A 56,720-nucleotide genomic window follows, 5' to 3' on the forward strand; every position below is an offset into this window, starting at 1 on the left:
TCGACGAGGCCCCCCTGCGGCGCGCCATGGTGGCGTTCTGCCTGCAGTTGCTCGGCACCTCGCTGATCATCGCGGCGGTCGTCGCCGGCCTCGTCTTCTTCGTGCTGCAGCGGGTCATCGTACGGCCGGTGCGGCTGCTCGTCTCGAACATCACCGCCTTCGCCGACGATCCGGAGGAGACCGCCCGGGTCATCGTTCCGTCGGGGCGCAACGACGAGCTCGGCGACGCCGAGACGGCCTTGGCGCGAATGGAGACGGCCCTGGCCGGCGAGCTGCGGGCCAAGCGGCACCTGGCCGATCTCGGCCTCTCCGTCAGCAAGATCAACCACGAGATGCGCAACCTTCTCACCACCGCGCAACTGCTCGGCGATCGCCTAGAGGGGGTCACCGATCCGGTGGTGCAGCGCGTCGCCCCGCGCCTGGTCGCCACCCTCGGCCGCGCGATCCGGTTCTGCGAGGAGACCCTGGCCTACGGGCGGGCGACGGAACGCCATCCCCAGCAACGCACGGTTCCGCTCGCGCCGCTCCTCGCGGATCAGGCCGATCTGTCCGGGTGCGCGCCGGACTCGCCCGTGGTCATCCAGGAGCGGTGCACAGCGGACCTCACCGTGCATGCCGACCCCGAACAGCTGTCGCGGGCGCTCGCCAACCTCGTGCGCAATGCGGTCCAGGCCATGGCGGACGAGAAATCGAACGATGCTCCCCGGATCATCCTCGAGGCGAGCCGGACCGGCGACACCGTCTTGATCCTCGTCAGCGACAACGGTCCGGGCCTGCCGGCGCGCGCGCGCGCGCATCTGTTCGCCCCGTTCAAAGGGTCGACCCGGCCCGGCGGTACCGGCCTCGGCCTCGCCATCGCGGCGGAGCTCATCGGCCTCAACGGCGGCACGATCACCCTCGATCAGAGCGAGACCGGCGTCCGGTTCCGGATCACCCTTCCGGCGGAGAAGCGGGCCTGACTTAAGGCCCTGCGCCGACGCCCCGGCAGGCCTACTCGGCCGCCGCCAGGGTGAGACCCGGGACGGTGATGCCGATGTCGCGCAGCAGTTCGGCGTCGGCATCGGTCTCGTTGTTGGCCGTGGTCAGCAGGCGCTCGCCGTAGAAGATCGAGTTGGCCCCGGCGAGGAAGCACAGGATCTGCGCCTCGCGGGTGAGGTCCTTGCGTCCGGCGCTGAGGCGCACGCGGGCGCGCGGCATCACGATGCGGGCCGTGGCGCACATGCGCACGAGGTCGAGGGGATCGACGGGCGGGCGCTCCGCCAGGGGCGTGCCCGCGACCGCCACCAGGGCGTTGATCGGCACGCTCTCCGGGTGCGGTGCGTGGTTGGCCAGCACCTGCAGCATGGCGGCGCGGTCCGTCACGCCCTCGCCCATGCCGACGATGCCCCCGCAGCACAGGCCGATGCCGGCGTCGCGCACGTTCTGAAGGGTGTTCAGACGGTCCGCGTAGGTCCGCGTGGAGATGATGTCGCCGTAGAAATCCGGCCCGGTGTCGAGGTTGTGGTTGTAGGAGGTCAGCCCGGCCTCGGCCAGACGCGTCGCCTGCGAGGGGTTGAGCATGCCCAGCGTCACGCAGGCCTCCATGCCGAGATTGCGCACGCCGCGCACCATGGCGAGGACCGCGTCGAACTCCGGCCCGTCCTTGGGCTGGCGCCAGGCCGCGCCCATGCAGAAGCGGTGCGCGCCGGAGGCCTTGGCGGCGGCGGCCTCCTTCAGCACGGCGTCCACGGGCATCAGCCGCTCGCGCGGGACGCCGGCGTCCTTGTGGTGGGCCGATTGCGGGCAGTAGGCGCAATCCTCGGGGCAGCCGCCGGTCTTGATCGACAGGAGCGCCGCCCGCTGGATGTCGGCCGGGTCGTTGTGGGCGCGGTGAACCTCCGCTGCCCGATAGACGAGGTCGAGGAGCGGCAGGTCGTGGATCGCCTGGATCTCGGCCACGGTCCAATCGTGCCGGATGGCGGAGGTCGCCAGGGCGGGGCGGGGTGCGGCAAGCGCGGTCATCGTCTCGATCATGGCTCCAGAAGACGAATCCCGGCCGGAAAATCAAGCCGGCCGCCGAATTCCCGCGCCCTCAGTGGGTCGGCTCGCCCGCCGCGACCTTGGCGGTCCAGTCGTCGAAGGCCACCACCTCCTGGCGCTGGCTGCCGAGGCCGTCGATGCCCAGCGTCACCACATCGCCGCTCTTGAGGAAGCGCGGCGGCTTGGCGCCCATGCCGACGCCGGGGGGCGTGCCCGTGGTGATGACGTCGCCCGGCATCAGCATCATGAAGTGCGACAGGTAGGCGACGATCTGGGCGACGCCGAAGATCATCGTTGCCGTCGAGCCGGTCTGCATCCGCTCGCCGTTGACGTCGAGCCACAGGCCGAGGGCGTCGAGGCGCGGGATCTCGTCCAGGGTGACGAGCCAGGGACCCAACGGTCCGAAGGTCGGGCAGCCCTTGCCCTTGGTCCAGGTTCCGCCGCGCTCGAGCTGGTATTCGCGCTCCGACAGGTCGTTGCAGACGCAGACGCCCGCCACGTAGGACAGGGCCTCGTTGGCGTGGACGTAGGAGGCGCGCGCGCCGACCACGATGGCGAGTTCCACCTCCCAGTCCGTCTTGGCCGACCCCTTCGGCAGGATCACCCGGTCGTTCGGACCGACGATACAGGACGGCGCCTTGTTGAAGACGATGGGCTCGGCCGGGATGCTGGCGCCGATCTCGGCGGCATGGTCGGCGTAGTTGAGGCCGATGGCGATGAAGTTTCCGGTGCCGGCGACGCAGGGGCCGAGGCGCGTGTCGGGCGGCAGCAGGGGCAGGCTCTCGGGGTCGATGATGCGCAGGCGGTCGAGCCCTTCCCGCGAGAAAGCCAGACCGCCGAGATCGCGCACGTGCCCGGACAGGTCGCGGAGACCGCCCCCCGCGTCCACCATCCCCGGCTTCTCGTCCCCGCTCGCACCGTGCCGCATCAGCTTCATCGCGCAACTCCCTCGCATGAACCCAGAGACGCCATCGCTCACCGAGGGCGCCGCCGCAAGGGTGACGCAGACGCGGCCAGACCGAAACCCCACGGCCCGCTGTTACAGGAATGCGACACCCGTCGACGGAAACCGAGCCTCGATCACTTTTGCGTCGAATCGGGGAACGATCACGAGACGGTTCACATCTGAACTAAAATTATCCGTCGTCGGGGCGATACGTGAAGCGCACGAGAATGACAATCATTCGACAGGTCATTCATGAAAATATACTAGTCAATTCAAGCAACGATCCGATTTGCGAAGTCGCGAACAGTCCGCCACTCTGCCCCTTAAGATGCCGGCTTCGAGCATCATTCCAGGGCGGGGAAGACATCCATGGCAATCACGTTGCGTTCCATCGCCCTCGCGGGCGTCTCGTCGGCGATGCTCCTCGGCGGGATCGCGGATGCGTCCGCCGGCGCCTTCGGCATCCGCGAGCAGAGCACCCTGGCCCAGGGCCAAGCCTTCGCCGGCGCCGCATCCGGATCGGGCGGCGTCTCGTCCATGTTCTGGAACCCGGCGGCCGTGACCATGCGTCCGGGCTGGGTGACCGAGCAGAACCTCACCTTCATCGGCCTGTCCGGGCACATCACCCCGCAGACCGGCACCAATCCGGGCTTCCTGCCGCTCGGCGGCAGCAACGACATCGGCCAGGGCGCGATCGTGCCCTCGGGCGCGACCTCGTACCAGCTCAACGACCGGCTCTGGATCGGCATCCAGACGGGCGCCCCGTTCGGCCTCGTGACCAAGCCGCGCAACGTCTGGGCCGGCGAACTCTACGGCCGCTCCAACCGGATCTTCACCCTCGCCTTCAATCCGGTGATCGGCTTCAAGGTGAACGAGTGGCTGTCCGTCGCGGCCGGTCCGAACATCGAGTATTTCCGCCTCACCCTGCGTCAGGCGGTGCCGCTGCCGATCAACCCGGCCGTCCTGCCGAGTTCGTTCCTCAAGGGCGATTCGTGGGGCGTCGGCTTCACGGCGGGCGCGCTCATCACGCCGCGGGACGGCACGATCTTCGGCGTCGGCTACCGCTCCTCGGTCCATCACGACATCGAGGGCTCCATCGGCGTGCCGCTGCTGGCCCTCGCGCCCCTGGGCGGTCAGGTCCGGGCCAACCTCAACACACCGGAAAAGCTCAGCGTCGGCCTCACCCAGGCGGTGTCGTCCGTGGCGCGCGTCAGCCTCGGCTTCGAGTGGGACAACTGGAGCCGGCTGGGCACCGTCGGCATCGTCTCGAAGACCCGCGGCGTGCCCGTGAGCTTCCTGCCCCTGAACTACAAGGACGGGTTCACCTACTCCATCGGCGGCGAGTACGACTGGTCGCCCGCTCTCACCGTGCGGGCCGGCGTGGCTTACGAGGAATCGCCCATCGACGCCTCGAACCGCTCCGTGCGCCTGCCCGACAACGACCGCGTCAACGTCTCGGTGGGCGCGAGCTACCGCTGGAGCGAGAAGCTGACCCTTAACGTCGCCTACTCGCACCTCTTCCTGGACAAGGGCCGCATCCTGTCGGGCGCTGGCCGCGACTACAACGTCCAGAACATCGCCTTCGCGGGCGTGGCCGAGGGCAGCGCCGACCTCGTCTCCGTCGGCTTCCGCTACGTGTTCGGGGACGTGGCGGTGCCGGCCGCCGCACCGATCATCCGGAAGTATTGAGCGTCGCGTCCCATCTCCGACCGTCGCGCGGAGCACCTGGGCCAACCCTCTCCCCTGTACGGGAGAGGGTGCCTGCGGAGCAGGCAGGAGAGGGGCGACCTCTCCGGATGGGGCGCTCTCCTCATAAGGAACTTCGTCCCGGCCCGACCCGCTGCGCGGGCCACCTTCTCCCGCACAGGGGGAGAAGGCTTCTTCGGTGCGCTGCCGGCGCCCGACACCGAAATTTCTTGACAATATTCCTATTTCGTGGTTCAGTCCGGTCACTCACCTCCCACGCGGGAGGCCCCCCGGCGGACCGGGTCGGGGGGCTCGGGGGAGGAGACGGCGCCTGCGTCGATGGCCCGGTTCGCCATCGCCCCGGGCGGCACACGCGACGCAAGGTGCCCTGGACGGGGAGGCCGTGTTGAGGCTGACTCCGGGACCCTGGGGCGCACCGAGACAACGGACGGTCCGCCCACTACGAGGCGGGCTCGGGGCTTGACCCTGATCAGTCGGCTGCCGCACCGGCGTTCCCGAAAAGGGGCGTCGCGTCGCGCGGAGGTGGGCCGCTACTAGCCGAGTCGTGTCGTGCCGTGTTGGACGCCGTGACGTCGAAGAGGGTCGGCTCCGCCAGACGGGGCCGGGCCGAGGGACGCCGGGAAACCGGCTCAAACCTTTACAAACGTGGTTTCGCGGCGTCCCGCGTCTCCCGTTGCCAGCCGTCCCCCGCGCCGAACCGGCGGCGGGGCGCTGGCGCGTGCGCGGTCAGGCCTTCATCCGCACATACGTTCCGGGCGCGGGCCCGAGGGAGGGAAGACCGGCCTCGCCGGGTACACGCGCCGGCACGCGGGCCGGGGCCTGATGCTCCAGCCACGTGAACCAGTACGGCCACCACGAGCCCTTGGTCTCCGTCGCCGCCGCGATCCACTGGTCCAGGGTCCCGCTCACGGGGCCTCCGGTCCAGAAGCCGTATTTCGGCTTGGCCGGCGGGTTGACCACCCCGGCAATGTGGCCGGATCCGGCCAGCACGTAGTCGACGGGACCGCCGAACTTGGTCGAGCCCTCGAACACCGACAGGGCCGGGGCGATGTGGTCCTCGCGGGTGGCGAGGTTGAAGACCGGCACCTCGACCTTCTTCAGGTCGAGGCGGACGTTGCCGAGCATCATCTTCCCCTGCGCCAGGGTGTTCTCGAGGTAGCAGTTGCGCAGGTAGAACGAGTGGTTGGCCGCCGGCATCCGGGTGGCGTCGGCGTTCCAGTACAGGAGGTCGAAGGGCATCGGCGTCTTGCCCTTCACGTAGTTGTTCACGACGTAGGACCAGATCAGGTCGTTGGGCCGCAGCATGTTGAACGCGGTGGCCATGCCGGTGCCCTCGAGGTAGCCGCGCTTCTTCATGCGGGCCTCGATGAGGCGGATCTGGGTCTCGTCGGCGAACACCTTCAGGTCGCCCGCATGGGTAAAATCGACCTGGGTGGTCAGGAAGGTGGCGCTCTTGATGCGCTTGTTGCCCGTGGCCGCCTGCATCGCCAGGGTGACGGCGAGCAGGGTGCCGCCGACGCAGTAGCCCGCCGCCGCCACCTCGTTCTCGCCCGTGGCGATGCCGATGGCGTCGATGGCCGCCTCGATGCCCTCGCGCATGTAGGCCTCGAAGTCCTTGTCGGCGTGGCGCTCGTCGGGGTTCACCCACGAGATGCAGAACACCGTCAAGCCCTGGGACACCATCCAGGCGATGAGGCTTTTGGCCGGGTTGAGGTCGAGGATGTAGAACTTGTTGATCCACGGCGGCACGATGAGGAACGGGCGCTTGATCACCGTCTCGGTGGTGGGCGCGTACTGGATCAGCTCCATCAGGTCGTTGCGGAACACCACCTCGCCGGGCGTCACCGCCACGTTGACGCCGACCTCGAAGCCCGCTGCCGGGTCGGTCTGGCGCACGCGAAGCTGACCCTTGCCGGCCTCGATGTCCTCGGCCAGCATCTTCATGCCGCGCACGAGGTTGGCGCCGTTCTCGTCCAGGGTGTGGCGGATGAGCTCGGGGTTGGTCATCACGAAGTTCGACGGCGACAGGGCGCCGACGATCTGGCGCAGGTAGAACTGCGCCTTGTGCCGGGTGTGCTCGTCGATCCCGTCGGCCTCCTCCACCAGGCCTTCGGCCCAGCGCGAGGTGATGAGGTAGCTCTGCTTGATGAAATCGAAGATCGGGTTGGTCGACCATTCGGCGTGGGCGAAGCGCGTGTCCTTGGCCTCCGGCACGGCGACGGGCTGGGCCGCCTCGCCCTGGAAGCGGTTCCAGGTCTGGCCCCACAGGCTGATGAAGGCCTCGCTGAGCTTCGCCTGCGCCTCGACGGTCTTCTTCGGATCGACGAGCCAGCGTTCGGCCACGGTCCCGAGGGTCCGCACCACGTCGTTGACTTCCTCCGGCGGCTCGGGGGGCGCCTTCAGCACATCGATCTCGGTGGCGGGCTTCATGTAGACGGCAGCGGCCCGACCGAACTCCTCCATGAACCGGCTGGCATTGCGCGACAGGGCGTCGATGTCGGGCAGCGGTGTCGTCCGTTCGGTCGTCACGCGTTCATCTCTCCCTGGCCGAAGGCGCATTCGCGGGGGACCGGCACCGGGGTGGGCGACGGCGGCGCGGGGCCTCGTTTCCGACAAATTAACGCGGCATCGGGAGCTTACGCCAGACCGCGTCGCATTTCATCGGCCAACATCCGTCATGCTCCGGCTCTCCATGATCGCCCCTGCGCGCATCGTCGCGACCGCCGCCTGCCTCGTCGCCGTGGCGGGGTTCGCCGGGGCGTGCTCGAGCGACCTCAATCCCCTGAAGGCGGCCTATCAGCCCGGCCCGGCCGCCCCCGCCTTCGTGGCCGAGTCGCGCAAGCCCGGCGGGGACTTCCTGCCCGTGGGCGTCTCGGCGCCGGCCCGCCCGATCCGGGCGAAATCCGCGGAGGGGACCAAGGCCCTCGAGGCCGAACTCGAAGGCGCGCGCGGCCGCAACGAGGCTCAGGGACGCTCGGCCGAGAGTGCCGGCCGTGCGACCCGCCCGGCCTCCGCGACGCCCTGAAGCATCCGCCGGGACCACCCTGCGGACCACCCCGAGACGAACTTTCCTTGGGAGCGGGGCCAAAAAGATAACGGTCGGCGCGAAACGCGCGAAGTGTTAGACCACGCCGGCATCTCCGGGTGATGACAGCCCTTTACCTTTCGCGCGCCTCGGTCCCGATCCGCGCCCATGGACACCGTGAAGGCCATGACCGACTTCCATCGCATCAAGCGCCTGCCGCCCTACGTCTTCGAGCAGGTGAACCGGATCAAGGCCCAGGCCCGCGCCAACGGCGCCGACATCATCGATCTCGGCATGGGCAACCCGGACCTCGACGCGCCGCGTCACGTCATCGCCAAGCTGGTCGAGACCGCCGGGCGTCCGCGCACGGACCGGTATTCGTCGTCCAAGGGCATCGCCGGCCTGCGCCGGGCCCAGGCGAACTACTACAAGCGCCGCTTCGGCGTGAGCCTGAACCCCGACACCCAGGTGGTGGCGACGCTGGGCTCCAAGGAGGGCTTCGCCAACATGGCCCAGGCCATCACGGCGCCCGGCGACGTGGTGCTGGTGCCCAACCCGAGCTACCCGATCCACGCCTTCGGCTTCCTCATGGCGGGCGGCGTGATCCGCTCGGTGCCGGCCGAGCCGACGCCGGCCTTCTTCCCCGCCGTCGAGAAGGCGATGCAGCACTCGATCCCCAAGCCCGTGGCGATCGTGGTCTGTTATCCCTCGAACCCGACGGCCTACGTGGCGAGCCTCGATTTCTACCGGGACCTCGTCGCCTTCGCCAAGCGCCACGAGATCATCATCCTGTCGGACCTCGCCTATGCCGAGGTCTATTTCGACGGCGAGCCGCCGCCCTCCGTGCTGGAGGTGCCGGGCGCCATCGACTGCACGGTCGAGTTCACGTCCCTGTCGAAGACGTTCTCCATGGCCGGCTGGCGCATGGGCTTCGCCGTGGGCAACGAGCGGCTGCTGGCGGCGCTGACCCGGGTGAAATCCTACCTCGATTACGGCGCGTTCACGCCGATCCAGGTGGCGGCGACCGCCGCGCTGAACGGACCGGAGGACTGCATCGCCGAGATGCGCTCCATCTACAAGAAGCGCCGCGACGCCCTCATCGAGTCGTTCGACAAGACCGGCTGGAAGATCCCCAGCCCCTCCGCCTCGATGTTCGCCTGGGTGCCGATCCCGGAGAAGTACCAGGCGCTGGGCAGCCTCGAATTCTCCAAGCTCCTCCTGGAGAAGTCCGACGTGGCGGTGGCCCCCGGCATCGGCTTCGGCGAGCACGGCGACAACTTCGTGCGCATCGCCCTGGTGGAGAATGAGCAGCGCATCCGGCAGGCCGCCCGCAACATCCGGCGGTTCTTCGACAGCTCCGATCGGACGCTCCACAATGTGGTGCCCCCGGCCGCCGCCCCGGCCGGATCGCCCCCCCTCGCCAAGGCAGGCTGAGGCGCAAGGCCGGCTGAAGCGCAAGGCCGACTGAGGCGTACGCCGCCGCACTTGTTGCGCGGCGGCGACAGGCACCGGCAAAGCGGTGCACGGGCGGACGGCGCGGCTTGTCACCCGTGGCCGGCATCCGCAGGGTCGGGCGATGTCGCGAGTTTCATTCGCAGAGGATCGCATGCGCCGATTGACCCTGATTGCCGCGCTGGCGCTGGCCGCGTCGGCCGGCGCCTGCGCCCCGAAGCCCATCGTCGCCCGTGACCCCGTCCCGGCACCGGCGCCGGGCCTCGGCTATGCCTGCGACTCGCGCCCGGTGGTGCTGAACGCGTTCTACTCGAATTGCACCCCGATCCAGCGCGAGTCCGAGGTGGTGATCCACTCCAAGGGCTGACGGCAACGCGCCTTTCCGTTTCCCACAGGGCGAGGCCGCGCAGTCGCGTGGTGACGCCGAAGGGCCACGGACAGGGCGCCGGGTTTGCGCCATGGTGGGCGGCAGACGTATCCCTCCGATCCTCTCTCCCTGGAGCCTGCCCGTGTCGCTGACCTCGCGAACGATCCTCGCCGCCGGCCTCGTCGGGCTCGGACTCACCGCATCGGCCGTGGCCGAGACCCGCTACCACGCCGCCGACGGACCGGTGGTCCTACCCACCGACTTCGCCACGGGACGTCCGTTCCCCGATGATCCACGCGCCATCCCGGTTCCGAGCGTGATGAACGGCGGGGGGTTCGGTTTCACCGGCACCGAGTATTTCAGCGACAGCCACAGCGAAGGCCGCCTCGACGGCTCGACCCATCCGCGCGAATACGTCCTCAACCCGGCCCGCATCGGCCCGCAGGATTATCGCCGCTGAGGATCGGACGGCGCGCCCCGGGTGGGCGTGCGCCGCAGGCGTGAATCCACGAGGACGGCGCCGGCGATGCCGGCCGCGTACGCCGTGAGGTTCCACAGGGAGAAGATCCGTCCGAGCAGGAGCTGTCCGGCCAGGGTCGCCCGGAATGCGTCGAGCCCCGGCGCGTGGACGAGGCGCACCAGCTCGACGGCAAGCGCCACGAGGGCGGCCAGGACGACGATGCGGCGGCGCGGGCGCGGCAGGACGGTCGCCACGAGGCCGTAGACCATCGCGCCCCAAAGGATCGACCCGCCATACTTCACCAGGGCCGGCGGCAAGCCCAAGGGCACGAGGCGCAGGACCGTGCCCATCGCCACAACCGCGACGGTGGCGGCGAGGAGCGTCGGGCGTTCCTGCAGCGGGGCGGGGCGGTCGCGGTTCATGGTCCGGGTCGTCATCGGGGAGCGCTCCGGCGTTTACACCATGCGGGCGGGTCGGTATCACCCGCGCTCACACCTCGCACACGAGCCCGAAACACCAGATGCGCGCCGAGATCGAACAACTCTCGGATGCCGCCAAGCAGTCGATCGGACTGCTGAGGAGGCATCTTTGACTGGGATACCGTCGAAAAACGCCTCGCGGAGCTGAACGCGGCGTCCGAGGACCCGGCCCTGTGGAACGATGCGGAGGCCGCGCAGAACGTCATGCGCGAGCGCACGCAGCTCGACGAGGCCTTCACCTCCATCAAGCGCCTGTCCCAGGACCTCGACGACGCCGCCACCCTCATCGAACTCGGTGAGATGGAGGGCGACCAGGACACGGTTCTGGAAGGCGAGAACGGCGTCCGCGCCGTCGAGAAGGAGGCCGCGCGCCGCCAGATCGAGACCCTCCTGTCCGGCGAGGCCGACGGCTTCGACACCTATCTCGAAGTCCATTCGGGGGCCGGCGGCACGGAGAGCCAGGACTGGGCCAACATGCTCCAACGCATGTACGGGCGCTGGGCCGAGCGCAGGAAGTACAAGGTCGAGATCGTCGAGTGGTCGGACGGCGACGAGGCCGGGATCAAGGGCGCCACGCTCCTGATCAAGGGCCACAACGCCTACGGTTGGCTCAAGACCGAGTCGGGCGTGCACCGGCTGGTACGGATCTCGCCCTACGATTCGAGCGCGCGCCGGCACACGAGCTTCGCCTCCGTGTGGGTCTATCCGGTGATCGACGACCGCATCGTCATCGAGATCAAGGAATCCGACTGCCGCATCGACACCTACCGCTCGTCGGGCGCCGGCGGCCAGCACGTGAACACCACGGATTCCGCCGTGCGCATCACCCACAATCCCACCGGGATCGTGGTGGCGTGCCAGCAGGAGCGGTCGCAGCACAAGAACCGGGCCACCGCCTGGAACATGCTGCGCGCCCGCATGTACGAGGCCGAGTTGAAGAAGCGGGAGGAGAAGGCCAACGCCGAGGCCGCCGCCAAGACGGATATCGGCTGGGGCCACCAGATCCGATCCTACGTGCTGCAACCGTATCAGCTGGTGAAGGACCTGCGCACGGGGACGCAATCCACCGATCCGGACGCGGTGCTCGACGGGGCGCTGGATCCGTTCATGGAGGCATCCCTGGCCCAGCGTGTCTACGGCGGCGCCGACGCGGTCGAGGATCTCGACTGAGACTTTTCGGGCGACCCTTCTCTCAAGGAACCTGAGCGAGGGCGTCGGCCAATCGAAGGAAGCGCTGCGGATCGACGGGCTCCCCGTCGATCCGGGTCTCGTAATGCAGATGGCTCCCCGTCGAGCGGCCCGTCGAGCCGACGCGGCCGACGAGGGCCCCGGCTGCGACCCACTGCCCCGGTGTCACCGCGTAGGCTGAGAGATGCGCGTAGCGTGTCGCCAGCCCGTGGCCGTGATCGATCTCCACCATGTTGCCGTACCCGCCGTTGTAGTCGGCGACCGTGACGCGTCCGGCCGCCGTGGCGTAGGCCGGCTCACCGGTCTCGGCGCGCAGATCCAGGCCCGTATGCATGGCGTAGCCCCGCGTGAACGGGTCGAGGCGGGCGCCGAAGGTGCTCGACACCGGCATGTCGCCGGCGATGGGCCGTCGCAGGGGCAAGGTCTCGGTGATGCGGCGAAGGGCGGCCGCCTCGGTGACGGCCCGTTGCGCCTGAGCAGCGGCGATCCCGAACGGATCGTCGCCGAGGGGCACCAGGGGTCCGCCGAGGCCGGGCTCGCGCGACTCGAACCGCGACGGATCCAGGCCTGTTCGGGCAACGAGTCCGCGTAGGCGCTGAGCCGTGCGTCCGGCACTCGCGCCGATGCCGGCGACCGCTCGGGACTGAGCCTCGGCCAAGCCGTCGAGGCGGCGCGCCAGATGGGCCACGACGAGGCCGGTGCGGCGGAAGGATTCCCGGGCGCCGCGCAGATCCAGGGGCTCGACCGGGGAATCTACAGCCGGCACCGGTTCCGGTGTCGGGAACGGCTTGGCCGTGGCGCCGGGACGCCGCTGGGCGGCCTCACGCACGATCTCGTCCTCGGCCGGTACCTGGGCCGGCAATTCGGGCAGGCGGGACGCCACGGGGTCGCCGGCCAAAGCCGAAAGTACGCCCTGACGCGATTCGAGGGCAGCCTGGCGCCGGGACAGATCGGCCAGACGCGTCGCGAGGCCGTCGCGCGTCGTCACCTGCTCCACGGTTGCCCGTTCGAGTTCGAAGCGGAGGGCGGCGATGCGCGACTCGTAGCCGTACTGCATCGTACTCTGCTGCGACACGAAGCGAGCCAGCACTTCGTCGTGGAACACGAGGTAGTAGGTGGCTCCACCGGCCCAGGCCGTCGAGAGTGCCAACGCTGCTCCGAGGACCCGCAGACCGGGTCCCCGCCCGAAGGGACCGGCTCCCGGTCCGGCCACGGCCTTGGGCTTCGCCGTGTCGTGGGGCTGACGGGTGAGGAAGGGCATCGACGTGAACCTGATCCAACACGCACCATCTGGCCGGATCAGGGTTAACGAAGGCTCACCATCACGCCTTGGGATTCACCATGCGGGTCAGGGGCGTCACGCCGATGCCGGCTCAGGCCTCGCCCTGCGCCGCCGCCAGGACCTCCTCGGCATGGCCCGGAACCTTCACCTTCGGCCAGATCCGGACGATGCGGCCCGAGCGGTCGAGCAGCATCGTCGTACGCTCGACCCCCATGTACTTCCGGCCGTACATGCTCTTCTCGACCCACACCCCGTAGGCCTCCAGCATGGCCTTCGACTCGTCCGAGGCCAGCGGAAAGGTAAGGTCGTACTTCGCCCTGAACTTGTCGTGGCTCTTCACCGAATCGGGCGAGACTCCGATCACGATCGTGTCGGCAGCCGCGAATGCCGGCCCGAGGGCGTTGAATCCCTGCGCTTCCAGGGTACACCCGCTCGTGTCGTCTTTCGGGTAGAAGTACAGAACCACCTTGCGGCCGGTGAGATCGCCCAGGCGGATGGCGTCGCCGCCAGCCCCGGGCAGATCGAAGTCGGGAGCCTGATCTCCGGTAACGAGGGGCATGATGCCTTCCTTTCGGCCGATTGATGGTGTGCCTGGGGCCAACGCCATGGCCCGGGTCGAATGCCCGAGAAGCCTTTCCTCCACGGACCGCCGCTCGATAGCCCGAGGGTGCGTTCCGATCCAGCGGCTCACGGATTGATGGTTCAGGACACGGTCACGGGTTTGCGGCCGGGCCGCGTGGCCGGACGGCGGCGGCGCTGGGTCCTCTGGCCCGTACTGATCCTCGTGCTCGGCGTCGGCCTCGGGCTCGCCGGCCTGGTTTGGCGCTTGTCCAACGGTCCCCTGCGCATCGACGGCATGTCGGAGCGTGTCGCATCGGCCATCGCCGGCAGCATCGGCACGGGCTGGCGCGTGACCTTGCGCGACAGCGCCCTGGAGCTCGATTCGGAAAATTCCCTGGCCCTGCGGGTGGCCGGGCTCGACATCTACAACTCCGAGGGTGCCCTCGTGGTGCGGGCGCCGCAGGCCGTGGTGAGCCTCGACACCTGGGGCCTCGCCCGCCTCTCGGTCCAGCCGCGCGCCATCGAATTCCGCGACCTCCAGATGACCGCCCTGGTTCACCGCAACGGCGCCATCGCGTTCGCGGCGAACGACCCCGATCAGGCCGGGGCCGTCCAACCCCATACCCTGCCGAGCGTCGACGCCACGCAAGGGGCCGTTTCGCCGATCTCGGCCACCGTGGCGTCGATCTTCGGAGTGGTGCTGGATTCCGCCGGGATCGTCGGGGCGCTCGACCGGGCGCGCATCACCAACGGCCGCCTCACCCTCATCGACGACGACGCCCGCCAGCGCGCGGTGTTCGAGCACGTCAACGGCCTGTTCCGGCGCGACGCCACCCGCAACGCCCGCGTGTTCGAACTGCGCATCGACGGTCCGCACGGGGAATGGCGTTTCGGCGGCGACGTGCAGGAGGCCGGTGGCACCCGCCGCACGGGCATCATCACCCTCGACGATCTGCCGATCACCGACCTGCTGCTGCTCTCCGGTCAGTCGAAGCTGCCGGTGGAGACCGACCTCAAGCTCTCGGCCAAGGCCGACGTCGCCCTCGACGCCGGACGGATCGAGTCGATGGCGGCCACGATCCGAACCAGCGACGGCAACTTCCTCATCGAGGAGAAGGACTTCAACCCCGTCACCATCGACAGCCTCGCGGCGAAGGTGAGCTGGGACGAGGCGGGCCGGGCGATGAAGCTCGATGCCCTCGACTATCGCGGCGCGGGCAACTCGGCTCGTCTCACCGGGGCCTGGACAGCAGGGGCTCCGGATTCCGACATCGCCTGGACCATGAGCCTCGCCGGGCGCGACGCCACCCTGCGGGGCGCCAACGCGCAGGACCGCCCCGTCGCGATCGAATCCCTGTCGGCGCATCTCACGGGGCGGGCCGGCGGCATCGCCATCGACGATTTCTCCGTCAAGGCCGGCCCGGCGAGCGGGCGGATCACCGGCACCCTCGGCACCACCGCCGACGACGACGGGCTGACCCTGCGCATCGCCGCGGCCAACACCGATGGGCGCATGGCCATGCGCCTGTGGCCCGAACACGTGGCGCCGGCGGCGCGCAACTACCTCGTCGATTACCTGCGCGGGGGAAAAGTCGACAGCGTCGACATCACCGTCGACATGAGCGGCAGCGAACTCGCCGCCGCGACGCGCGGCGAACCGATGCCCGACAATGCCGTGCACATCGCCTTCGCCGTCTCCGACGCGACGCTCGCGGTCTCGGACGACGCGCCGCCCCTGAGCCGTGGCCGCGTCACCGGTGTCATCACCGGCCTCACCACCACCATCCGCAACGTGACCGCCGACCTGCGCATGGCCGACAACCGCGTCCTGTCCATCACCGACGGATCCTTCGTCATCCCGAAGATCACCCCGGAGGCGGTGGTGGCGCAGATCGGCATGCGCCTCGGAGGCGGGGCCGATGCCCTCGTCTCCCTGATGCAGACGAAGATGTTCAAGACCCTGACCGGCGTCGACATCGATCCGGCCAGCGTGAAGGGCACGGCCGACCTACGCATCGACTTCCCGCTGAACCTCAAGCAGATCCCCGACCTCCCGGACCTGCCGGTGACCATCGGGGGCACGCTCACGGATGTCGGCGTCGACAAGGCCTTCGGCAAGGAGCGCCTCGACGCCGGGCGGTTCACGGTGTCCTACGATCGCGGCGCCTTCGCCCTCAAGGGCGATGCCCGCGTCATGGGCTCGCCCCTCACGGTGGATCTGCGTCAGCCCAAGCCCGGGGCGCCTGGCGAAGTTCTCGTCGGTCTGAGCCTCGACGAGGCCCTGCGCGCCAAGAAGGGCCTGCCCGTCGCGCCCCAGCTCACCGGCGCCATTCCGGTGAGGATCGCCGTGCCCATCGGACGCCCGGGTTCGGGCAAGCCGCCGATCCGGATCGAGGCCGATCTGGCCCGTGCGGGCATCGACGGCATCGTGCCGGGCTTCACCAAGGCCGCCGGAAAACCTGGCCGCCTCGCCTTCACGTTGATCGAGAACGCGTCGGGTGGCGGGTTCGAGCTGCGCGACATCGTCCTCGACGCAGCCCCGGCTGCGGCGCGGGGTACGGCGAGCCTCGGGGCGGACGGCCAGTTCGAGCGGGCCGATCTGTCGAGCCTGAAGCTCTCACCGGGCGATGACATGCGCCTGCAGCTCGAACGCTCCGGAAACACCTATCGGATCGGCGTCAAGGGCGCCGTGGCCGATGCCCGCCCGATCCTGCGCGGGCTCACCGGCCAGGATGGCAAAAGCAAGGGCGACGCCGCCCCCAAGGACATCGACGCCGACCTCTCCCTCGCCATCCTCACGGGCTTCAACGGAGAGGCTCTGACCAACGCCTCCGTCAAGCTCGTCCTGAAGGGCAAGGACGTCCGCTCCGGCCGGGTCCAGGGCCGCTTCGGAGCGGCCCCGTTCACCGCTCAGATCGGCCGCTCGGACCAGGGCCCGACCCTGACGCTGGACACCCAGGATGCCGGCGCGACCCTGCGGTTCGCCGACATCTACAAGCGGATGTATGGCGGCCGGCTGATCATGAGCACCGCTCTCAACGACGGACCGCAGGCGGGCGTCGTGCAGATCCGCAATTTCGTCCTGCGCAACGAGCCGGCCCTGTCGAGCATCATGGCGCAGGGACCGGCGAGCAGCGAGATCGTCGATGCGCGCGGCCGCAAGCAGATCGTGCAGAACGCCGGCAACGACGTGACCTTCGACCGCCTGCGCGCCAATTTCGTCCGCACCGGCGCGCGGGTCGACTTCACCGACGCGGCGATCTCCAACGCCGCCATGGGCTTCACCCTGAACGGCTACCTCGACACGGCGAAAGAACGCACGGACATCAACGGCACCTTCGTGCCGCTCTACGGCCTGAACAACGTGGTGTCGCAACTGCCGATCCTCGGACAGCTCCTCGGCGGCGGGCACAACGAGGGTCTGTTCGCCCTCAACTTCCGCGTCGCCGGCCGGCTGTCGAAGCCCGATGTCAGCGTCAATCCCCTTTCCGCCCTGGCGCCCGGCATCCTGCGCAAGCTCTTCAGCGCCGGCGGGGGCAACGACGGGATCATGGGGGCCGCGCCCATGGGCGAGACCGAACGATAGGCCGCGCAGCCCGGGCCGGGGCGTCTACCCGACCTTCAGCAGCACGTGCTTCTTGCGGCCGAAGGACAGCTTGATCACCCCGTCCGCCGTCACGTCGCCCGTGCGCAGCACCGCCCGCTCGTCGGTCAGCGCCACGTCGTTCACCCGCAGGCCGCCACCCTTGATCTGGCGGCGGGCCTCACTCGTGGACGGCACCAGCTTGGCGTATTCCGGACCGAAGGCCGAGAGCACGCCGAGCCCGGCATCGAGGAGGTCGGCCGAGACGATCACGGTCGGCAGATCCTGCGACACGCTGCCTTCGACGAAGGTCTTCCGCGCCGTCTCGGCGGCACTGTCCGCCGCCTCGCGTCCGTGCATCAGGGCCGTGGCCTCGCTCGCCAGGACCTTCTTGGCCTCGTTGATCTCGGCGCCCTGCAGCGCCGACAACCGGGCGATCTCCCCCATAGGCAGCAGGGTGAACAGCTTGAGGAAGCGGCCGATATCGGCGTCCTCGGTGTTGCGCCAGAACTGCCAGTAATCGTACGGCGAGAGCATGCCGGCATCGAGCCACACGGCCCCGGCGGCGGTCTTGCCCATCTTGGCGCCCGAGGCCGTGGTGAGGAGCGGGCAGGTGAGGCCGTAGAGTTGCGGCGTGCCCATCCGGCGCCCGAGATCGATGCCGTTGACGATGTTGCCCCATTGGTCCGAGCCGCCCATCTGCATCGTGCAGCCGTAGCGGCGGTTCAGCTCGACGAAGTCGTAGGACTGGAGGATCATGTAGTTGAATTCGAGGAACGACAGTTCCTGGTCGCGCTCCAGCCGCATGCGGACGCTGTCCATGGACATCATCCGGTTGACGGAGAAATGCCGGCCGATATCGCGCAGCATCTCGATGTAGTTGAGCTTCGTCAGCCATTCGGCATTGTCGACCATGGTCGCGGCGTTGCGGCCGCCCTCGAACTTGAGGAACCGCGCGAACGTCTTCTGAATGCCGAGCTTGTTCTCCTCGATCTGCGCGAGGGTGAGGATCTTTCGTGATTCGTCGCGGCCGGAAGGGTCGCCGACCCGGGTGGTGCCGCCGCCCATGAGGGTGATGGGCGTGCCGCCCGTGGCCTGGAGCCAGTGCAGCATCATGATCGACAGGAGGTGGCCGACATGGAGCGAGGCCGCCGTGCAATCGTAGCCCACATAGGTGGTGAGCCGGCCTTCCAGCGCCGCCGCGTCGATGCCGGCAAGGTCCGAGCCCTGATGGATGAAGCCGCGCTCGGACAGCACTCGGAGGAAATCGGATTTCGGAGCGAAGGCGTCGGGCGCGGGGGACATGGACGGTTCCGGTGTCGGAGGATCACGGGGGTGGGACACGGCGCGGACCGGCGTGATAGCACCGCGCGTCATTGCGCCGGCTCTTAGCAGGGCTGACCGAGGAAGGCACGACCATGACCATGATGCGCGCCATCGGCCTGATGAGCGGAACGTCCCTCGACGGCGTCGACGTCGCCCTCATCGAGACCGACGGGCACGACGTGCGGGTGGTGCAGAGCCACAACGGCTACCTCGAACCCCTCGGCCCCACGGGCTATCGCGGCTACTCGGACGAGGATCGCGATCTGCTGCGCCGCGCGCTCGCCGATTCGGAGGCCGTCACGGCGCGGGAGGATCGGCCGGGGTGCCTTCCCGAGGCGGAAGCCTTCGTCACCGCTGCCCATGCCGAAGCGGTGGAGAGTTTCCTCGCCGACAACGGCCTGACGCCCGCCGACATCGACGTCATCGGCTTCCACGGCCAGACCGTGGTGCACCGGCCCGACCAGCGCATGAGCGTGCAGATCGGCGACGGGGCGGCGCTCAGCCGTCGCCTCGGCATCCCCGTGGTGTCGGACCTGCGCCACGCCGACATCGCGGCGGGCGGACAAGGCGCCCCCCTGGTGCCGGTGTTCCATCAGGCGCTCGCCCGCGCCTCGGGCTTCGAGGGCGCGCTCGGCATCCTCAACATCGGCGGCGTCGCCAACGCCACCCTCATCGCCTCGAACGGCGAAGTCATCGCCTTCGACACCGGGCCGGGCAACGCGCTCATCGACGACTGGATGCGCGAGCGCACGGGCCGCCCCCTGGACGACGGCGGCCGCACCGCCGCGCGGGGACGCCCCGATGAGCCGCTGTTGGCCTGGCTCCTCATCCACCCGTTCTTCGCGCGCCGGCCGCCGAAGTCGCTCGATCGCAACTGGTTCTCGCACAAGCTCGCCGGGCAGCTCTCGACGGAGGACGGCGCGGCGACGCTCACGGCCTTCACGGCGCGCGCCGTGGCGCGGGCGTTGGACCACGCGCCCGAGATTCCGGCCCGCTGGATCGTCGCCGGCGGAGGGGCGCGCAACGGCGAACTGGTGCGCCTCCTGAACTACCACCTGCGCGCCGAGATCACGACGGCCGACGCCATCGGCTGGTCCTCGGCCTATCTCGAGGCCCAGGCCTTCGCGCATCTCGCCGTGCGCTCGCTGAAAGGCCTGCCGATCACCTTCCCGTCGACCACGGGGGTGCGCGAGGCGATGACGGGCGGCGTGCTGGCGCGGCCGGAGGACTGAAGGCATTCACACCGATTCGTGACCGGACACGGTGGCGGCGGCGCGCGTTCTCTCCTGGAATTCCTCCAGACGAGAGAACCATGGGCGAGACCTACCTGCGCTATCACGACGGCATCGAGACGCCGAAACCCGACGAGGATGCGGTGATCGACAAGATCATCGCCTCGATGATCCGCGAGAGCGAGACCACGGCGAAGCGCTACGGCCACGCCGTGCGTGCCTCCCACGCCAAGGTCAGCGGCGTGGTCGTGGGCGAGCTGCACATTCCAGACAACCTGCCGCCGGAACTGGCGCAGGGCCTGTTCGCCAGGCCCGGCACCCATCCGGTGGTGGTGCGATTCGCGCAGGGCCCCGGCGAGCTCCTCAAGGATTCCGTGTCCACCCACCGCGGCATGGCCATCAAGGTGTTCGGCGTCGAGGGCGAGAAACTCCCGGGTCACGATGCCCCGACGCAGGACTTCGTCCTCGCCACCGGCCCGGTCTTCCCCAACCCCGACGCGGCGGGCTTCCTCGGCAGCATGAAGCAGCTCGAGCTCGGCACAAAAGCGCCGGAAGATGTGAAGGTCATCGTCTCGAAGATGGCCCAGGCCGCCAACACCCTAGTGAAGACCTTCACCGGCAAGGACACGCCGATCTTCGACTTCTTCGGCCACGCCCCGAAACATCCCCTGGCCGAGCCGTATTACAGTCAGGCGGCCCTGCGGTACGGTGACCACGTCGCCAAGCTCGGCGCCTTCCCGGCGACGGCGGCCCAGGGCGCCCTGGCCGACGCGACCCTCGACCCCGGGGCGGACCCGGACGTGTTCCGCCATGCCGTGACGGCGCAGTTCCGCGAGGCCGAGGCGGTGTTCGAGATCCGGGTCCAGCTCTGCACCGATCTCGACGCCATGCCCATCGAGGACGCCTCGAAGGAATGGTCCGACACGAAAAGCCCCTATCGCACGGTGGCCCGCCTCGTCTTGCCTGTGCAGGTGGCCGACAGCCCGGCGCGCCTCGCCTACGCCGACGACGTGCTGGGATTCCGCCCCGCCCATAGCCTCGCCGCGCACCGGCCGCTCGGCTCCCTCATGCGGGCACGCCTCAAGACCTACGCGGCCCTCTCGCGCTTCCGGCACGAGCGCAACGCCGTGTCCGAGGTGGAACCCCGGGGAATCGCTGACGTCCCGGCCTGAAGACCGCCGGGCCGGCGCCGTATGGGACGGGCGCCGGCCCGGCATTTGTGACTCGCGAAGACCCGCGCTAGAGCGGGGGCACCATGTCCCACAACACCTTCGGCCACCTCTTCCGCGTCACCACCTTCGGCGAGAGCCACGGCGTCGCCCTCGGCTGCATCGTCGACGGCTGCCCGCCCGGGGTGCCCATCGAGGCCGCCGATATCCAGGCGGAGCTGGACCGTCGCAAGCCCGGCCAGTCGCGCTTCACCACTCAGCGGCGCGAGCCCGATCAGGTCCGCATCCTCTCGGGCGTGTTCTCGGACGACCGCACCGGCGGCCGGCAGCTCACCACCGGCACGCCCATCGCCCTGGAGATCGAGAACACCGACCAGCGCTCGAAGGATTACTCGGAGATCCGCGACAGCTACCGGCCGGGCCATGCCGACTACGCCTACGACGCCAAGTACGGCATCCGCGACTATCGCGGCGGCGGACGTTCCTCGGCCCGCGAGACCGCCGCCCGCGTCGCCGCCGGGGCCATCGCGCGCCGGGTCCTGCCCAGGGGCGTGATCATCCGTGCCGCCCTGGTGCAGATGGGCCCGCACGCCGTCGACCGGTCGCTCTGGGACTGGGACGAGGTCGCCCGTAACCCGTTCTTCTGCCCCGATGCCGGGACGGCGGCGTTCTACGAGACCTACCTCGATGAGATCCGAAAGGACGGCTCGTCCATCGGCGCGGTGATCGAGGTGGTGGCCGAGGGCGTGCCGCCCGGCCTCGGCGCGCCGATCTACGGCAAGCTCGACGCGGATCTCGCCGCCGCGATGATGTCCATCAACGCCGTGAAGGGTGTCGAGATCGGTGACGGCTTCGCGTCCGCCGCCCTGCGCGGCGAGGACAACGCCGACGAGATGCGCTCGGGCAATGCCGGCGCCCCCACCTTCCTCGCCAACCATGCCGGCGGCGTGCTGGGCGGCATCTCCACCGGCCAGCCGATCGTCTGCCGATTCGCCGTGAAGCCGACCTCGTCGATCCTGACGCCGCGCATGAGCGTGACCAACGACAACCGGGACGTCGACCTCGTCACCAAGGGCCGCCACGACCCCTGCGTCGGCATCCGCGCCGTACCGGTGGCCGAGGCCATGATGGCCTGCGTCCTTGCCGATCACTATCTGCGCCACCGGGGGCAGGTGGGCGAGCGGGCCTGAGCCCGCCCCACCCCGCCGTACCCGCCATCGTGATTCCGAGAGATTTGCCCGTGCCCCACACCCATGTCACGCAGGCCATCGAGGCCTATGCCCGCGGCGAGATCGTCGTGGTCACCGACGACGACGATCGCGAGAACGAGGGCGATCTCGTCGTCGCCGCCTCCCTCTGCACGCCGGAGAAGATGGCCTTCATCGTCCGCAACACCTGCGGCATCGTCTGCGCGCCCCTGACCCGGGCCGAGGCCAGGCGCCTGCGCCTCGATCCCATGGTGGCGGCCAACGATGCGCCGCTGGGCACCGCCTTCACCGTGACGGTGGACGTGAAGCACGGGCTCACCACCGGCATCTCCGCCGAACAGCGCTGCAACACCGTACGGGCGCTCGCCAACGGCAACATGGGCGAGTCGGACTTCGTACGGCCCGGCCACGTCTTCCCCCTCATCGCCAAGGATGGCGGCGTGCTCATGCGCTCCGGCCACACCGAGGCGGCCGTCGACCTGTGCAAGCTCGCCGGTCTCCCGCCCGTCGGCGTGATCTGCGAGCTCGCTAACGACGACGGCACCGTGATGAAGGGCCCGCAGATCACGGCCTTCGCGGACACGCACGATCTGAAGCGCGTCTCGGTGGCCGACCTCATCGCCTACCGGCAGGCTCGTGAAAAGCTGGTCGAGCGCGTCGGGACCTTCCCGGTGACCACGGAGGCGGGCGTGATGACGGGCTACGCCTACACCACGCCGTTCGAGACCGTGCAGCAATTCGCTTTCGTGTACGGCGACATCGGCGACGGGCGCGACGTGCTGGTGCGCCTGCACCGCTCCAACGTGGTGGCCGACGTGATCGAGGGCGGCCGGCAGATCGAGGCGGTGAAACGCCGCTTCGTCCAGGAAGGCCGGGGCATCCTCGTCTACCTTCGCGATGGCTCGGCGGGTGTTCCGCTCCAGTCCTATGCCGAGGAGGGCGCGGAGGCCCAGCGCGTGCGGGCCTGGCGCGAAGTCGGCCTGGGCGCACAGATCCTGCGCGACCTCGGTGTCGTCTCGATCCGGAACCTCGCGACCTCGTCGCGGGCCTATGTCGGTCTATCGGGCTTCGGGATCGAGTTCTTGGGGGACGAGCGCCTGGAGGGGTAAGATGCCGCGAGGCCATCCTGAATCACCACAGGGAAGCGCAGCACGGAGAAAGGCCGGATCGCAGCCTCGTACGCCGTGATCCGGCGGACGCTCACCGCCCCATCAGCGCGTCCACGTGCGCGGCCACCGACAAGCCCAGGCCCTTGAGGCTGTAGCCGCCCTCCAGCACCGAGACGACGCGCCCACCCGCGTGCTTCTCGGCGATCTCCATGACCCGGCGCGTGGCCCAGCCGAAATCCGCCTCGTCGAGCTGGATATGGGCCAGGGGATCGAGGCGGTGGGCGTCGAACCCCGCCGAGATCACGATGAGGTCGGGGGCGAACGCCTCCAACCGGCGCAGGATGCCGGCCTCGAACACCTCCCGGAAGCGCTCGCTGCCGTCGCCGGCGCGCAGGGGCACGTTGACGATGGTGTCGTGGTTGCCGCGCTCCGAGGCGGCGCCCGTGCCGGGATAAAGCGGCATCTCGTGCGTCGAGGCGTAGAGGACGCTCGCGTCGTCCCAGAAGATGTCCTGGGAGCCGTTGCCGTGGTGGACGTCCCAGTCGATCAGGGCGACCCGGGAGGCGCCGTGCGCCTGCCGCGCATGGCGCGCCGCGATGGCCGCGTGGTTGAACACGCAGAAGCCCATGGCCTGCATACGCTCGGCGTGGTGGCCGGGCGGACGCATGGCCACGAAGGCGTTGCGGCACTCGCCCTTCATCACCGCGTCGACGGCATGGACCGCCCCGCCGACGCCGCGCAGGGCCGCCTCGATGGTGCCGGGCGACAGCAGGGTGTCGCCGTCGATCTGGACGAAGCCTTCGCGCGGGGCGGCTTCGATGAGAGCCTGCACGTAGGGTACGGGATGGACCAGGGTCGGCACCGCCGCGTCGGCGAGGGGGGCGAGCCCACGCACGAGGCCGGCGAATCGCTCGTCCTCCAGCACCCGGTCCACGGCACGGATCCGCTCGGCACTCTCGGGGTGCCCGGCCGGCATGGCGTGGTCGAGGGCAGCGGGATGGCTCACGTAAAGCGTCGTCACATCATCCCTCCCGAGCGGATGCCCGCCGTTGTCGTTGCGTTGAAGCAACAGGCGATGCAATTGCGCCACGTCTTCGTCGCGTGACCCTACGTTGGGATGCGCGCTCGGGTTAGGTTGCGCAAGACCTCATCAACCAAGACCTCATCAACCAAGTTCCTCATCAACCAAGTTTGTGTCGCGCCGGATTTTCGGCACGACGCGGGCATGCCGACAGGCCCGTTCCATGCGCCCACTTCCCCTCCTGGCCGCCCTCGCGTGCGCGCTCTCCCTGACCGCCTGCAACACGCAGACCGCCAACGTCGCCGCGCCGGGGGTGACCCAGACGGCCGCGGCGACGCCGGCCGCCCTCACGGGCGAGGCGCGCGACAAGGCGTGGATGAAACTCGCGCCCAGTGCCGTCATCGACCCGAAGATCGCCCGCGCCACCGTCGATTACCCTAGCCGGGAAGCGCCCGGCACCGTGATCGTGGTCACGAAGGAGCGCCGGCTGTACTTCGTGCTGCCCGACGGCAAGGCCGTGCGCTACCCCGTGGCGGTCGGCCATGCGGGCATGGCCTGGGCCGGTACGGCGGAAGTCGACCGCAAGGGCGAGTGGCCGGACTGGAACCCGCCCCCCGAGATGCTGGCGCGCCGGCCCGATCTGCCCAAGCGCCTCGAAGGCGGACCGACGAGCCCGATCGGGGCGCGTGCCCTCTACCTCGCCGAGGGCAAGAAGGACACGCTGTTCCGCATCCACGGCACCAACGAGCCCGAAAAGATCGGCCAGGCGGTCTCGTCCGGCTGCATCCGCATGCTCAACGACGACGTGGTCGACCTCTACGACCGCGTGCCCATCGGCTCGAAGGTCATCGTGCGCTGATCGCACGGAGAGCGCACCGCCATCCGCCCGACCGGCGTCCGCGTCCCTCGGGTTTAGACATCTTTCGATAAGTCTCATTCGTGATCAGGCTTTAACCTGAACGTCGATTCAGATTTGGCCGTTAACTACTTGAAGCCTCCCGGCCCGCATAGTCCAACCATAGACACGGGCACAGACCGGCAAAGTCGAGACCGGAGAGGAATCAAGACATGATCAACCATTCGCTGCAGCTCTTCTGCAACCGTACCGTCGCCGCCGGCCGGATCACGGCCGGCGACGTCCAGGCTCTCGCCCGCGACGTGCTGCCGGACGGCTTCCTTACCCGCGACGAGGCCGACATGCTCATCGCCCTCGACCGGGCCGTGCCGCAGATCGATGCCGCCTTCGGCCCCTTCCTCATCGCGTCCATCGTCGATTTCGCAGTCTGGGGCGAGCGGCCCACGGGCACCATCGATGCCGGCACCGCCCGCTGGCTCGCCGCCTCCCTGCGCAACGGCACCGGCCCGACGCTCCTCGCCGGTCAGATCGCCCAGGCCGTGGTCCGCGAGGCCCAGTCGTGCGACGAAGCCCTCATCGCCTTCGCCCTGGAAGCCAACCGGCGCCGCGCCGCCGAGCCGGCCCGGATGGAGTTCCTCGCCGCGGCCTGAGAGGTCCTGCGGCGCGAGCCTCCTGCAGGGCGAACGACCGGGGCAAGCCCCGGGCGCGCCGGGCGAGCACCGAACCGAAGAAACCCCGTCGTGCCGGGCCGGTCAGCTTTCCGAAGTCGGAGAACTGCTTTAACGGGAACGAGCTTGGGCGTCCCGCGCGCCCCGACCTTTCCTGACCGACCAGAGTGCCGGACCGATGTTCGAGAAGATCCTGATCGCGAACCGTGGCGAGATCGCCTGTCGCATCATCAAGACCGCCCGCCGCATGGGCATCAAGACCGTGGCGGTCTACTCGGACGCCGATCGTGACGCGGTGCACGTCGCCATGGCGGACGAGGCCGTGCATATCGGCCCGGCCCCGGCGGCGCAGTCCTACCTGCTCATCGACAAGATCATCGACGCCTGCAAGCAGACCGGCGCCCAGGCCGTGCATCCCGGCTACGGCTTCCTGTCCGAGCGCGAAGCGTTCCCGCGTGCCCTCGAGGCCGCCGGCATCGTCTTCATCGGCCCGAACCCGCACGCCATCGCGGCCATGGGCGACAAGATCGAATCGAAGAAGGCCGCCTCCGCCGCCAACGTCTCCACGGTGCCGGGCTTCCTCGGCGTCATCGAGAGTCCGGAGCACGCCGTCACCATCGCGGACGAGATCGGCTATCCGGTCATGATCAAGGCGTCGGCCGGCGGCGGCGGCAAGGGCATGCGCATCGCCTATTCCTCCGACGAGGTCGCCGAGGGCTTCGCCCGCGCCAAGTCCGAGGCCGCCTCGTCCTTCGGCGACGACCGGGTGTTCGTCGAGAAGTTCATCACCGATCCGCGCCACATCGAGATCCAGGTGATCGGCGACAAGCACGGCAACGTGATCTACCTCGGCGAGCGCGAATGCTCGATCCAGCGCCGCAACCAGAAGGTCATCGAGGAGGCGCCGTCGCCGCTCCTCGACGAGGAGACACGGCGGAAGATGGGCGAGCAGGCCGTGGCTCTGGCCAAAGCCGTGAACTACGACTCCGCCGGTACCGTCGAGTTCGTCGCCGGCCAGGACAAGTCGTTCTACTTCCTCGAGATGAACACCCGCCTGCAGGTCGAGCACCCCGTCACCGAGATGATCACCGGCCTCGACCTCGTCGAGATGATGATCCGCTCGGCCTACGGCGAGACGTTGCCCCTGGCGCAGACGGACGTGAAGCTCAACGGCTGGGCCGTCGAGAGCCGCGTCTACGCAGAGGACCCCACCCGCAACTTCCTACCCTCCATCGGCCGCCTCACCACCTACCGGCCGCCGGCCGAGGGTCGGTTCGGCGACGCGATCGTGCGCAACGACACCGGCGTGGAGGAGGGCGGCGAGATCGCGATCCACTACGATCCGATGATCGCCAAGCTCGTGACCTGGGCGCCGACCCGGGCGCAGGCCATCGAATCACAGGGCGAGGCGCTGGACGCCTTCGCCATCGACGGCATCCGCCACAACATCCCGTTCCTGTCGGCCCTGATGGCGCATCCGCGCTGGCGCTCTGGCAACATCTCCACGGGCTTCATCGCCGAGGAGTTTCCCGAGGGCTTCTCCGCCCCCGAGCCCAGGGGCGAGATTGCCCAGGTCATGGCGGCGGCGGCCGCTGCCATCGATCACAAGCTTAACGAGCGCAAGCGCGGCATCTCCGGCCAGATGCGCGATCCGGCCCTGCTCCACTTCGAGCGCGACCGTGTCGTGATCCTGGCGGATGCGTCCTATCCGGTGACCGTCGATGCGGTGGGCGGCACGCTCATCGTCACTGGCGAGGACGGCACCACCTGGACCGTGCAGAGCGAGTGGCGCCCGGGCGAGCCCGTGTGGCAGGGCGAGATCGCAGGTAAGCGCGTGGCGATGCAGGTGCGCGGCCTCCTCAACGGCGTCGCGCTTCAGCATGCGGGCGCGGCGGCGCAGGCCCGGGTCTACACCCGACGCGAGGCCGAACTCGCCGCCCTGATGCCGGTGAAGGTCGATGCCGGCTCGGGCAAGCAAGTGCTCTGCCCGATGCCCGGCCTCGTCAAGGCGATCCTGGTGAAGGAAGGCCAAGAGGTGAAGAACGGCGAGCCGCTCGCCATCGTCGAGGCGATGAAGATGGAAAACGTGCTCCGGGCGGAGCGCGACGCCACCGTCTCGAAGATCGCGGCGAAGGAGGGCGACAGCCTCGCCGTCGATGCGGTGATCCTCGAATTCGCCTGACGCGGCGCGGCCCGTGCCGCTCTACTTCGCCTACGGGGCCAACATGGACGCGGCCGCCATGGCCGCGCGCTGCCCCGGCTCGCGCCTGATCGGGCAGGGCCGGCTCAACCGCCACCGCTTCATCGTGATGCGCGAGGGCTACGCCTCGGTGGTGCGTGATCCGCGCGCCACCGTGTGGGGCGTGGTCTGGGAACTCGCGCTGGCCGACGTACCGGCGCTGGATCGCTACGAGGGCGTGGCCGGCGGCCTCTACACCAAGGCCTACCAGCCCGTCACCCTGAAGGGCGGAGCCAAGCGTGCCCTGATCTATCTCGGCGGCAGCTCCGCCCAGGGAGCACCGCGTCCGGGCTACCTCGAATCGGTCCTGGCGGCGGCGGATGCGGCGCAGCTGCCGACCCCTTATATTGCCGAACTGCGCGGCTGGCTGCGGGGCCGGGCCGCCTGACAGGAGCATTGCCATGAGCCGGATCAGAACCGTCGAGGCGATCATCCACGGCCGCGTGCAGGGCGTCGGCTACCGGTTCTGGACCAAGGGCGAGGCCGAGCGCCTCGGCCTCTCGGGCCACGTCCGCAACCGGTCCGACGGCACCGTGGCGGCGACCTTTTCGGGGGAGGCCCACGCCGTCGCGGCCATGCTCGCCGCTTGCCGGCAGGGGCCTCCAGGGGCCCGCGTGACGGAGATCACCGAGGCGGAGGGACCGGTCCCGGCGGCGGGCTTTCAGATCCTGCACGACTGAAACGGCCGCACGGGCCCGACCCTGGACAGGGAGCGGCCATCCGGGCTAGCGCCGGAGCGGTCGCGATCGGCCCGGCATCAGGCGCACCCGATGATCACGGCGGACTTCTCCTACCTCGATTTCGCGGCCCTGTGCTTCTTCGTGGCGGCCTGGGCCGGCTACGGCATGGCGGTCTCGCGGATGCGGGGCCGGCGCACGAGCCTGAGCCAGATCATGAACCGCCAGCGCGAGATCTGGGCGGAGCAGCTCATCCACCGCGACAACCGGGTGGTGGACACCACCATCAACGCCTCCCTCCAGAACGGTACCGCGTTCTTCGCCTCGACCTCCCTCATCGCGCTCGGCGGCGTCCTGACCCTGTCGCGCTCGGGCGACGACGTACTGACCCTGTTCGGGGCGCTGCCCTTCGGCGCCGTCGCCACCCGGACGACCTGGGAGATCAAGGTCGCGGGGCTGGCGGTGGTGTTCATCTACGCCTTCTTCAAATTCTCCTGGGCCTACCGGCTGTTCAATTACGGGGCGATCCTGCTCGGCGCGGTGCCGCCCAAGGGCTCCAGCGCCAGCATGGCCGAGATGGAACTCGCCGCGCGGCGTGCCTCCGCGATGAACATCGCGGCCGGGTCCCATTTCGCGCGCGGGCAGCGGGCGTTCTTCTTCGCGCTCGCCTATCTCGGATGGTTCGTGAGCCCAGTTCTGCTGTTTCTCACCACGACGGCGGTGGTCTGCGTGATGTGGCGACGTCAGTTCAGTTCGAAAATTCGCGCCGCCCTCCTGGCGCAGGACGACGGGACAGGGCAGGGGTTGGACCCATGACCAATCCGAAGAAACCACCCCGCAAGACCGCCATCGCCCGGATCGCCGCCGCGAAAGCCCTCAAGGGCAAGAAGGCCGCTGCCAAGAAGGCGGGCGAGGCACCTGGCACCAAGGCGCCGCCGGCCCCGAAGGCGGCAGCCCCACCACCCCCCGCGCCATCGGTCCGCAAGGGCCCCAGCGAGGAACTCATCGCCGAGACCATCCTGCGCCTCCTGGCCGAGCGCGGTCCCGGCAAGACCGTCTGCCCCTCGGAGGTTGCCCGCGACATCGGCGGCGCCCAGCCCGAAGTGTGGAGCCCGATGATGCAGCCGGTGCGCCGCATCGCCGTGCGGATGACCAAGGCCGGTCAGATCGCGATCATGCGCAAGGGCAAGCCCGTGGAGGATGTCGACGATTTCCGCGGCATCTACCGGCTGGCGCTGCCAGCGGCCGACGTCGATTCGGCCGGAACCGACGAAGCCTGAGGCGCCGGCATCCAGGCGTCGGTGTAGCCGGCGAGCCGATAGACCACGAGGCCGATCCACTCCTTGACCACGACATCGAGGAGGGCGAGCCCGTCGGAGGCGAAGCTGTTGAAGCGCACCGCGTCGCGCGGCCCGGCGGTGCGGTAGTCGACGGGATAGGCGGCCACGGTGAAGCCCGCCGCGCGGAAACACCCGACGGCGCGCGGCATGTGCCAGGCCGAGGTGACGAGGAGCCAGCGCTCGCCGGGCTTCGGCTTGACGAGATCGGCGGTGAAGGCGGCGTTCTCGCGGGTGTTGCGCGAGCGGTTCTCTAGGATGAGACGGGTGCGCGGCAGGCCGAGGCCGTCGGCGGTGCGGCCGACGATTTCGGCTTCCGACACCTCGCCCGGCCGCAGCGCGGCGCTTCCGCCCGTGAAGGCGAGACGCGCGTCGGGATACCGCCGGGACAGATCGATGAGGGCGAGCTGGCGTTCCCCGGCGTCGTTGACGACGAACTGGTCGCGCGCCGCCGACAGGCGCGTCTCGACGCCGCCGCCGAGGACCACGATGCCGGTGACCGGGGTTCCGTCGTCGACGAAAGCCGGGAACCGATCCTCCAAAGGCAAGGCGACCCAGAGGGCGAGGGGCGAGAAACCGGCGACGAGAAGCCCGAGGCCCGCCGCCCCGGCGAGCACACGTCCGAAGCGACGCCAGCGCCCGACGGCTATGAGGAGCATCCCGGCGACCACGGCGAGAATCAGCGCGTTGGACGGCGTGATGACGAAGAAGATCAGCTTCGAGAACGGAAAGAACATGGCGCGGGAGCGGCCTTCAGGGGAGGGAACGCGAGACCCGGACCGGCCTCATGCCTCAGGGATCGGCGGGTAGGCATGGACACGACCCTGCGGATCCTCGACCCGCCAGCCGGCCGCCGTGGCGCGGAGGTAGTCCGGCCCCACCGGCACCTTGCCGTGGCCGCCGGGGATGTCGAGGACATAAAGCGGCTGGGCGAGGCCCGACAGCCGGCCGCGCAGATGCCCCATGAGGGCGCGCCCCGCATCGAGATCGGTGCGCAGGTGGCCGGTGCCGGGCGCGAGATCGCCGTGGTGGAGGTAATACGGCTTGATCCGATGCTCCACGAAAGTCCTCATCAGCCGGCCCAGGGTGGCGGGGTCGTCGTTGACGCCAGCGAGCAGCACGGTCTGGCTCACCATGGGAATGCCGGCATCGACGAGGCGGGCGATGGCCGCCGCCGCCGCGGGGGTGAATTCGCGCGGGTGGTTGGCGTGGAGCGCCACGAACACCGCGCCGCCGAACTGCTTCAGGGCCGCGACGAGGCCGTCGGTCACGGTCGCGGGCTCGACCACGGGGACGCGGGTGTGGAAGCGCAGCACCCGTACGTGCGGGATTTCCCGCAGCGCCGAGGCGATCCGGGCCAGCCGCCGGGGCGAAAGGGCGAAGGGGTCGCCGCCCGTGACCACCACTTCCCAGATCTCCGCCCGGCCGGCGATATAGGCGAAGACTGCATCGAGTTCGGCGTCGCTCAGGGTGCCGAGCCCGTCGGGGCCGACCCGCTCGCGGCGGAAGCAGAATCGGCAATAGACGGGGCAGACATGGAGCGGCTTCAGCAGCACCCGGTCGGGATAGCGGTGGACGAGGCCGGCGAGCGGGCTGTGGGCGTCGTCGCCGATGGGGTCGGCATCCTCCTCCGGGCGCGTCGCGAGTTCCTCCGCCCGCGGCACGAACTGGCGGGCGATGGGATCGTGGGGGTCGGCCGGATCGATGAGGTCGGCGAGATCCGGCGTCACCGACACGGCGTAGCGGGCGGCCACGGCCTCCAGGGCGGGGAGGGCCGCGGCGTCCACCAGCCCGGCCCGCGCGAGGTCGGCGGGGCTCTTCAGGGGGCGGTTCACCGGCGCCCCCCGGTGACGGGCGTCCACAGCACATCCTCGATATGAGGCGCGCCGACGGCGAGCATCACCAGCCGGTCGAGGCCGAGCGCGATGCCGCTTGCCTCGGGCATGAGGGCGAGGGCGGCGAGGAACGCCTCGTCGATGGGGTAGCGCTCGCCGTAGACTCTCTCCTTCTCGTCCATCTCCAGGGTGAAGCGGCGGCGCTGCTCGGCCGGATCGGTGAGTTCGCCGAACGCGTTGGCGAGTTCGACGCCGCAGGCGTAGAGTTCGAATCGCTCGGCCACGCGCGGGTCGCGGGAGCTCGGCCGGGCCAGCGCCGCCTCGGACACCGGGTACTCGCACAGGATCGTCGGGCGCCCGATGCCGAGACCGGGCTCGATGCGGGCGACGAGAACGCGGCTGAAGAGGTCCGCCCAGGTGTCGTCCTCCGCCACCCGCAGGCCCGTTGCCAGAACGGCCGCCGCGAAGGCATCCCGATCCGTCGATCCGTCCGGCGCGACGGTGGCCAGGAGATCGATGCCGACCTCCGAAAAGGCCTCGGCAAGGGTCACGCGCCGGAAGGGTGCGAACGGGTCGGCCTCGCGGCCCCGGTAGGCGAGGCGCCGGGTGCCCGCCGCCTCGGCCGCCAGAGCCAGCATGTCGGCGCAATCGCGCATGAGTTCGGTGTAGTCCTCGCCCGCCCGATACCATTCGAGCATCGTGAACTCGGGGTGGTGCAGGGGGCCGCGCTCGCGGTTGCGGAACACCCGCGCGAAACTCACGATCCGGCGTTCGCCCGCCGCCAGCAGGGTCTTGCAGGCGAATTCCGGGGAGGTGTGCAGATAGAGCGGATGGCGCACGCCATCGGGACCGAGGATCTCCGTCGCGAAAGCGGAGAGATGTGCCTCGTTACCGGGCGACACCTGAAGGCTGGCGGCCTCGACCTCGATGAAATCGGCCGCCGCGAAATGGCCCCGCAGGGCGGCGGTGATGCGGTTGCGCGCCACCAGGGCCGGACGCCGGTCGGCGTGGCGGTCCGGATGCCACCAGGGGGAGGGAGCGGTCATCGCCGGGGCCATATCACGGGCGGCCGGGCGTCTCCACGTCTCAGGGCCTTCCTTCCATCCTCCACCCGGTCCTGCGGCTGGCAACGGGGGCACGGATAGGGTAGTGGCGGAACGACGATGTCGCTCCCGTGGACCCGAACCGCGCCGGGGCGACCGACCCGTTTCTCGAGACACGAACAGGACCTGACCCCGTGAAGGTGATCGCTTCCACGCTCCGCAAGGGCAACGTCGTCGACAAGGATGGCAAGCTCTACGTCATCCTGACGATCGAGAACATCCACCCGGGCAAGGGCACCCCGGTGACGCAGCTCGACATGCGCCGCATCACCGATGGGGTGAAGGTGTCCGAGCGCTACCGCACCACCGAGTCGGTGGAGCGTGCCTTCGTCGAGGACCGGGAGCACACCTTCCTGTACGAGGACGGCGAGGGCTTCCACTTCATGAACCCCGAGACCTACGATCAGGTGGCGATCCAGAAGGACGTGATCGGCGATGCCGCGCCCTACCTTCAGGAGGGCATGAAGGTGATGGTCTCGATCCACAACGACGTGGCGCTCACCGTCGAGCTGCCCCAGCGCGTCACCCTCGAGATTACCGAGACCGAGCCCGCCATGAAGGGCCAGACGGCGTCGTCGTCCTACAAGCCGGCCATCCTGTCGAACGGCGTGCGCACCGCCGTGCCGCCGCACATCGCCGTCGGCACCCGCGTCGTCATCATGACGGAAGACGGGTCCTACGTGGAGCGCGCCAAGGATTGAGGCGTCATGGCGCCGGGGCCGTGCCCTCGGCGGCTTCGTAGCAGCCCTGCGACAGGGCCTGCGCCCTCGCCCGCTCGGCGACCGTGAAGGTCCGCTGCGCCTGCGCCCATAAACCGTCGCGGCGGAACGCGCCGACGACGCAGCGCGCCGCGACCCGACAGGCCGCGGCCTCGCCCCCGGTCGCGACGCAGTTGCGGGCATAGACCGTCCGAAACTCCGCCTCACCGGCGCGCGGATGCGGCCCGGTGAGGGCGGCTATGCCGGAGAACAGGGCCAGCAGCACGGGCTGGTGGACGAGGTAGACGGCGAGGCTGTGTCGCCCCGCCCAGGCGGTCGCCCGCCCGGGCCCCCGCACGGCCCGCCAGCGGCCGAGGCGGGTCTTCGCCAGGCGCGGTCCGCCGAGGCGCCCGGCGACGATCCCCACGAGGACCAATCCGAACCACGGGAACAGCGGCACGTAGTCGTTGGTCTGCGGCAACGTCTTGCCGAGGCCGAGGAAGAACAGGACCGGGCTGTCGAGGGCGCTCCCGTCCGCCAAGCCCCACCCCGCAACACCGGGAGCCGCGATCACCAGGGCGGCGCAGACAGCCGTGACCACGGCCGGGGCGAACAGGAACGGCAGGGCGAGCACGCTGGCGACCGCGATGCAGTGCAGGATGCCGAAGAACACGTAGCTCCCGGGAAACAGCAGATAGGTGGCGACCGTGACGGCCAGCGCCGCCCCGCCGATGCTGGCGAATCGTGTCAGCACCGCCCGTCGCCGGATGCCGGTGCCATGGGCGAGCACGAGGCCCGCCCCGACGAGGATCAGGAAGCTGCCGGCGATGAGGTGGGCGGCGATCCGGCCGGGCGGCGTGAGCGCGTAATTCTCCGGGGTCAGCCGGAGGTACCCGAGATCCCAAGTGGCGTGGTAGGCCGCCATCGCCGCGAGCGCCAAGCCCCGGGCGACGTCGAGGGCGTCGATCCGCATCCGCGGGGGCGGAACGGGAGCCGCGTCGGAATCGGAAGGGGAGGGAGCCATGCCGCTCGCCGTACCATCGAACCGGCGCCCCCGCGATCCCCTGTGGCACCGGCACCCGCGTCCCGAACAATGCAACATGGATCAACCCGGCGGGTGATCAATTAGGCTTCCGGAAGGTGACGACTTCGTTAATCTCCCTTCCGGATCGCGTGGCGTGATTCGGGTGTGGGTTGCTGAATGTCGGACGATTTCGGGGCGGGCTCCTACGGGGGGCATTCGGCTGACACGCACGCGGATGCCCGCTCCGGCGAAGGCCTGGGTGGCGAGGTCCAGCGCCCCCTCGACCTCATCGAGGTCGCCGGCCGCATCAAGTGGTTCGACGTCGCCAAGGGCTTCGGCTTCATTGTTCCCGACGACGGGACGGCCGACGTGCTGCTGCACATCACCTGCCTGCGCCGCGACGGCCATCAATCCGCCAGCGAGGGCGCGCGCGTCGTCGTCGAGGCCACGGAGCGGCCGCGCGGCTGGCAGGCGTTCCGGGTGATCTCCCTCGATCAATCCACCGCCCTGCACCCGTCCGAACTGCCGATGCCGCGTACCCATGTGAGCGTCACGCCGACGAGCGGACTCGAGACGGCCGTAGTGAAGTGGTTCAACCGCCTGCGCGGCTTCGGCTTCCTCAGCCGAGGGGACGGCACGCCCGACATCTTCGTGCACATGGAGACGCTTCGTCGCTACGGCATCGCCGAACTCAAGCCCGGCGAGACCGTTCTCGTCCGCTACGGCGACGGCTCCAAGGGCAAGATGGCGGCGGAAGTCCGCTTTCCCGACGGTGTGCTGCCCGCCTCGCACTGACACCGCCCGCCACCGACGAACCTTCGATCGACGATCGTCCCACCGAAGATTTTGCCACCGAAGATTTTGCCACCGACGAATGAGTACCGCGTTGTCGAATATGCCCGCCTTCCTGCGTGCGCTCTGCGCCGTTCTGTTCCTCGGTTCGGGCCTTCAGGTCGTACCCGCGCAGGACGCGGCCTCCGGTCCGACCGAACCCCTCACCATCGCATCCCGGAACGGGCGCCACGCCTTCGCCGTGGAGGTGATGCGCACGGATGCCGACCGTTCGCGCGGACTGATGTATCGCCGCACCATGGCGCCGGACCACGGCATGCTGTTCGACTTCCAGGCCGTCGCCCCCGTGGCCATGTGGATGAAGAACACCTACCTGCCCCTCGATATGGTTTTCATCCGCCAGGATGGATCCGTTGCCCGCGTCGCGCAGAACACCGAACCGCTCTCGACCAAGGTCATTCCCTCCGGCGAGCCGGTCCTGTCCGTGCTTGAGCTCAATGCCGGCACCACCGCGCGGCTCGGCATCCACGCCGGTGACCGTGTCGAGCATCCCCTGTTCCGTAAACCCTGACGCCTCAATCGAACACAACAAGAACATCGCTTGACGCTCGATTCGATTCGAGCCAATGTTCCCTCATTGTTCTAAACGACGCGCCCATCACCGACCGGGTGATTCGCGTGGCGCCGATGGGGGACATCATGATCAGCCGGCATCTGGACGAGACCCGCGTCACCGCCGAAGCCCCGTTCGAGAACGCCGAATGGAGCGTTTCGCCGGAAGGACTGGAGCATCGCCCCAGCGGTTATTTCATCGCCCGCGATCTGCTCGGCATGCGTCGGGGCGACCTGTGGGAATGGCCGCTTCACCTTTCGGAAAAGAGCTGGTGCCGAGCCCTTCCGTTCCGTGAAGCGTTCCTCGCGGCGCTCAGCGCCTTCGAGATCCCCCGGGACGCGGGTCTCATTGCCTCCTTTGCGACCGGCTTCGGTCTGAAGGCCGGCCAGAGTCCCGCGAAAACAGCCGACGATTTCGTGGCCCTCGGCGATGTGCTCCGCCCCAAGGGCCGCAAGCAGGTGGATACGCGCAACAAGCAGGCGGATGCGCGCAAGCGGAGCGTTTCGCCCGAGATCCGCGGCGGGCACCGACGCAACGGTACGCCGGTGCCGTATCGCGCGGTCGAAGCCTCCCCCCAACGCGCCGCTTACTGAAGCACGTTGCTCTCCGGTCACTTGGCCCTAGATGGGGGTCGAGGACTGGAGAACAGCATGAAACAGGATCGCGCAGGCGGAACCGGCATTGCGAGCGGCCTCGAAGGCATGCTGACGCCGCCCTTCTCCCGGCGTGGCTTCGTGATGACGAGCCTGATCTCCGGGCTCACCCTCGCGACCACCGCCGTCGAGGCGCAGGTGATCCATACGGACGCAAGCGGTCTCGTGGCGGGCGAGGTCCAGATCCCCGCAGGCGACGGCCCGATGCCGGGCTATCGCGCCATGCCGGAAGGACAGGGACCGTTTCCGGTCATCCTCGTCATCGAGGAGATCTTCGGCGTCCACGATTACATCAAGGATATCTGCCGGCGCCTGGCAAAGGCCGGCTACTGTGCGGTGGCGCCCGAATTGTACGCGCGTCAGGGCGATCTCTCGACCATGACGGACGTCAAGGTGATCGTTCGGGACGTGATCTCGAAGACGCCCGACGCACAATGGATCGCTGATCTCGATGCCTCCGCCGCCTGGGCCGTCGCGGCGTCGAACGGCGACGCGTCACGACTCGCGACGATGGGCTGGTGTCGGGGTGGGCGCGGTGTCTGGCTCTACGCCGCCCATCGCCGCGACCTGAAGGCCGGTGTGGCCTGGTACGGCGCGCTCGGCGGTGAGCGTACGGCCCTGCAACCCCGCACGGCGGACGATGTCGCGGGAGAGATCAACGCGCCGATCCTCGCCCTCTACGGCGGCGCGGATACGGGGATTCCCGTCGCCTCCGCCGAGGCAGCGCGCGACAAGGCCCGGGCGGCGGGCAAATCCGTCGATCTCGTAGTCTACCCGGACGCCCCGCACGGCTTTCACGCCGATTACCGGCCAAGCTATCGCCGCGAGCCTGCGGAGGATGGATGGACGCGCGCTCTGGCGTTTTTCAAGGCGAGAGGCGTGTGACGACTGCAGAGGCTGTGCGACGTGATTGACGGGAAGTGCGGCACAGTTGCTGCATCGACCAAAAAAGCGCCCTGTTCGACGCCCGCAGGAACGACACATTCACCGGGTAGTTCACAGTTCTGGCAATACGAGGATCGGCCCGCCATCCTGGCTTGAAGAGCGTTCCGGACCCATGAGTGCTGCACCTCCGTCGGACGCACGCCCCGTCATCCTCGTCGTCGAGGACGAACCCGACGAGCGCTACCTCGCGGCCGAGATGCTGGAAGAGACCGGTTTCCGGGTGATCGAAGCCGAGACCGCCGAGCGCGCCCTGGCGATTCTCCAGGATCGCGGCAACGAAGTCAGCGTGGTGTTCTCGGATGTGCGGACTCCGGGTCCCATCGGGGGGTTCGAGTTGGCTCGTATCATCGGGGTCACCTGGCCTCGGGTGCGCGTGCTTCTCACGTCGGGCGACGCCGGCGACCAGCCGAGCGATCTGCGGATGTCCGCGACCTTCATTCCGAAACCATGGCGCGCCGAAGACATTCTCGCCTGGGTGCAGGAGGCGGCCGGTCGGTCCGCCGAGACGCAGACCGTGCCCGACGTCATCGGACTCGGCTGGCCCGAGACCAAGATCATCGTCGGTAAAGTGGAAACTTGAGGACATACGGATCGTCCGGGTCGGTGGCGTGAGGACAGATCCTCACTCGTGCATCGGATTCGAGGCGAGGCATCGCGGTTTACCGCCGGCCGTGACGATCTTCGGGTCTAGAATCGCCTGTCTAGATTTGCCCGATCCGGCTCGACGAGTTCGGATACCCCACCGAGTGCGGCGGGAATGCCGCACTCGGTGGGCGGTTTTTCCCCAGCGTCGCACGCATCCCGCGATCTGCTATGTCTCGACTAGCGGTCCGCTGCCGTTCCGAATTCGCCCGTCGAGCACGCCATGCGCCTGAATGTCCGCCCCGGCCTCATCGCCGCCTGCCTGTGCAGCCTTGCTGCCCTATCCAATCCCGCGTCGGCCGCTGCTCCGCCGGTGCAGCCGATGGAGGGGCCGGGCGGCGTCGGTGATCGCACGGCCACCATCGTCAAGCGGGCCCTCGGGCGGGCCAGCGCCGCGACGTTCGTCTTCCACAAGGCCGGGGCCGCGCCTGCCGAAGGGCGGCCCGTGGCCATCTTCCTCCACGCCTGGGGCGCACCGAACCCGCAGGCCTACGGCTCTTGGATCGATCACCTCGCTCGCGCCGGCTACCTCGTGGTGTTCCCACGCTTCCAGGAGATCAATCGGACGCGGCCGGCCGACGCTTCCGCCAATTCGGCCCGCCTGATCAAGTCTGCGCTGTCGGACCTCGCCGGCGATGCCGACGCCAAGCCGGACGAGAAGCGCATCGCCCTCATCGGCCATCTCGCCGGGGCACCCATCGCCGCCAACATCGCCGCCGACGCGGCCGGTCAGGGCCTCCCCACCCCGCGTCTCGTCTTCGCGATCATGCCGGGTGGCATCGCCAGCGACGCCAAGGCACGCGGCATCGTCCTGCATGATCTCTCGAAGATCGCGCCCGAAACCCTCGTGGTCACCGTGATCGGCGATCGCGATGCCCGCGCGGCGGATCTCGCGGCGCGTCGCCTCCTGCGGGAGGCGAGCGCCGTGACACCCGAGCGCAAGCTGTTCCTGCGCGCTCTGTCGGACGATCACGGATTCCCCGCCCTCACCGCGACCCTGGCCTCCCCGGCGGGTGCGGACGCCGCCTATGACGGCGGCGCCCTGAAGCTGCCCCCCGATCCGCCGCGCGACCCGAAGCAGCCGGCCCCTCCGTTCAAGTGGACGCCGGACATGGCCCTCACGGGCGAGCAGACCACCCTGGTCGCGCAGATCAACAATGCCCGTACGGACAGCCTGGACTATCTCGCGTACTGGAAGACCTTCGATCTTGCGGCCGCGGCGGCCTTCAACGGCGCCGATGCACAAACCTTGAAGAGCAACCCGCGGTTCAGCGACATGGAGCGTTGGGCCGACGGCTGGCCGGTCAAGCGTCTCGTCATGGAAACGCCGCGGCTGACACCACATCCGGCCCCCGTCGCCGCTCCGGCGGCAGCGGCGCGCGCCAAGCCGGCACCCCGCCGGCCCTGAGTCCCGCACGATCTCGCACCGGTGGCCTCGATGAAGCTCTTCCATTCGCATTTCTCGCCGTTCGTGCGGAAGGTCATGGTCGTCGCCCATGAACTCGGCCTCGCCGAGCGCATCGAACTCCTACCCAGTGCCGCACACCCGACGAAGCGGGACACCAATATCCTCGCGCTGCACCCCCTGGCCCAGGTCCCGACCCTGATCGCCGACGATGGTCACGCCATCGCCGACAGCCGCGTGATCTGCGAGTACCTCGATGCGCTGGGCGGCGGCATGTTCCCCGCGCCCGGCCCGGCACGGTGGTCGGCCCTCAACGACCAGTCCACGGCGGACGGCCTCCTCGATGCCGCGCTGCTCATCCGCTACGAACTGACCGTACGAGAGGAGGGCGAACGTTCGAGCGCGTGGATCGCCGGACAGACGGCCAAGATCGAGAGCGCGCTGGATACGTTCGAGGCCGGCGTCGCGGCCCTGGCCGACCGCATCGATATCGGCACCATCGCGGTCGCCTGCGCGCTGGGCTACCTCGATCTGCGCTTCCCGGATCTGGCTTGGCGCCGGCGCAGCCCGGCCCTCGCCGCCTGGTTCGAAGGCTTCGACGCGCGCGCGTCCATGCAGGCGACACGACCGCCGGTGGCCTGACCCCCGGCGTCACGGCACGGGGAGATCCTGGCGCAAGCCTTGCGACGCAGCATCCGGGTCCACCGGACGAATCGCCATGCCCGATTTCCTCGCCACCCTCCTGGCAGCCCTGGTGTTCTGCCTCGGCCTGATCGCGCTCAACGCCGTGACGCGGCTGGCCCTGCAGTGGCAGGTGGCGCCGACGGACCTCGCCGAGAACGGCATGCTGCAGTACGGGCTCGCCGCGGCCGCCGCCGTGACGGTCTGGTCGCGGACCGTCCGACCCCGGATCGCCTGACCCGTCCGATCGGGCGCACCCGAGCCGGTCGCCCGATCGCCGGTCGCTCGGGCGCGAGTTGGACGCGCGACGCGGTCGCACGTCCAACTCGAGTCGTCGATCCTAGAAGTAGGACTTCAAGGTCCCGCGGCGGCGCACGTCGAGGGTGGCGCAGTGGAACGAGCCGCCGAACGGGCCGTAGGACAGGAACGGCGCCGGGATCGGATCGAATCCCCAATCCTTGAGCGCCTTGATCAGCGTCGGCTGGCTCTGGTCGACGACGATCTTCTTCTCGTCGATGGCGAGCACGTTGATCGAGGTCCAGGGCGAGCACATGGAGATCTTGCTCATGAATCCCTCGACGGGATCGGGGCGCGGCGCGATCAGGATGTCCCACGTCTTGAGCACGGCCGGCAGCTTCTCGACGTCGATGTAGTCCGGGTTCACCAGCACCTTGCCGGGTGCGAGCGGCATGAACGAGGAGTCGATGTGCATCGGCTGCGGGCAGCGGCTCTCGATCTCGTGGATGCGGAAACCCGGACCGAGGTGGCGGCGCAGCCACTCGATACCCATGAGGTTGGTGACGTTGGAGCGGGTCACGAACAGGTCGCGGCCGCAGCGGACGAAGTCGGCGGCGTCGAACACCGGCTCGAACTCGTTCACGGTGAACTGCATCGGCTCGCCGGCCTTCAGGTTCGGCACCCGATAATCGTAGTTGTACAGTTCGTCGGTCAATTGCGGGCGGGGAGCCGAGGTCCAGCGCGCCCCATTGCGAAAATATTCCTTGAAGAGCGCCCGGTAGGCATCGCCCTCGAAGTAGCGCGAGCGCCAGCACATCGGGCTCTCGATGATCTCGTCGCCGATCACGAGGTACGGGTCGCGCGGACACGCGACGCAGAAGCCGCGCGAGGACCAGCGCGGCGCGCGGAACTTCTTCGAGAAGTCGATGCTGTCGGGGCGGCGGATCTTCACGCCCTCGCCGGCGAGGATCGAGATGAAGTTGTCGAGCTCCTGCTGGGCGAGCTTCTTCATGAACTTCGGATAGCGGAAGCCGGACGCGAAGCGGTAGAACGGCTGGGCGGCCCGCGGCAGGTTGAAGATCACAGTCAGGTGGTGTGTCGGAATGGTCGCACCGTCGAGGCTTCCGACGATGACCTCCTCCAGAGGGTCCCACTCGTTCCAGGCCATCACCGGCGAGGACGGCTTCGGCGTTCCCGGCATGCCGAGACCGGCGGTGGCATAGCGGTCGCCACGACCGTCCTGATCGACGGCCTCGCCCGTCGTGATGTGTGATTCGCGGTCCATGATCCGTACCCCTGTCGCGCGTCCTGCGGGTGATTTTCGGGGCTTCGCCCCCCTGCCGCTTTGGTCCGCACTGTGTCTATCGGGTGATAGACAACGGTTCCCAAAGCTGCAACTTCCGATGACGTTCATCGCTTCCGGCGGTCTTCTGACCCGGAAACACGGCGGGATTTCAGCAGAGATCGGCCGAACCGACGTCCGAAAGGGGACCATGAAGCGTTTGACGACCTTGGCCCTGATCGTTGGTCTCTGCACCGTCGTCGGTCTGTTCCTGTCCTCGGGCCTCGAAGACGTTGCGGCCGCCGTGGTCAGCGCCGGATGGGGCGCCCTCGTCGTCGTGCTCGCGCGCGCCGTGGCCGTCGCCTGGGCGGGCTTCGGCTGGTTCGTGATCTTCCCGCGCTTCGAACGCCCGTCCCTGCGCGACAGCGTTGTCCTTCGCTTCGTGCGCGAGGGCATCAACACCCTGCTGCCCGTGGCGCAGGTCGGGGGCGACTTCGTCGCCGCCCGGCTCCTGACCAAGCGTGGCGTCTCGGGGGGCGTCGCCGGGGCCAGCATGTTCGTCGATCTGATGACTCAGGCGGTCACGCAGTTCCTGTTCACCGTGGCCGGCGTCGCCCTGCTCGCCTGGCTCGCCGGAGACGGGCCCATCGTCCGCACCGTGGCCGGCGGCCTCGCCGTCGCCGCACCGGCGCTCGCCGCGTTCTATCTCATCCAGCGCCGCAGCGGTCACAAGGTGATCCAGGGGCTGGTCAGCCGCTTCGCCGGCTCGCGCGAGTGGCGCGCGCTCGGCGCCATCGACGTGCTCTACGATGCCCTGAAGCGTCTCTACGGAAATCACGGCCGGGTCGCGGGCGGCATCGGCATCCACCTCGTCGGCTGGCTCATCGGCACCATCGAGGTCTACGTCTGCCTGCATTTCATGGGCTATCCCGTGAGCTTCTTCGAAGCGGTGGTGATCGAGAGCCTGGCGCAGGCGGTGCGCGGCGCGGCTTTCGCCGTACCCGGGGCGCTGGGTGCTCAGGAGGGCGGCCTCATCGCCCTCTGCGCCATCTTCGGCATCCCGGCCGAGGCGGCACTGGCCCTCTCCCTCGTCAAGCGCCTCGCCGACCTCCTCGTCGGAGTTCCTGGCCTCCTCGCGTGGCACGCCCTCGAGGGCAAGGTCGGACCGGCTCCGGAGAGCGGCGAAGCGTTGCCGGCCCGTCACGCTCCGCCCCAGACCGCTCCCATGGGCGTTCCCTACGGCAACGATCGCGGCACCACGCTTCTGCGCCCCGTAGACGGCGAACTGGGGGAGCTGAAGAAGTGCGCATGATCCCCGTTCTCCGCGCCAGCCTCGTCGCCGCCCTGCTGTCGCTCGGCGCGCCCGCACAGGCGGCCGACGACTTGGCGGTGGGTGCCGTCCGCACCCTCTACGGCAGCTTCGAGAGCGCCCTCAAGGACGGCCCCGGCGACGTCCGCACCCGGGCCGCCGCCATCGGCCCGACGCTCACCGAACGCATGGATTTTCCCGCCATTGTGCGTGTCGCCGTCGGCCCGAAATGGAACGGATTCACCCCCGAGCAGCAGGGTGCCCTGACCGAAGCCTTCGCCCAGTATTTCATCGCCACCTACGCCACCCGACTTCGGCAGGCCGCCGGCGGGACCTTCACGGTGAAGCCCGAGAGCGAGGCGCGCGGCGCGAACCGGCTGGTCCAGAGCGAGGCCGCCAACGCCGATGGTGATTCGTCCCAGGTCGATTACCTCGTCGGACCGGGCAACCGCATCCAGGACGTCTATCTCAACGGCAACGTCAGCGAGGTCGCATCCCTGCGCGGCAGCTTCGCCGACCCCCTCAAGGCGGGCGGTGCCGACGGGCTGCTGAAATTCCTACGCGAACGCACGGCCGGCATGCTCACCGTCAAACCGGCGCCTTAGAGTCCGGCCACAGCCGGTCTCACCACCGACGTCCCGATCTTCGCGCCGCCCCCTCGCGGCACTCTCACGAGCCCCGTGACCGAGCGATGCCCCCATGGAATTGATCTGGCTCTCGCACCTGTTGCTGCTACTCGCGCTCGCGGGCTGCCTCTACGGTCTGACCGCCGCGGCTCTCGCCGGCCGGTTCGCCCGGCGCCCGGCGCCCGTCCTCGTGGGCGCGGCGCCGTCGGTGACGATCCTCAAGCCGCTCTGCGGCATGGAGCCGAACCTCTACGAGAACCTCGAGACTTTCTGCCAGCAGGCCTATGCCGGCCCCGTGCAGGTGGTGTTCGGCGTCCAGAATGCCGCCGACCCAGCCATCCCCGTGGTGCGCCGCCTGGCGCAAGCCTATCCTGCCCTGCGCCTCGACCTCGTCGTCGACGCGCGCCAGCACGGCTCCAACCGTAAGGTCTCGAACCTCATCAACATGTCGGGCGAGATCGCCCATAGCGTGGTGGTGCTGGCCGACAGCGACATGGTGGTGAAGCCGGATTACCTCGCCCGCATCGTCGCCGAGCTGGGCCAGCCCGGCGTCAACGGCGTCACCTGCCTCTATCACGGCGTGCCGGCCCACCGGGGCATCTGGGCCCACCTGTCGGCACTGGCCATCGACGTGCAGTTCCTGCCCAACGTGGTGATGGGCACCTCCCTCGGGCTCGCGAAGCCCTGCTTCGGCTCCACCATCGCCTTCACGGCGAAGGCGCTCGCCGAGATCGGCGGGTTCGAGGCGTTCCGGGACGATCTCGCCGACGATTACGCCATCGGCGAAGCCCTGCGGGCCGGCGGCGGCCTCGTGGCGATCCCGACCTTCACCATCGGCCACACCTGCGTCGACACCGATCTCTCCGGCCTGTGGAGCCACGAGCTCCGCTGGAATCGCACCATCCGCAACGTCGACCCGGCGGGCTACGCCGGCTCCATCGTCACCCACGCCTTCCCGCTCGCCCTCATGGGCGCGCTGATCCCGGGGGCGGGCACCAACGCCCTGGTGGTCGCCGCCCTGGCGCTCGCATGCCGCATCGTCCTGTGCGTGCGCCTCGAGCGGGCCTTCGGTCTCGCGTCGCACCCGTACTGGCTGTTGCCGATCCGCGACATCCTCTCGTTCATGAACTTCGCCTGGAGCTTCGTCTCGGGTGCGGTGACATGGAAGGGCCACGATTATCGGGTGGTTGCGGATGGCACACTGATCCCCGAGCGAAGCCTCGGCCACGATGCTGGTGCATCCTCGCTCTGATCTTCGCTTCTAGCTTCCCGCCCGCCCCCGTTCCTTTCTCGCTGAGGCCTTGAACCCCATGCGCACCCTCTTCCTGCAGGCTCCCACCTTCGACGGCTTCGACGGCGGCGCCGGCTCCCGCTACCAGGCCAAGCGCGAGATCAAGTCGTTCTGGTACCCGACCTGGCTCGCCCAGCCGGCGGCTCTGGTGCCGAACTCGAAGCTCATCGACGCGCCGCCGCACAACATCAAGCTCGCCGAGATCGTGGCTCAGGCCAACGACTTCGACCTCGTGGTGCTCCACACCTCGGTGCCGTCGTTCAAGTCCGACGTGAAGACCGTCGAGGCGCTGAAAGCCGCCAACCCGAAGCTCATCGCCGGCCTCATCGGCGCCAAGGTCGCGGTCGACGCCGCCGGTGCCATGGCCCAGGCCCCGTGCATCGATTTCTGCGCCCGCAACGAGTTCGACTTCACCGTCAAGGAAGTCGCCGACGGCACCCCGATGTCGGAGATCAAGGGCCTGTCCTACAGGGACGCCAACGGTGTCGTGATCCACAACGTCGATCGCGAGATCATGACGGACATGGATCAGCTGCCCTTCGTCACGAGCGTGTACAAGCGCGACCTGCAGATGGAGAAGTACTTCATCGGGTACCTGAAGCACCCCTACATCTCGTTCTATTCCGGCCGTGGCTGCAAGAGCCGCTGCACCTTCTGCCTCTGGCCGCAGACCGTCGGCGGCCACACCTACCGCACCCGCTCGGTCGCGCACGTGATCGAGGAGATCAAGTACTGCCTGAAGGAGTTCCCGCAGACGAAGGAGTTCTTCTTCGACGACGACACCTTCACCGACAATCTTCCTCGTGCTGAAGAAATCGCGCGCGAATTGGGCAAGTTGGGCGTGACCTGGTCGTGCAACGCCAAGGCGAACGTGCCGCGCGAGACCCTGAAGGTCCTCAAGGAGAACGGCCTGCGTCTGCTCCTCGTCGGCTACGAGTCCGGCAACCAGCAGATCCTGAACAACATCAAGAAGGGCATGCGCGTCGAGGTGGCCGAGAAGTTCACCAAGGATTGCCACGACCTCGGCATCGCCATCCACGGCACCTTCATCGTCGGTCTGCCCGGCGAGACCCGCGAGACGATCCAGGAGACCATCGCGTTCGCCAAGCGCATCAACCCGCACACCATCCAGGCGTCCCTGGCCGCCCCCTACCCGGGTACCTTCCTGTACAAGCAGGCGGTGGAGAACGGCTGGCTCGACATCGCCAATGCTGAGCTCGTCGACGAGAACGGCGTGCAGATCGCGCCGCTGCACTACCCCCACCTGTCGCATTCCGAGATCTTCGCGGCGGTGGAGGAGTTCTACCGGAAGTTCTACTTCCGCGCTCCGAAGATCGCCTCCATCGTCTCCGAGATGGTCCGCTCGCCCGACATGATGAAGCGCCGCCTGCGCGAGGGCGTCGAGTTCTACCGCTTCCTCAAGGAGCGTCAGGGCACCGCCAAGGCCGCCTGAGCATCCGCGACGGCGGACACCACGACGGCCGGGCGTTTCGCCCGGCCGTTCTCGTTTCCAGGCTCTGCTTCAGTCGATCGCCGCCGGGTGAGATATGGGAAACCGGTTTCCCACTCGCGCCGCGTGCTCTAGACGCTTGGCCCGGCGGACCCGGTCGCGCGACGCTCATACGGGCGCGGTCAGCGACGAGAGGGCCTGTCATCCGCTGTTTCGGCAACCTTGAACGCTCTCCGGTGCCGGCCTTCGGGCAGCCGGGACCGGGCTCTGCAGGCCACGCGCCTCCGCCCCGTCCCCGTGGCGCCGGAGGGCGGCCAGAGAACGGGAAGGGTGCGATGTCCGATCTCGCTACCATCGTGGTCGCTGCCGCGTTCGCCCTTGCAGGCGGTCTCGCGCTCGGCCGGATCCCGCATCTGTCGCGGCGGGGGTTAAGCCGCACCGTCCACGAATGGGAGCATGGCTTGCTCTATCGCGACGGGCGTTTCGCCGGACTTCTGCAGCCCCGACGCTACCGAACCATCGGGTGGAGCGACCGCCTCGTCGTGACGTTGCCGAAGGTTCCGACTTTCGAGAATCTTCACGGCGTCGAGGTGACCAGCGCCGACCGGATGTGCTTCCGCATGTCGACTCTCCTCGTCTACGAGATCGTCGATCCGCGCTTAGCCAACGAGAACCGCTACCGCGAAGGTCTGCAGCATGCGGGCACCAACGCCTTGATCCGGCTTGCGGCCGCACGCGGCCTCGAAGCCCTCCTGTCCGAGCGATCCACCCTGGATGCCGCCCTGCTGGCTCTGCTCGACCGGCCCATCGCCGGTTGCCGGATCACCGACGCGAGCATCGGCGCGGTCACGTTGCCGCCCGAGCTCCGACGCCTCTATGCAGAGGTCGAACGGGCACGGCTCGAAGGGCAGGCGGCGCTGGAGCGGGCACGGGCCGAGCAGGCCGCCCTGCGCTCCCTGGCCAATTCCGCCCGCATGCTTAAGGGCAACCCGGAGCTCATGAACTTACGGCTGCTCCAGGCCCTCGCGACCTCGGGCAGCAAAGGCGGGGCGACCCTGGTCCTTGGCCGTGAGGCCTTCGCTGCGTCGGCCCCCGAGTCCGTACCCGAACACGAGAGTTGAGTATGGCCGGCCCCTACAAGAAACGCCTGATCGTCACCGCCGACGATTTCGGCCTCAGCCTCGCGGTCAACGAGGCCGTCGAGCAGGCCCACCGCGAGGGCATTCTCACGGCTGCGAGCCTCATGGTGGGTGCACCTGCCGCGGCCGATGCGGTGGCCCGCGCCCGACGTCTGCCGACGCTCCGGATCGGGCTCCATCTGGTCATGGTCGAGGCTTGGCCAACCCTTCCACCCGCCGACCTGCCCGACCTCGTCGGGCCGGATGGCCTCATCCGCAGCGACATGGGCCGCCTCGGCCTCGACCTCGCCCTCAAGGCCTCGGCGCGCAAGCAACTCGCGGCCGAGATCACGGCCCAGTTCGAGGCCTACCAGGCGACGGGCTTGCCCCTCGACCACGTCAATGCTCACAAGCACTTCCACGTCCATCCGCTCATCGCCGGTGCGGTGCTGTCCATCGGCCGTCGCTGCGGTATGCGCGCCGTTCGCGTACCGCGCGAACCCCGCGCGGTGCTACGCGCCGCCGAGCCGGGCGCGGCTCCGAAACCGGCCCTCGACAGTGCACCGTGGGCGGCCCTGCTCGCCGTGCGCGCCCGTCAAGCCGGGTTGCTGATTCCCGACCGGACCCTCGGGCTGGCTTGGTCCGGCGCCATGACACCCGCCCGCGTGTCTGCTCTCCTGGCACATCTGCCGGACGGTCTCACGGAACTCTACACCCATCCGGCGACGGGAGGCGGCTTCTCCGGAGAAGCCCCGGGCTACGCCTACGCGGCCGAGCTGGATGCACTGACCGCACCGGCCTCGCGCGCCGCCCTGACCGCATCGGGCGCGATTCTCGGCGGGTTCTCGGACTTCGCGGCCTGAGCCGCGACCTCCGCGGGCAGCAGGCAGCGCCAAAGGTGCCTCGACGAGGCGTGATCGAGAGCCCCGCAGCGGTACGTCACGAATTTTGAAGCGCGCCCGCCCGCAATTCCTCGATCCGAAGGCGCAATCGCCTCCGTCATCGAGGATGCGGCTCGGGAAACCCGAGTGCTGCGCCCGCGAACCGGTTTGAAGACGAACCATTGCGGGTCGTGGGAGCACTTCCGGTGCGTTTCGGCGCGCGAGATCGTTCGGCAAAGCGAAGCGGGCGCGAGATTGCTCCCCGCGCCCGCTCCGAACTCAACCGGCAAGGCTGCCGGATGTCGGCTCCGGCTACTTCGCCGCCAGTGCCTCGGTGGGCCGCTTGGCCTGAAGATCTGGCGGGACGGCCGTATCACCCTCGGGGCGCTTCGGGTCGGGTTGCTTCGGCGGCGGGCCGAGGAAGGCCGGAACCACGAAGAACGCCGCCACCAGGGTGAAGAACAGCGACAGGGCCAGCAGCTTGCCCATGCTGGCCGTGCCGGGATGGCTCGACAGCACGAGGGAGCCGAACGCCGTGCCGGTGGTCAGCGCAGAGAAGAAGATCGCCCGGGTCAGGCTGGACGCCAGCATGTCGGCGACGCCCGCCCGCCAGGCGATGACGTAGTAGATGTGGAAAGCCACACCCACGGCGAGCATCAGCGGCATGGCGATGATGTTGGCGAAGTTCAGCGGCATGCCGACGATATGCAGCGCCATCAGGGTCCACAGGGTCGCGAGCACCAGGGGCCCGAGGGTCATCGCCACATCCCAGGGTTTGCGCAGGGCCACCGACAGGATGATGAAGATGAGCACCAGGGCGGTCAGCGCCGCCTGCACGAAGGCCCCCAGGATGGTGTAGCTCGACGAGGTGGTGGCGACCGGCGCGCCCGTGGCGTGCGGCGCCACGGTCTGCACCTCCTTGGCGAAGCGACGCAGGACGACGTTGTCGTTGGCGTCTCCGCTCGGGTGGACCTCGATCCGCGAACGCCCGTCCGCCGTGACCCACTCCGCCTTCAGCTTGGGCGGCAGGTTGGCCAGGGTGATCTTCTGGGGGTTCAGCAGACCGCCCAGACGCGTCAGCAAGGTCTTGAGGTCCGTGGTCAGGGCGACGCTGGCGGCTTCGCGCTTGGCGACGGGCGCCGCCGCCAGGGCATCGAGGGTGGTCGCGAGGGCACCGGCGGTCTTGGCGGCCGTGAGCGTCCGCAGGGCAACGGCCGTGTCCCTGATCGCCTTGACGTTGTCGGCGTCCGTGGGTGGCGGCGGCTTGCGGCCCGGGTTCAGGGCCGGACCGAGAAGCTGGGCCGTATCGGCGATGACGGCGAGCTTCGCGTCCTGGTCGCGGGGCACGAAGGTGTCGATGTCGATGACCTTGGCGACGGACGGCAGCTTGCGCAGCTTCGCGGCGATCTCCGGCACCGCCTCGGGGGAGGGGGCGAGGACGTCGATGAGGTTCGGGCTCGTCTCCGGGTCCTTGATCAGATCGAGATAGGTGGCGATCGATTCCACCTTCGGGCTGCGCAGGTGCATCGGATTGGAATCGAACGGCAGCTTGAACAGCAGGGGAATGCCCGCCACGGTCACGAGGCCGACGCCGATGAGGACGGCCTTGCGGTGCTCGATGATCCAGTGGTCGACCCCCGCCATCCAGGCGGTCTCGACGGCCTTCGCCTCGGTCTTCGGCTTGAACACGGCGATGAGCGCCGGCAGCAGGGTGAGCGAGAACAAGTAGGCGACGATCATGCCGACGCCGGCGATGAGGCCGAGTTCGGACACGCCCCGGAAGGCGGTGGGCAGGAAGGCGAAGAAGCCGGCGATGAGCGAGATGGCGGCCAGCGTCAGGGACCAGCCAACGCCGCGCGCGGCGGCACTCAGGGCCGAGGGCAGGTCCGGCTGCTCGAACCGGTCCGCTCGATAACGGACGGCGAACTGGATGCCGAAATCGATTCCGAGCCCCACGAAGAGGGCGGCGAAGGCGACCGAGATCGGGTTCAGCTCGCCCACCATCAGCAGCCCGAGGGCCGCCGTGACGATGAGGCCGGCAAAGGTGGTGATGAGCACCGCGCCCACCAGGGAGGCGGAGCGCAGGGCGAGCCAGACGAACAGGACGATGGCGCCGGTGGTGACGCTGTAGTTGAGGAACGCGTCCTCGGCGAGCGTCGCGAACTCATCGTCGGCCACGGCCACGGGGCCGGTCAGGCGCATGCGGGCGCCACCGCCGACCTCGTACTCGCCATTGTTGATCTTGAGATCCGCCGCGATCTTGCGGACGACCGCCGTCGCCGTGGCGCCGGGCTGAAGGGCGTTATAGTCCAGCACCGGCTGGATCATCACGAACTTGCGCAGGTCGGTGCTGTGCAGCTTGCCGTTGGACAGGAGCGTCTGCCACGATAGGCGCGCCGGCTCGCCGGCCAGGACCTTGCGCAAAGTCGCGTCGATCTGGGCCATCGGCCGGTCGAGGTCCTCGACCTTGGCGTCGCCGCTCTTGACGCCCTTCGCCCCGAGGCTGAGCACCCGCATGATGCCGCGCAGGGACGGGTCGGCGGCGAGCGGCCCGAGCAGGCCCTGCTGCTGGACGAGCTGCTCCGTGGTCTTGGTCAGTTCCTCCTGCGACATGAGCAGGAAGCCGTTCTTCTCGTAGAACGGCCCGCCGTCCGGGCGGTAGACGGACTCGATGGTGTCCTTGCGCTCGGCCAGGGCCTTGGCGAGATTGGCCGCCGCCTCCTCGGCCTCCTCGGGCGATTTCCCGTCGATGACCGCCACGAGGGTTCCGGTCCGCTGCGGGAACGCCTTCTCGTAGGCGATCTCGTCCTGGCGCCAGGGGACGTCCTTGTCGATCAGCCGCTCCACATCGGTGTTGATGCGGAATAGGTGGGCGGCCATGCCGGCGCTCGCGGCGGTGGCGAGGGCGACCAGGGCTATGACCAGCCAGCGGCGCTGGACGGAAAACGCGACGAGCCGTTCGATCACGGGTATCCTGCCTGCTTATGCGATGTGGTCCGGGCGGGGCCGGCGGGGTCTTTGACCACCGGCCGTGGAGCCGGAACACGCGGATCGCGCCATGTCCGACCGTCGGGTATCACCAATCGGCACGATCCACGAATGCGAACACCCTCCCGGCGGCGGTCGGCCGACGGCTTCGATACGACGAAACCGCGCGCGACGCGCCGATCCTGACGCCTGGCTCAGTAAGGGTCCTGCGTCCAGAATGCAACGCATCCCATGTTTTGCGAAGGTCCGGGCTTTCGGAGGCGGAATCGGCTTCACGGCATGCGTGGCATGCAGGTCGGTAGTCCAGCGCCGTCAGGAAGAAGCGCCGGTCGGTACGACGCCTCGCCTCAGAAAGCTCACGATCCGGGGGCTTGTCTTCCACCATCACGGCGGCTGGGGGTTCCGGCTGGCCGTCCCGTCACCAACGCCCACTGCACGCCGATCCCCGGCCCTGTGGCCGGATTATCCCAGGGTCGCGGAAACCCGCACGGTCGAGGTCGGTTGTGCGTCGTTTCGGATTGGTTCCAATCTAGGTCGCTGGAATTCCGATTTTTTTCACGCTAAGCAGCCCGATACATCGGGGCCAGCAACAAGGAGCCACGTCTTGGGTATTCCCCTCCGGTACGTCGCGAAGATTGGCGGCTACATCCTGAAACAGCACCTCACCGGCCGCAAGCGCTACCCGCTCGTGATGATGATGGAGCCGCTGTTCCGCTGCAATCTCGCCTGCGCCGGTTGCGGCAAGATCGATTACCCGGACGAGATCCTGAACAAGCGCCTGCCGGTGGCGGATGCCCTCGAGTCCGTGCGCGAGTGCGGCGCCCCCATGGTGGTCATCGCCGGCGGCGAGCCGCTCCTGCACAAGGACCTGCCGCAGATCGTCGAGGGCATCATCGCCCAGAAGAAGTTCGCGATCGTGTGCACGAACGCGTTGCTCCTCGAGAAGAAGATCAAGGAGTACAAGCCCAGCCCGTACTTCACCTGGTCGATCCATCTCGACGGCGACAAGGAGATGCACGACGGCTCGGTGTGCCAGCGCGGTGTCTACGACAAGGCCGTGGCCGCCATCGCCAAGGCGAAGGAGATGGGCTTCCGCGTCACCATCAACTGCACCTTCTTCAACAACTCGTCCTCGGACAAGATCGCCGACTTCTTCGACAGCGTGACGAAGATGGGCATCGACGGCATCACGGTCTCGCCCGGCTACGCCTACGAGCGCGCGCCCGACCAGCAGCACTTCCTGAACCGCAAGGCGACGAAGGATCTGTTCCGCGGCGTGTTCCGCGCCGGCAAGGAGAAGGGCCGCCAGAAGTGGGCCTTCCAGCAGTCGGGCCTGTTCCTCGACTTCCTGGCCGGCAACCAGACCTACCATTGCACGCCCTGGGGCAACCCGACCCGCACCGTTTTCGGCTGGCAGAAGCCCTGCTACCTGCTCGGCGAGGGTTACACGGCGACCTTCAAGGAACTGATGGAGGAGACCGACTGGGATTCCTACGGCACCGGCAACTACGAAAAGTGCGCCGACTGCATGGTCCATTCGGGCTACGAGGCGTCCTCGGTGGTGGATTCGGTGCGCAAGCCCTGGAAGCCGCTCATCCAAGCGATCCGCGGGATCAAGACCGAGGGCGAGATGGCCCCCGAGATCAATCTCGACAAGCAGCGCCCGGCCGAGTTCGTGTTCTCGCGCAACGTCGCCCAGAAGCTGTCCGAGATCAAAGCCTCCGGCGTCGACACCAAGCGCGAAGCCCGCAACCGCACGGCGGCCTGAGCCGCCTCGGCGCCGGCAGAGTCCGGCGCCGAACGATCCCGAACGAAAAGCCCCGCGACACCTTCGTGTCGCGGGGCTTTTCGTTGTCCGAAATCCGTTCCTCCTACGGTACGCCGAGGTTCGCACCGAGCAGGGGCCGGCACCGCTTGAGAACCGCGAAAGCCCGCCCGGAATCGCGGGCGAGGTGCATGAGGGGGCCGATCTGGCGTGGATCGCGCAGGATCGCCATGAGCACCGCGACGATGTCGGGCTCGCCGTTCGGTTTCAGCGCCTGCGCCGCGAAGGCCGGGATCGCCCGTTTGGCCGGATCGCAGATCACGCGGATCGCCGCGAAGGGCAGGCCGTGCCGGGCCGCGAAGGCGGCGGCGACGTGCGATTCCATATCGACGGCGACAGCCCCGGTACGGGCGTGGAGGCTGGCCTTGTCGGCAGGAGCGAGGATGGCCGTTTCCACGCCGGCGACGGCCGCCAGGACGGAGCCCAACGCCGCGAGCCGGGCCATCAGCGCATCGGCCACGGCTCTGTCGGCTGGATAGCTCCGGTCACCCGCCACAATCTCGGTGGCGACAACCACATCCCCCGCCGCAAGGTCGGGCGCGAGTCCTCCGGCGATGCCGATGCTGACCACCGCGCGGCATTCCGGCGGCACTCGGACTTCGAGGAGGGCGCGCAGGCGCCGCGGGTCGCCGCCCGCCCCGATGGCGATCACCCCCGGTCCGGCGGCGAGACGCGCTTCCTTGGCGAGGCCGGTGACGGCGAGGACGGGGAGCATTGGATTTCCAGACACCAAGCCGGCCCTCCCCGGAGCGGGTAGGGGCGGGCGCGCCCCTACATTCCGAACGCGACCGTCCGGGTGTTGGACTGCTTCAGATTACGGAAGCGCGCCATGGCCCAGAGCGGGAAGAACTTCGGGTAGCCGTGGTAGCGCAGGTAGAACACCCGCGGGAAGCCGGTGGCGGTGTAGCGCTCCTCGGACCAGAAGCCGTCGGCCCCTTGCGTCCGGGTCAGGTAGTTGATGCCACGCACCACCGCCGGATCGTCGGCCTCGCCCGCCGCCATGAGGGCGAGCAACGCCCAGGCCGTCTGCGAGGCCGTGGAGTAGCCCGGCTCGAAGGCCGGATCGATCTTGTAGGACGATGCGTCTTCACCCCAGCCGCCATCCGGGTTCTGGATGCGGATGAGCCAGGCCACGGCCTTGCGGATCTCGGGGCTCGCCGGATCGACGGCGGCGGCATTGAGGGCGCACAGCACCGACCAGGTGCCGTAGATGAAGTTCATGCCCCAGCGACCGTACCACGAACCGTCCTCTTCCTGGTCGGCGAGGAGGTAGAAGACGCCGCGGTCGAGGGCCTTCGAGCTGTCGCGGGTCTCGCCGAGCTGGGCCAGCATCGAGACGACGCGGGCGGTGACGTCGGCGGTGGGCGGGTCGAGCAGGGCGCCGTGATCCGAGAACGGGATGTGGTTGAGGTAATGATGGTTGTTGTCGGCGTCGAACGCCGCCCAGCCACCGTCGCTCGACTGCAGGCCCTCGACCCATTCGCGGGCCCGCGCAATGGCGTTGGCGTAGTCGGGCACGTCGGCGACCAGCCCGTGCTGACGGGTGGCCCGGTCCATGGCCATCACCACGACGGCGGTGTCGTCGAGGTCGGGGAAGTGGGGATTGGCGTACTGGAACGCCCAGCCGCCGGGACGCACGTTCGGGCGGCCCGCCGCCCAATCGCCCTTGATGTCGAGGACCTGAAGGGGCTTGAGCCAGTCGAGGCCGCGGCGGGCCTGCCGCTCGGCCTCGGGGCCGCCGGCTTCCAGCAGGGCATGGCCGGCCAGCGCCGTATCCCACACCGGGGACAGGCAGGGCTGCACGTAGGCCTCGTGCTCCTTGACCACCACGAGCTTCTCGATGGCCTCGCAGGCGATCATCACCTGCGGGTGGTCGGCGGGATAGCCGAGCACGTCGTACATCAGCACGGTGTTGACCATGGCGGGGAAGATGGCGCCGAGGCCGTCCTCGCCGTTGAGGCGCTCGCTGACCCAGGCCTCGGCCTTGTCGATGGCGCGCTGGCGGCGCTTCTTCGGGAAATGCGCCTGGGTGACTTGCAGCACCCGGTCGATGGCCCCGAAGATGGGCGTCCAGGGCCAGGTCGCGTGCGGGCTGCCGGGCCAGTGACGGACGTGCTCGGGCGGCGTCACGAACAGTTCCGGCACGCCGAGGCCGCGCGGGTTCTTGGCCAAGGGCTTCTTGGCCTGAAGCACCAGCAGGGGCACGATCACGCAGCGCGCCCAGTAGGACACCTTGTCGAGGTGGAACGGGAACCACTTCGGGAGGTGCATGATCTCCACGGGCATCACCGGCACGGCGCGCCACGGCACCTGCCCGAACAGGGCCAGCAGGAAGCGGGTGAAGACGTTGGAATTGGCGGCCCCGCCGCGCGACAGGATCGCCTCGCGCGCACGGCGCATGTGCGGCGCCTCGATGGAATCGCCCGTGAACTTGAGGGCGTAGTAGGCCTTGACGCTCGCGCTCATGTCGAACGGCCCGTCGTGGACCAGGGACCAGCCCCCGTGCTTGCCTTGCGTGCGGCGCAGGTAGTTGCCGATCTTGGCCTCCAGGCCCGGCACGATCTCGGTCGCGCGGAACTGGTGGAACATGATGTATTCGGACGGAATCGTCGCGTCGGCCTCGAGCTCGAAGCACAGGTGCCCGTCGGCATGGGAGAGAGCCGCGAGGGCGTGCGTCGCGCGCGTGATGCCGCGCTCCACATCCTCGATGGAGATCTCCTGCGTCTTGGGGCGCTGCAGCGCCTCGACCTTCTTGAATGCCTCTCGCATCGTCCTCGCCCCACCGGCCTTCAAAGCCGCCGCCATACCTCAGGCCGCGCCGCGCGCGCGTGCCCGTGCACACTCGCCCGCCGGGCGTGCGAGTGCGTGCGCGGCGGTCGTTCCCGACCGGATCGCGCCTTCGATCGTCGATGGCAGACCGGTCGCGGTCCAATCGCCTGCCAGGACGCAATTGCGGTGGGCCGTCTGGGCGCCGGATCGGCGCGCGGCCTCGGCAGGCGTCGCCGCGAAGGTCGCCCGCTTCTCCTTGACGATCTGCCAGCTTGGCAGTTCTGGCGCAAGTCCGCACAAAGTCGAGACTTCGGCCCAGATTTGTCGACCCAAGTCTTCCCGCGGCACGTCGAGGAGGCGATCGGCGCCGCTGATGGTCACGGATAGACGATCCGGATAGGCGAACAGCCACTCCGTCAGTCCATTCACCACGCCGAGCAGTAACGGTGCGTTCGCGGGCGGAACCACAGCGAAATGCGCGTTGACGATGGAGCGGTAGGCCTGCGGCGCGGCCAACCCCGGAATCAGGTCCGCCGCCACCCAGGGTGGCAGGGCGACCACGACCGAATCACCGGCGCCAAGAACGAGGGTCTCGTCGCCGAACACGAGTTCGGTGACCCCGGCCTCGCCGAACGTCAGCGA

General features: G+C 68.9%; 52 protein-coding genes (2 of these 52 only partly in view). 35 read left to right on the forward strand and 17 right to left on the reverse strand.

Translation table 11 applies throughout. The features are described from left to right. Positions 1 to 959 carry the 3' portion of a sensor histidine kinase gene (locus ASF52_RS17900; protein ID WP_082515378.1) on the forward strand. 490 nt of this gene lie to the left of the window's left edge, so the window shows 959 of its 1,449 coding nt (coding positions 491-1,449); the start codon falls outside the window, past its left edge; it ends in the stop codon at positions 957 to 959. Positions 960 to 990: 31 nt separating this feature from the next. Here ASF52_RS17900 and bioB read toward each other — a convergent pair whose 3' ends face one another. Together bioB and ASF52_RS17910 are read right to left on the reverse strand one after the other, a co-directional pair. Continuing rightward, on the reverse strand, positions 991 to 2,001 hold the full coding sequence (gene bioB / locus ASF52_RS17905) for a biotin synthase BioB (protein WP_443136694.1): 1,011 nt from the start codon (positions 1,999 to 2,001) through the stop codon (positions 991 to 993). Positions 2,002 to 2,071: 70 nt separating this feature from the next. Continuing rightward, positions 2,072 to 2,956, reverse strand: coding sequence for a fumarylacetoacetate hydrolase family protein (locus tag ASF52_RS17910; RefSeq protein ID WP_056174788.1), 885 nt, complete (start codon positions 2,954 to 2,956; stop codon positions 2,072 to 2,074). Positions 2,957 to 3,334: 378 nt separating this feature from the next. Here ASF52_RS17910 and ASF52_RS17915 point away from each other — a divergent pair, with 378 nt between their 5' ends. After that, positions 3,335 to 4,654: an OmpP1/FadL family transporter gene (locus tag ASF52_RS17915; RefSeq protein WP_056174789.1), complete on the forward strand. Its 1,320-nt coding sequence runs from the start codon at positions 3,335 to 3,337 to the stop codon at positions 4,652 to 4,654. Between the two features lie 744 nt (positions 4,655 to 5,398). Here ASF52_RS17915 and phaC read toward each other — a convergent pair. Continuing rightward, positions 5,399 to 7,201, reverse strand: a complete 1,803-nt coding sequence (gene phaC / locus ASF52_RS17920) for a class I poly(R)-hydroxyalkanoic acid synthase (RefSeq protein WP_056174790.1) — start codon at positions 7,199 to 7,201, stop codon at positions 5,399 to 5,401. A gap of 148 nt (positions 7,202 to 7,349) precedes the next feature. Here phaC and ASF52_RS17925 point away from each other — a divergent pair, with 148 nt between their 5' ends. The 4 genes from ASF52_RS17925 (at position 7,350) to ASF52_RS17940 (ending at position 9,976) form a co-directional block, all read left to right on the forward strand. Then, positions 7,350 to 7,697, forward strand: a complete 348-nt coding sequence (locus ASF52_RS17925) for a hypothetical protein (protein WP_244473858.1) — start codon at positions 7,350 to 7,352, stop codon at positions 7,695 to 7,697. Positions 7,698 to 7,883: 186 nt separating this feature from the next. Beyond that, complete coding sequence (locus ASF52_RS17930) at positions 7,884 to 9,131, forward strand: LL-diaminopimelate aminotransferase (protein ID WP_056175075.1); 1,248 nt, start codon at positions 7,884 to 7,886, stop codon at positions 9,129 to 9,131. Between the two features lie 172 nt (positions 9,132 to 9,303). Continuing rightward, positions 9,304 to 9,516, forward strand: coding sequence for a hypothetical protein (locus ASF52_RS17935; protein WP_056174792.1), 213 nt, complete (start codon positions 9,304 to 9,306; stop codon positions 9,514 to 9,516). Positions 9,517 to 9,658: 142 nt separating this feature from the next. Then, the gene (locus tag ASF52_RS17940; RefSeq protein WP_244473859.1) at positions 9,659 to 9,976 is read left to right on the forward strand and encodes a hypothetical protein; all 318 of its coding nucleotides are present in this window, start codon (positions 9,659 to 9,661) and stop codon (positions 9,974 to 9,976) included. On the opposite strand, the gene ASF52_RS17945 is transcribed toward ASF52_RS17940, so the two are convergent. Further along, entirely contained in the window at positions 9,964 to 10,413 is a 450-nt protein-coding gene (locus tag ASF52_RS17945; protein WP_056174796.1) for a ribosomal maturation YjgA family protein, read from the reverse strand. The two genes, ASF52_RS17940 and ASF52_RS17945, sit on opposite strands and share 13 nt — an antisense overlap. Before the next feature lie 83 nt (positions 10,414 to 10,496). On the opposite strand from ASF52_RS17945, the gene prfB reads away from it, so the two are divergent. Then, a protein-coding gene (gene prfB / locus ASF52_RS17950; protein WP_156368860.1) for a peptide chain release factor 2 occupies positions 10,497 to 11,625 on the forward strand; the annotation gives its coding sequence in 2 pieces (ribosomal slippage) (positions 10,497 to 10,565 and positions 10,567 to 11,625; 1,128 coding nt in all). Positions 11,626 to 11,647: 22 nt separating this feature from the next. Here prfB and ASF52_RS17955 read toward each other — a convergent pair. After that, complete coding sequence (locus ASF52_RS17955; protein WP_056174800.1) at positions 11,648 to 12,904, reverse strand: M23 family metallopeptidase; 1,257 nt, start codon at positions 12,902 to 12,904, stop codon at positions 11,648 to 11,650. 112 nt (positions 12,905 to 13,016) lie between these two features. Then, positions 13,017 to 13,484, reverse strand: a complete 468-nt coding sequence (locus ASF52_RS17960) for a peroxiredoxin (RefSeq protein WP_056174802.1) — start codon at positions 13,482 to 13,484, stop codon at positions 13,017 to 13,019. Between the two features lie 138 nt (positions 13,485 to 13,622). On the opposite strand from ASF52_RS17960, the gene ASF52_RS17965 reads away from it, so the two are divergent. Beyond that, positions 13,623 to 17,072: a YhdP family protein gene (locus ASF52_RS17965; protein ID WP_056174804.1), complete on the forward strand. Its 3,450-nt coding sequence runs from the start codon at positions 13,623 to 13,625 to the stop codon at positions 17,070 to 17,072. A 24-nt stretch (positions 17,073 to 17,096) separates the two neighbouring features. Here the strand turns inward: ASF52_RS17965 and tyrS are convergent, their stop codons facing one another. Beyond that, positions 17,097 to 18,374 (reverse strand): tyrosine--tRNA ligase, encoded by a 1,278-nt coding sequence (tyrS, locus tag ASF52_RS17970; protein ID WP_056174806.1) that lies wholly within the window; start codon positions 18,372 to 18,374, stop codon positions 17,097 to 17,099. Between the two features lie 113 nt (positions 18,375 to 18,487). Here tyrS and ASF52_RS17975 point away from each other — a divergent pair, with 113 nt between their 5' ends. From ASF52_RS17975 to ribB, 4 genes are all read left to right on the forward strand, one after another. Continuing rightward, on the forward strand, positions 18,488 to 19,627 hold the full coding sequence (locus ASF52_RS17975; RefSeq protein ID WP_200918687.1) for an anhydro-N-acetylmuramic acid kinase: 1,140 nt from the start codon (positions 18,488 to 18,490) through the stop codon (positions 19,625 to 19,627). A gap of 80 nt (positions 19,628 to 19,707) precedes the next feature. After that, entirely contained in the window at positions 19,708 to 20,799 is a 1,092-nt protein-coding gene (locus ASF52_RS17980) for a catalase family protein (RefSeq protein ID WP_056174808.1), read from the forward strand. An 83-nt stretch (positions 20,800 to 20,882) separates the two neighbouring features. Next, positions 20,883 to 21,986: a chorismate synthase gene (gene aroC, locus ASF52_RS17985; RefSeq protein ID WP_056174809.1), complete on the forward strand. Its 1,104-nt coding sequence runs from the start codon at positions 20,883 to 20,885 to the stop codon at positions 21,984 to 21,986. A 50-nt stretch (positions 21,987 to 22,036) separates the two neighbouring features. Then, a complete protein-coding gene (ribB, locus tag ASF52_RS17990) occupies positions 22,037 to 23,113 on the forward strand; it encodes a 3,4-dihydroxy-2-butanone-4-phosphate synthase (RefSeq protein ID WP_056174811.1) in 1,077 nt (358 codons plus the stop codon). 91 nt (positions 23,114 to 23,204) lie between these two features. Here the strand turns inward: ribB and ASF52_RS17995 are convergent, their stop codons facing one another. Next, positions 23,205 to 24,134, reverse strand: coding sequence for a histone deacetylase family protein (locus ASF52_RS17995; RefSeq protein WP_056175080.1), 930 nt, complete (start codon positions 24,132 to 24,134; stop codon positions 23,205 to 23,207). A 223-nt stretch (positions 24,135 to 24,357) separates the two neighbouring features. Here ASF52_RS17995 and ASF52_RS18000 point away from each other — a divergent pair, with 223 nt between their 5' ends. The 7 genes from ASF52_RS18000 to ASF52_RS23335 all read left to right on the forward strand — a co-directional run bounded on the left by ASF52_RS18000 (position 24,358) and on the right by ASF52_RS23335 (position 29,854). After that, positions 24,358 to 24,993: a L,D-transpeptidase gene (locus ASF52_RS18000; RefSeq protein WP_056174814.1), complete on the forward strand. Its 636-nt coding sequence runs from the start codon at positions 24,358 to 24,360 to the stop codon at positions 24,991 to 24,993. 209 nt (positions 24,994 to 25,202) lie between these two features. After that, a complete protein-coding gene (locus tag ASF52_RS18005) occupies positions 25,203 to 25,640 on the forward strand; it encodes a hypothetical protein (protein WP_056174816.1) in 438 nt (145 codons plus the stop codon). 196 nt (positions 25,641 to 25,836) lie between these two features. Next, positions 25,837 to 27,840, forward strand: a complete 2,004-nt coding sequence (locus tag ASF52_RS18010) for an acetyl-CoA carboxylase biotin carboxylase subunit (RefSeq protein WP_056174818.1) — start codon at positions 25,837 to 25,839, stop codon at positions 27,838 to 27,840. Positions 27,841 to 27,853: 13 nt separating this feature from the next. Continuing rightward, on the forward strand, positions 27,854 to 28,285 hold the full coding sequence (locus ASF52_RS18015; RefSeq protein WP_056174820.1) for a gamma-glutamylcyclotransferase: 432 nt from the start codon (positions 27,854 to 27,856) through the stop codon (positions 28,283 to 28,285). Positions 28,286 to 28,298: 13 nt separating this feature from the next. Then, complete coding sequence (locus ASF52_RS18020; RefSeq protein ID WP_056174821.1) at positions 28,299 to 28,577, forward strand: acylphosphatase; 279 nt, start codon at positions 28,299 to 28,301, stop codon at positions 28,575 to 28,577. A gap of 90 nt (positions 28,578 to 28,667) precedes the next feature. Beyond that, entirely contained in the window at positions 28,668 to 29,390 is a 723-nt protein-coding gene (locus tag ASF52_RS18025; protein WP_056174824.1) for a DUF599 domain-containing protein, read from the forward strand. 188 nt (positions 29,391 to 29,578) lie between these two features. Further along, entirely contained in the window at positions 29,579 to 29,854 is a 276-nt protein-coding gene (locus ASF52_RS23335; protein WP_056175082.1) for a DUF3253 domain-containing protein, read from the forward strand. Here the strand turns inward: ASF52_RS23335 and ASF52_RS18035 are convergent. The 3 genes from ASF52_RS18035 to epmA are packed head-to-tail and all read right to left on the reverse strand — an operon-like array spanning position 29,797 to position 32,792. After that, on the reverse strand, positions 29,797 to 30,648 hold the full coding sequence (locus ASF52_RS18035) for a YdcF family protein (protein WP_056174826.1): 852 nt from the start codon (positions 30,646 to 30,648) through the stop codon (positions 29,797 to 29,799). The genes ASF52_RS23335 and ASF52_RS18035 overlap by 58 nt on opposite strands. A gap of 48 nt (positions 30,649 to 30,696) precedes the next feature. Further along, positions 30,697 to 31,746 carry a lysine-2,3-aminomutase-like protein gene (locus ASF52_RS18040; protein WP_056175085.1) on the reverse strand — a complete coding sequence of 350 codons (1,050 nt, stop codon included), beginning with the start codon at positions 31,744 to 31,746 and terminating at the stop codon, positions 30,697 to 30,699. After that, positions 31,743 to 32,792: an EF-P lysine aminoacylase EpmA gene (epmA, locus tag ASF52_RS18045; RefSeq protein WP_056175088.1), complete on the reverse strand. Its 1,050-nt coding sequence runs from the start codon at positions 32,790 to 32,792 to the stop codon at positions 31,743 to 31,745. The genes ASF52_RS18040 and epmA overlap by 4 nt, the downstream gene beginning before the upstream one ends. Before the next feature lie 191 nt (positions 32,793 to 32,983). On the opposite strand from epmA, the gene efp reads away from it, so the two are divergent. Further along, complete coding sequence (gene efp, locus ASF52_RS18050; RefSeq protein WP_056174827.1) at positions 32,984 to 33,550, forward strand: elongation factor P; 567 nt, start codon at positions 32,984 to 32,986, stop codon at positions 33,548 to 33,550. 4 nt (positions 33,551 to 33,554) lie between these two features. On the opposite strand, the gene ASF52_RS18055 is transcribed toward efp, so the two are convergent. Continuing rightward, positions 33,555 to 34,571, reverse strand: a complete 1,017-nt coding sequence (locus ASF52_RS18055) for a DUF1624 domain-containing protein (RefSeq protein ID WP_056174830.1) — start codon at positions 34,569 to 34,571, stop codon at positions 33,555 to 33,557. 177 nt (positions 34,572 to 34,748) lie between these two features. Here ASF52_RS18055 and ASF52_RS18060 point away from each other — a divergent pair, with 177 nt between their 5' ends. The 8 genes from ASF52_RS18060 (at position 34,749) to ASF52_RS18095 (ending at position 40,540) form a co-directional block, all read left to right on the forward strand. Further along, positions 34,749 to 35,366, forward strand: a complete 618-nt coding sequence (locus tag ASF52_RS18060; protein ID WP_056174832.1) for a cold-shock protein — start codon at positions 34,749 to 34,751, stop codon at positions 35,364 to 35,366. A 100-nt stretch (positions 35,367 to 35,466) separates the two neighbouring features. Then, on the forward strand, positions 35,467 to 35,934 hold the full coding sequence (locus tag ASF52_RS18065) for a DUF192 domain-containing protein (protein WP_244473866.1): 468 nt from the start codon (positions 35,467 to 35,469) through the stop codon (positions 35,932 to 35,934). A 128-nt stretch (positions 35,935 to 36,062) separates the two neighbouring features. Further along, positions 36,063 to 36,569, forward strand: a complete 507-nt coding sequence (locus ASF52_RS18070) for a hypothetical protein (RefSeq protein WP_082515386.1) — start codon at positions 36,063 to 36,065, stop codon at positions 36,567 to 36,569. Positions 36,570 to 36,677: 108 nt separating this feature from the next. Further along, the gene (locus tag ASF52_RS18075; protein ID WP_056175091.1) at positions 36,678 to 37,514 is read left to right on the forward strand and encodes a dienelactone hydrolase family protein; all 837 of its coding nucleotides are present in this window, start codon (positions 36,678 to 36,680) and stop codon (positions 37,512 to 37,514) included. A 172-nt stretch (positions 37,515 to 37,686) separates the two neighbouring features. Then, positions 37,687 to 38,154, forward strand: coding sequence for a response regulator (locus tag ASF52_RS18080; RefSeq protein WP_056174838.1), 468 nt, complete (start codon positions 37,687 to 37,689; stop codon positions 38,152 to 38,154). 285 nt (positions 38,155 to 38,439) lie between these two features. After that, positions 38,440 to 39,624: a poly(ethylene terephthalate) hydrolase family protein gene (locus ASF52_RS18085; RefSeq protein WP_056174840.1), complete on the forward strand. Its 1,185-nt coding sequence runs from the start codon at positions 38,440 to 38,442 to the stop codon at positions 39,622 to 39,624. A gap of 30 nt (positions 39,625 to 39,654) precedes the next feature. Beyond that, entirely contained in the window at positions 39,655 to 40,263 is a 609-nt protein-coding gene (locus ASF52_RS18090) for a glutathione S-transferase (protein WP_056175094.1), read from the forward strand. A gap of 76 nt (positions 40,264 to 40,339) precedes the next feature. Beyond that, on the forward strand, positions 40,340 to 40,540 hold the full coding sequence (locus tag ASF52_RS18095; protein ID WP_056174841.1) for a hypothetical protein: 201 nt from the start codon (positions 40,340 to 40,342) through the stop codon (positions 40,538 to 40,540). Positions 40,541 to 40,642: 102 nt separating this feature from the next. Here ASF52_RS18095 and ASF52_RS18100 read toward each other — a convergent pair whose 3' ends face one another. Beyond that, entirely contained in the window at positions 40,643 to 41,824 is a 1,182-nt protein-coding gene (locus ASF52_RS18100) for a hypothetical protein (RefSeq protein WP_056174843.1), read from the reverse strand. A 208-nt stretch (positions 41,825 to 42,032) separates the two neighbouring features. On the opposite strand from ASF52_RS18100, the gene ASF52_RS18105 reads away from it, so the two are divergent. From ASF52_RS18105 to hpnK, 6 genes are all read left to right on the forward strand, one after another. Continuing rightward, positions 42,033 to 43,133, forward strand: coding sequence for a flippase-like domain-containing protein (locus ASF52_RS18105; RefSeq protein WP_056174845.1), 1,101 nt, complete (start codon positions 42,033 to 42,035; stop codon positions 43,131 to 43,133). Further along, a complete protein-coding gene (locus ASF52_RS18110) occupies positions 43,130 to 43,735 on the forward strand; it encodes an MlaC/ttg2D family ABC transporter substrate-binding protein (RefSeq protein ID WP_443136695.1) in 606 nt (201 codons plus the stop codon). Before ASF52_RS18105 ends, ASF52_RS18110 begins: the two co-directional genes overlap by 4 nt. Before the next feature lie 94 nt (positions 43,736 to 43,829). After that, positions 43,830 to 45,008: a bacteriohopanetetrol glucosamine biosynthesis glycosyltransferase HpnI gene (hpnI, locus tag ASF52_RS18115; RefSeq protein ID WP_056174847.1), complete on the forward strand. Its 1,179-nt coding sequence runs from the start codon at positions 43,830 to 43,832 to the stop codon at positions 45,006 to 45,008. Positions 45,009 to 45,066: 58 nt separating this feature from the next. Then, positions 45,067 to 46,500: a hopanoid biosynthesis associated radical SAM protein HpnJ gene (hpnJ, locus tag ASF52_RS18120; protein WP_056094321.1), complete on the forward strand. Its 1,434-nt coding sequence runs from the start codon at positions 45,067 to 45,069 to the stop codon at positions 46,498 to 46,500. Positions 46,501 to 46,832: 332 nt separating this feature from the next. Continuing rightward, positions 46,833 to 47,618 carry an SPFH domain-containing protein gene (locus tag ASF52_RS18125; RefSeq protein ID WP_056174849.1) on the forward strand — a complete coding sequence of 262 codons (786 nt, stop codon included), beginning with the start codon at positions 46,833 to 46,835 and terminating at the stop codon, positions 47,616 to 47,618. Positions 47,619 to 47,620: 2 nt separating this feature from the next. Beyond that, positions 47,621 to 48,478, forward strand: a complete 858-nt coding sequence (gene hpnK, locus ASF52_RS18130; protein WP_056174850.1) for a hopanoid biosynthesis-associated protein HpnK — start codon at positions 47,621 to 47,623, stop codon at positions 48,476 to 48,478. Between the two features lie 330 nt (positions 48,479 to 48,808). Here hpnK and ASF52_RS18135 read toward each other — a convergent pair whose 3' ends face one another. Further along, a complete protein-coding gene (locus ASF52_RS18135) occupies positions 48,809 to 51,463 on the reverse strand; it encodes an MMPL family transporter (RefSeq protein ID WP_056174852.1) in 2,655 nt (884 codons plus the stop codon). Between the two features lie 625 nt (positions 51,464 to 52,088). Here ASF52_RS18135 and hpnH point away from each other — a divergent pair. Continuing rightward, positions 52,089 to 53,252, forward strand: a complete 1,164-nt coding sequence (gene hpnH / locus ASF52_RS18140; RefSeq protein ID WP_056174854.1) for an adenosyl-hopene transferase HpnH — start codon at positions 52,089 to 52,091, stop codon at positions 53,250 to 53,252. Between the two features lie 103 nt (positions 53,253 to 53,355). On the opposite strand, the gene ASF52_RS18145 is transcribed toward hpnH, so the two are convergent. The 3 genes in view from ASF52_RS18145 to hpnE are tightly spaced (at most 56 nt apart) and all read right to left on the reverse strand, a layout consistent with a single transcriptional unit that may run on beyond the window. Then, positions 53,356 to 54,024, reverse strand: a complete 669-nt coding sequence (locus ASF52_RS18145; protein ID WP_056174856.1) for a phosphorylase — start codon at positions 54,022 to 54,024, stop codon at positions 53,356 to 53,358. 56 nt (positions 54,025 to 54,080) lie between these two features. Continuing rightward, positions 54,081 to 56,078 carry a squalene--hopene cyclase gene (gene shc / locus ASF52_RS18150; RefSeq protein ID WP_056174858.1) on the reverse strand — a complete coding sequence of 666 codons (1,998 nt, stop codon included), beginning with the start codon at positions 56,076 to 56,078 and terminating at the stop codon, positions 54,081 to 54,083. Between the two features lie 39 nt (positions 56,079 to 56,117). Beyond that, positions 56,118 to 56,720: the end of a hydroxysqualene dehydroxylase HpnE gene (hpnE, locus tag ASF52_RS18155; RefSeq protein WP_056174860.1), read on the reverse strand. The gene runs 702 nt beyond the window's last position; the window shows 603 of its 1,305 coding nt (coding positions 703-1,305); the start codon falls outside the window, past its right edge; the stop codon is at positions 56,118 to 56,120.

Origin of the sequence: Methylobacterium sp. Leaf112 (assembly GCF_001423295.1) — a bacterium.
Classification (GTDB): Bacteria; Pseudomonadota; Alphaproteobacteria; order Rhizobiales; family Beijerinckiaceae; genus Methylobacterium.

Excerpts from the sequence above, each read along its gene's own strand:
- ASF52_RS17930 (WP_056175075.1), top strand. The coding sequence starts at position 7,884 with ATGACCGACTTCCATCGCATCAAGCGCCTGCCGCCCTACGTCTTCGAG.
- tyrS (WP_056174806.1), bottom strand. The coding sequence starts at position 18,374 with ATGTCCCCCGCGCCCGACGCCTTCGCTCCGAAATCCGATTTCCTCCGA.
- ASF52_RS18010 (WP_056174818.1), top strand. The coding sequence starts at position 25,837 with ATGTTCGAGAAGATCCTGATCGCGAACCGTGGCGAGATCGCCTGTCGC.
- hpnI (WP_056174847.1), top strand. The coding sequence starts at position 43,830 with ATGGAATTGATCTGGCTCTCGCACCTGTTGCTGCTACTCGCGCTCGCG.
- ASF52_RS18055 (WP_056174830.1), bottom strand. The coding sequence starts at position 34,571 with ATGGCTCCCTCCCCTTCCGATTCCGACGCGGCTCCCGTTCCGCCCCCG.
- ASF52_RS17910 (WP_056174788.1), bottom strand. The coding sequence starts at position 2,956 with ATGAAGCTGATGCGGCACGGTGCGAGCGGGGACGAGAAGCCGGGGATG.
- ASF52_RS18005 (WP_056174816.1), top strand. The coding sequence starts at position 25,203 with ATGATCAACCATTCGCTGCAGCTCTTCTGCAACCGTACCGTCGCCGCC.
- ASF52_RS18080 (WP_056174838.1), top strand. The coding sequence starts at position 37,687 with ATGAGTGCTGCACCTCCGTCGGACGCACGCCCCGTCATCCTCGTCGTC.
- ASF52_RS18000 (WP_056174814.1), top strand. The coding sequence starts at position 24,358 with ATGCGCCCACTTCCCCTCCTGGCCGCCCTCGCGTGCGCGCTCTCCCTG.
- hpnK (WP_056174850.1), top strand. The coding sequence starts at position 47,621 with ATGGCCGGCCCCTACAAGAAACGCCTGATCGTCACCGCCGACGATTTC.
- ASF52_RS18075 (WP_056175091.1), top strand. The coding sequence starts at position 36,678 with ATGCTGACGCCGCCCTTCTCCCGGCGTGGCTTCGTGATGACGAGCCTG.
- ASF52_RS18145 (WP_056174856.1), bottom strand. The coding sequence starts at position 54,024 with ATGCTCCCCGTCCTCGCCGTCACCGGCCTCGCCAAGGAAGCGCGTCTC.
- ASF52_RS17915 (WP_056174789.1), top strand. The coding sequence starts at position 3,335 with ATGGCAATCACGTTGCGTTCCATCGCCCTCGCGGGCGTCTCGTCGGCG.
- ASF52_RS18105 (WP_056174845.1), top strand. The coding sequence starts at position 42,033 with ATGAAGCGTTTGACGACCTTGGCCCTGATCGTTGGTCTCTGCACCGTC.
- ASF52_RS17965 (WP_056174804.1), top strand. The coding sequence starts at position 13,623 with ATGGTTCAGGACACGGTCACGGGTTTGCGGCCGGGCCGCGTGGCCGGA.
- ASF52_RS18125 (WP_056174849.1), top strand. The coding sequence starts at position 46,833 with ATGTCCGATCTCGCTACCATCGTGGTCGCTGCCGCGTTCGCCCTTGCA.
- ASF52_RS18025 (WP_056174824.1), top strand. The coding sequence starts at position 28,668 with ATGATCACGGCGGACTTCTCCTACCTCGATTTCGCGGCCCTGTGCTTC.
- ASF52_RS18070 (WP_082515386.1), top strand. The coding sequence starts at position 36,063 with ATGATCAGCCGGCATCTGGACGAGACCCGCGTCACCGCCGAAGCCCCG.
- shc (WP_056174858.1), bottom strand. The coding sequence starts at position 56,078 with ATGCGAGAGGCATTCAAGAAGGTCGAGGCGCTGCAGCGCCCCAAGACG.
- bioB (WP_443136694.1), bottom strand. The coding sequence starts at position 2,001 with ATGACCGCGCTTGCCGCACCCCGCCCCGCCCTGGCGACCTCCGCCATC.
- ASF52_RS17945 (WP_056174796.1), bottom strand. The coding sequence starts at position 10,413 with ATGACGACCCGGACCATGAACCGCGACCGCCCCGCCCCGCTGCAGGAA.
- ASF52_RS18065 (WP_244473866.1), top strand. The coding sequence starts at position 35,467 with ATGCCCGCCTTCCTGCGTGCGCTCTGCGCCGTTCTGTTCCTCGGTTCG.
- ASF52_RS17960 (WP_056174802.1), bottom strand. The coding sequence starts at position 13,484 with ATGCCCCTCGTTACCGGAGATCAGGCTCCCGACTTCGATCTGCCCGGG.
- ASF52_RS18110 (WP_443136695.1), top strand. The coding sequence starts at position 43,130 with ATGATCCCCGTTCTCCGCGCCAGCCTCGTCGCCGCCCTGCTGTCGCTC.
- ASF52_RS17980 (WP_056174808.1), top strand. The coding sequence starts at position 19,708 with ATGGGCGAGACCTACCTGCGCTATCACGACGGCATCGAGACGCCGAAA.
- ASF52_RS18060 (WP_056174832.1), top strand. The coding sequence starts at position 34,749 with ATGTCGGACGATTTCGGGGCGGGCTCCTACGGGGGGCATTCGGCTGAC.
- ASF52_RS18090 (WP_056175094.1), top strand. The coding sequence starts at position 39,655 with ATGAAGCTCTTCCATTCGCATTTCTCGCCGTTCGTGCGGAAGGTCATG.
- aroC (WP_056174809.1), top strand. The coding sequence starts at position 20,883 with ATGTCCCACAACACCTTCGGCCACCTCTTCCGCGTCACCACCTTCGGC.
- ASF52_RS18100 (WP_056174843.1), bottom strand. The coding sequence starts at position 41,824 with ATGGACCGCGAATCACACATCACGACGGGCGAGGCCGTCGATCAGGAC.
- ASF52_RS17955 (WP_056174800.1), bottom strand. The coding sequence starts at position 12,904 with ATGCCCTTCCTCACCCGTCAGCCCCACGACACGGCGAAGCCCAAGGCC.
- ASF52_RS18095 (WP_056174841.1), top strand. The coding sequence starts at position 40,340 with ATGCCCGATTTCCTCGCCACCCTCCTGGCAGCCCTGGTGTTCTGCCTC.
- ASF52_RS17935 (WP_056174792.1), top strand. The coding sequence starts at position 9,304 with ATGCGCCGATTGACCCTGATTGCCGCGCTGGCGCTGGCCGCGTCGGCC.
- ASF52_RS17975 (WP_200918687.1), top strand. The coding sequence starts at position 18,488 with ATGACCATGATGCGCGCCATCGGCCTGATGAGCGGAACGTCCCTCGAC.
- ASF52_RS18085 (WP_056174840.1), top strand. The coding sequence starts at position 38,440 with ATGCGCCTGAATGTCCGCCCCGGCCTCATCGCCGCCTGCCTGTGCAGC.
- ASF52_RS17925 (WP_244473858.1), top strand. The coding sequence starts at position 7,350 with ATGCTCCGGCTCTCCATGATCGCCCCTGCGCGCATCGTCGCGACCGCC.
- hpnJ (WP_056094321.1), top strand. The coding sequence starts at position 45,067 with ATGCGCACCCTCTTCCTGCAGGCTCCCACCTTCGACGGCTTCGACGGC.
- ASF52_RS18035 (WP_056174826.1), bottom strand. The coding sequence starts at position 30,648 with ATGTTCTTTCCGTTCTCGAAGCTGATCTTCTTCGTCATCACGCCGTCC.
- epmA (WP_056175088.1), bottom strand. The coding sequence starts at position 32,792 with ATGACCGCTCCCTCCCCCTGGTGGCATCCGGACCGCCACGCCGACCGG.
- ASF52_RS18020 (WP_056174821.1), top strand. The coding sequence starts at position 28,299 with ATGAGCCGGATCAGAACCGTCGAGGCGATCATCCACGGCCGCGTGCAG.